Below are 57671 nucleotides of genomic sequence, written 5' to 3'. Positions count from 1 at the left end.
ACTTTTGGCCCTATTCCATTGAACCCGGTGTCATATTTTGTGACGAATCCGTAAGGATCTAATGTATCTTGTTGGGATGTCTGTCCGTAAGCTAAAAAAACTGTTGATATAATAGTAAAAAGCACTGTCGTGAAAAATCTCATTATGATGTAAGCTAAATATCAAATGTAGCAAAAGTAGTCAACTTTCAAGCCAAATGATTTTATGTAACTTTGGGAAGTATTTCTTAATATAGTATAATGGCGACACGTATTCCTTTAGCAGAAAGATTAAGACCACGGAGCATTAGTGATTATGTTGGTCAACGTCATTTATTAGGCGAAGACGCAGTATTGTATAATGCCATATCTCGCAAAAATGTGCCTTCCATGATTTTGTGGGGGCCTCCGGGGGTGGGTAAAACCAGTCTTGCTTTTTTAATAGCCAAAGAATTGGATCGGCCATTTTTTAGTCTTAGTGCAATAAAATCAGGAGTAAAAGAAGTTAGAGAAGTAATTGATAAGGCTGAACAATTACAGAATTTTAATCAGGAACAGCCCATATTATTTATCGACGAAATACATCGTTTTTCCAAAAGTCAACAAGATTCATTGCTTGGAGCTGTAGAGCGAGGCTTGGTTACATTGATCGGGGCAACTACAGAAAATCCTTCTTTTGAAGTTATTTCCGCTCTTTTGAGCCGCTGTCAAGTGTATGTTTTGGAATCTTTGGATAAGGATGATTTAATTGGATTAGTTCATAAGGCTATTAAGGAAGATGAATTTTTGAAAAATGACAAAATCATTCTTAAAGAATATGATGCATTGCTACGAGTATCCGGAGGTGATGCGAGAAGGCTACTTAATGTTTTGGAATTGGTAGTCAATGCTGCGGTTCCTTATAATATACCTATCACCAATGATTTTGTATTGAAACAGGTTCAGCAAAATATGGCTAGGTATGATAAGACGGGAGAACAGCACTATGATATTATATCGGCTTTCATTAAGTCTATACGTGGTTCGGACCCAAACGCTGCTGTATATTGGTTAGCTAGGATGATAGAGGGAGGAGAAGATCCTTCTTTCATCGCGCGAAGACTGTTAATATTAGCTTCGGAAGATATTGGAAACGCGAATCCTAATGCCTTGCTTTTAGCAAATAACTGTTTTCAAGCGGTCAATGTAATCGGATGGCCAGAGTCAAGAATTATTCTTTCTCAAACTGTAACGTATTTGGCTTCATCAGCCAAAAGCAATGCTTCTTATGAAGCTATTAATAAAGCACAAGCTCTAGTAAGACAAACAGGAGATCTTTCTGTACCTCTGCATTTACGCAATGCACCTACAAAATTAATGAAAGAGTTGGATTATGGAACGGAGTATAAATATGCACATGCCTATTCAGGCAATTTTATAGAACAAGAATTTATGCCTTCAGCAATAGAAGGGACAACACTCTACAATCCTGGAAAGAACAGCTCGGAAGATAAACTCCGAAGTTCCTTGAAAGAAAAGTGGAAAGGAAAATATGGTTATTAGGTTCGAAAATATAGTTGTATACTTAATAGGAAACAGTTTGTGGTTTTGATTATTACTTTTAATTTTGTTTAATGCATACATTCACATCCATTGATTTTGAGCTTGCGACTTCTGAGTATAACAGTGTATGTGCTGTGGGATTGGTTAGTGTCGAGGATGGAAAGATTGTAAATGAGTTTTATAGCCTTGTTCAGCCTCCGGAAAACAAATATATGTGGCAGACAACTCGTGTGCATGGTATTAAAGCCAAGGATACCGCTAATGCACCTACATTTATTGATATTTTTCCTGAAATTTTGCCTCTAGTGTACGGGCAAAAGATGGTGGCGCACAACGAGGAATTAGATCGTAAAGTGTTAAGACGATGCATGCAACATGCTGGATTGGTGTATGAAGACTTAGGACTTCAGGAAAGGTGGGAATGCACGAGCAAGATATATAAACAATTGGGCTTCGTGAAAACTAAATTAAGTGTAGTCTGCGAAATTATGGGAATACAATTAAATCCCCATGATGCTCTTTCCGACGCGCGAGCTAGTGCTGAATTGTTTTTGTTGAAAGATTCAGCAAAAGATAAATTAATAAAATATCAGTTAGTAAATCAATAATCCTAATAAGTAAAAAATAAATCTAAAATGGAAGAAAAAGAGAATAAACATAGAGATTACAATCCAGGCCCAAGAGTAGGTATCACATTCTCCACATTTGATTTACTTCATGCAGGTCATATCATGATGTTAGCTGAAGCAAAGAGACAATGCGATTATTTAATTTGTGGTCTGCAAATGGATCCTACTTTGGATCGTCCTGAGAAGAATGCGCCTACTCAAACTGTAGTTGAGCGTTATATTCAATTGCGTGGTTGTCAATACGTAGATGAAATTGTGCCTTATTCTACAGAGCAAGATTTGGAAGACATATTGCGTTCTTTCAAATTAGACGTGAGAATTGTCGGTGACGAATATAAAGACAGAGACTTTACTGGTAGAAAATATTGCGAAGAAAAAGGGATAGAGTTGTATTTTAATAGCCGTGATCACCGATTTTCAAGTTCTGGTTTGCGAAAAATAGTCGCACAAAAAGAAAATGAAAAGAACGCAAAAGGATAACCCATAAATGGTTTGATAATTTTTATCAGACCATTTGTTTTTTTAGGATTTTTTTTAATGTTTTTAAAAAATATATGCTTTCTAGTGGTATCTTTGTAAAAAATTACCAAACCATGCCTTTAGAAATAATTATACCTATTATCATTCTCCTGATTCTCGGAGTTTTTTTTTATTATGAATACAAAAAACGTCAAATTTTTAAGGATTATATAAATTTGTCGGTATCATTAGATTTCACTCAGACAGCAGCTATTAAAACAAAAGGCCATTATGGCTTATTGTTGTTTAATATCAAAGAAATTAATAAAGAGTCTCGAGCATTCTATATTGAAAATTTAAAATTAAGCAACTCCAAAGTTCATATAAGAAATTACAATAAGATTTCCACCAAACTTCCTTTGCCCAAAGAAGGGGTAGTTCTTTCAGTAGGAGTAAGAAAATCAAAATCTGTTAGTTCAAGAAGTTTGGGGAAGTGTAACGTGACTATTTCGGGCTTCCTTATGGAAGATCAAAATAAAAAGTCTCCGTTCAAAGCAAAACTTCCTGTGGAAATTATACCTAATAAGTAAGAAAACAGATTTGCTGCTTATCATTCTGTTTGAATAAATATTTAATGTATTTTTGCGATATTGTGGTTTATTATTAATACGAAGATTGATAATAAACCACATTTTACGTTGGGGGGTAAGTCTTCTATAGGAACTCCTAGAACATTTATTCAATATTATGAGGAAAATTGCTGTAATAGGGCAAGGGTATGTTGGTCTTCCATTAGCAATTGCTTTTGCTTATCATTTTAGAGTTGTAGGATTTGATGTCGATACACAGCGTGTTTTGGAGTTGCGCAAAGGTGTGGATAAAACATTAGAAGCAAATCTAGATCAATTACGGGAGGTTCAGGAATTAGCCAAGCAATCAAAAGATCTGGGTTATAGTGTAACCTCTAGTATTAAGGATCTTCATGATGCGAATGTGTATATCGTTACAGTTCCGACTCCGATTGACCAGTTTAATGCTCCCGATCTATCTTATATCTTATCCGCTTCAAAAATTGTTGGTAGCGTACTCAAGTCTCAGGATATGGTTATTTTTGAATCCACAGTTTACCCAGGATGTACAGAAGAAGACTGTGTTCCAATATTAGAAAAGGAATCTGGTTTGGTGTTTAACCGAGACTTTTTTGTAGGTTATTCTCCAGAAAGAATTAATCCTGGGGACAAGGTTAATACCTTAGAAAATATAGTTAAAGTAACCTCAGGCTCCACTCCCGAAATTGCTGAAGAGATAGATAGTCTTTATAAAACAATAATAAAAGCAGGGACTTATAAAGCGGAATCCATAAAGGTTGCAGAAGCGGCAAAAGTTATTGAGAATGCGCAGCGAGATTTAAATATTTCATTTGTCAATGAATTAGCATTGATTTTTGATAGAATGGGAATTGATACGACTCAGGTATTAAATGCTGCAGGAACTAAATATAATTTCATAAAGTACAAACCTGGTTTAGTGGGGGGACATTGTATATCTGTAGATCCTTATTACCTAACACATAAAGCTTCAAAATTAGGCTATGTTCCAGAAGTTATACTTTCGGGTAGACGCGTAAATAACAAGATGGGGGCATTTGTGGCTTCAAAAACAATAAAACTGATGCTTCAAAAAGGTATAAATATTAAAGGAGCAAATATTCTCATACTTGGTTTTACATTTAAAGAGAACTGTCCTGATATAAGAAATACGAGTGTCATTAATATATATAACGAATTGTTGGAATACGAAACCCGTCCCGCTGTATATGATCCATGGGTAGATCCTGTATTAGCTAAAAATAAGTATGGTATTGAATTACAAAATTCAGAAACATTAGAAAAAATGCGATACGATGGCATAATTATAGCTGTAGCACATTCGTGTTTTTTAGAGTTTGACCTCAGCAAAATTAGAGCGAATAAATCTGTAGTATTTGACTGCAAAGCAATATATAATCCGTCCGAAATTGATGCTAGGTTATAGTATAATTTTTTAACTTTAGATTTTGTAATTAACTCTAGAAATGAGTTAAAAAGGTATATTAGAAATAAACAAATATCATATAATGAGTATAATTCATGTTTTATTAACAGGTGGTGTGGGTAGTAGATTATGGCCTTTGTCGAGAAAACAATCACCAAAGCAGTACTTAGATTTATTTGATGGAAAATCATTATTCGAAATGACTGTTCAGAGAAATCAATGCGTTGCGGATAAGGTTGTAATTGTTGGAAATAGGGATAATACGCATTTAAGCCACAAAGCTATGGTAAATTGTGGCTTACCGTATAAGAATATTGTAGAGGCAACGCCTAGAAATACAGCTGCTGCAATTGCGTTTGCGGCATTAGCAGTCGAACCTAAAGATATTCTAATTGTCACACCTTCGGATCACATGATCTCTGGTAGCGAAGCATATGCAGAGGCTATTCAAAAAGGTGTGGAGAAAGCTAAAGAAGGGTATATTGTGACATTCGGTATAAAACCAACACGACCTGAAACAGGATATGGGTATATCGAATATGAAGATGATTTAGTAAAATCCTTTAGAGAAAAGCCAAATTTGGATACGGCAGAAGATTTTCTAGAAAGAGGTAATTTTTTGTGGAATTCCGGTATGTTTTGTTTTCAAGCTTCTGTTTTTCTAGATGAGTTAAAGCAGTATGAGCCTAAAGTTTATGAGAAAGCAAAGAAAGCGTGGGAAATTTCTAAAGGAGGAATATTAGATGAAGAATTGTCTTTGGAAATACCTTCTATATCTGTCGATTACGCGGTAATGGAAAGATCCAAACGTATCCGAGTTGTTCCAACCTCTTTTGAATGGTCTGATTTAGGCTCCTTCGAAGCATTATATGATTATTTGGTTGAGAATGGTTATCCTAAAGATGACAATGGAAATATTGTTATTGGTACGGAAACTTTCACAGGATTTGTAGGATTAAAAAACACTATATTTATATACACGAAAGATGCTTTTTTGATTGTTCAAAAAGAGAAATCGCAGGACGTAAAGAAGATTTACAATATGCTGGATAAACTACAGTCCAAACTCCTTGACTAACGTTTATTACAATTATGAATAAAAATGCTAAAATATATATAGCGGGTCACAGAGGAATGGTGGGATCTGCAATATGGCGTCAACTTGAAGCAGAAGGATATAATAATTTAATAGGTCGAAGCAGTAAAGAGCTTGATTTGAGAAATCAACAGGCTGTGGAAGATTTTTTTCACGAGGTTAAGCCTGCTGTAGTGATCGATGCGGCTGCACGTGTAGGGGGGATTTTAGCTAATAATAATTATCCCTATCAGTTTTTAATGGAAAACCTTCAGATCCAAAACAACCTTATACAGTCTTCGCTGGATGTAAAAGTAGATAAGTTTATTTTTTTAGGCTCATCTTGTATCTATCCTAAGCTTGCGCCCCAACCTTTAAAAGAGGAGTATCTGTTAACAGGGAGTCTTGAGCCAACTAATGATGCCTACGCTCTTGCCAAAATTGCAGGTGTTAAAGCCTGTGAGGCTATACGTAAACAGTTTGGAAAAGATTATGTAAGCTTAATGCCTACCAATCTGTACGGAACTCATGATAATTTTGACTTAAAAACTTCGCATGTTCTTCCTGCAATGATTCGAAAATTTCACGACGCTAAGCTTGATAATCATAGCTCGGTGACACTTTGGGGTTCAGGGACACCTTTACGTGAATTCTTATTTGTAGATGATATGGCTTCATCTGTTATTTTTGCTTTAGAGAATATTCTACCAGAATATTTATATAATGTCGGTACAGGTAAAGATTTATCGATAAAGGATTTAGCTTTGGCCATTCAAAAAATTGTTGGTCATAAGGGGGAGATAATCTGGGATTCTAGTAAGCCTGATGGTACACCACGTAAGCTAATGGATATTTCGAAAATGCATGCTTTAGGATGGAAGCATCAGGTAGAATTGGAAGAAGGAATTTCTCGTACTTATGGCTGGTTTTTAGCAAATCATGACAACTTCAAAGAAGTAAAAATCTAATAACAATGAAAACAGCACTAATAACAGGGGTTACGGGGCAAGATGGATCATATTTAGCCGAATTACTGTTAGAAAAAGGATATATGGTTCATGGAGTTAAGAGAAGAGCCTCTTCTTTTAATACACAGCGCATCGACCATTTATATGTAGATCAGCACGAGAAAAATGTTAATTTCAAATTGCATTATGGGGATTTAACAGATTCTACCAATATTATTCGAATCATACAGGAAGTTCAGCCTGATGAAATTTACAATTTAGGGGCGATGTCTCATGTGAAGGTATCATTTGATTCCCCTGAATATGTAGGTAATGTAGATGGCTTAGGAACATTACGCATTTTAGAAGCTGTTAGGATTCTTGGTTTAGAAAAGAAAACCAAAATATATCAAGCTTCTACTTCTGAACTCTATGGAGGCATGCCTGAGAATAAAAATGAAAGGGGGTTTTATGATGAAAACTCTCCTTTTTATCCGCGTTCGCCATATGGAGTAGCTAAAATATATGGTTTTTGGATCACTAAGAATTACCGTGAGGCTTACGGTATGTTTGCTTGTAATGGTATTCTTTTTAATCATGAATCTCCTCGCCGTGGTGAGACATTCGTAACACGCAAAATTACCATGGCCACCGCTGCTATTGCTTTAGGAAAGCAGGATTGTTTATATCTAGGCAATTTGAATGCTTTGAGAGATTGGGGGCATGCAAAAGATTATGTAGAAGCTATGTGGCGTATTTTGCAACAAGACTCTCCGGAAGATTATGTTATAGCTACTGGAATCACAACATCTGTTCGAGATTTTGTAAGATATGCCTTTGAAGAGATAGGGGTAGAATTGTCTTTTGAAGGAGAGCAAGAAAACGAAATCGCGAAAGTGGTAAAATGCAATAATCCATTATACCAGTTAGAAATTGGATCAACTGTAGTTCGCGTAGATCCAAGATATTATAGACCTACAGAAGTAGATTTGTTAATCGGGGATCCTACTAAATCGAAAACTAAATTAGGTTGGGAACCTCAATATGATTTAGAGGCTCTTGTAAAAGAAATGGTTGCCTCTGATATTAACTTGATGAGATCTTCTTATAATGCTAATTGGGAAAATAATGCTAAAGAAAAGAATGAAAAATAGAACAATACTAATTACAGGAGGAGCAGGTTTTATAGGTTCTCATGTAGTGCGTGAATTTGTAAATAAATATCCCGAATACCAAATCATAAATTTGGATGCATTGACGTATGCTGGAAATTTAGAGAATTTGAAAGATATTGAGAATAGAGAAAATTATACTTTCATTAAAGCAGATATAACCGATGCTGCTCATATCTTAGAAATCTTTAAGCAATACCAGCCAGACGGTGTCATTCACTTAGCTGCTGAGTCTCACGTAGACAGATCCATTACGAATCCAACAGCATTTGTGATGACAAATGTTATTGGTACAGTAAACTTGTTGAATGCTGCAAAAGAAATTTGGAAGGATAATTTTGAAGGAAAAAGATTCCACCACGTATCAACTGATGAAGTTTATGGTACGTTAGGGGAAACTCGATTATTTACAGAGGAGACTGCATATGATCCCCATTCTCCTTATTCTGCATCTAAGGCTTCTTCTGACCACTTTGTAAGAGCTTATCATGATACATATGGTCTGCCAGTTGTCATTACAAATTGTTCTAACAATTATGGTCCAAATCATTTTCCTGAGAAATTAATCCCATTGTGTATTCATAATATTTTGAATAACAAACCTCTTCCTATATACGGAGATGGTAAGTTTACAAGAGATTGGTTATTCGTTATTGATCACGCTAAAGCTATTGACTTAGTTTTTCACAATGGAAAAAATGGGGATAGCTATAATGTCGGTGGTTTCAATGAATGGCAAAATATTGATTTAGTAAAAGAATTGTGTAAACAAGTCGATGAGAAGCTTGGAAGACCTGAAGGAACAGCTGCGCAATTAATCTCTTTTGTAAAAGATAGACCAGGACATGATTTACGGTATGCGATTGATGCTACTAAGATAAATAAAGAATTAGGCTACAAGCCTTCAGTTACATTCGAAGAAGGTTTATCTAAAACAATTGATTGGTTTTTAGCTAATCAAGAGTGGTTGGATAGTGTCACCTCCGGCGATTATCAGAAATATTACGAAACACAATATAGCAAATAGTAGAATTAAGATTCTACTCTAAATGTCGAATGAAAGCGATAGAGACTAAATTAAAAGGCTGCTTTATTTTAGAGCCTACAATATTCGAAGATAGTAGAGGTTATTTTTTTGAAGCATTCAGCAAAGCTAAGTTTGAAGATTTAACTAAGGCTAATTCCAATTTTGTTCAAGATAATCAATCTAAATCGAGTTATGGAGTTGTCCGTGGTTTGCATCAACAGATAGGAGAATTTGCGCAAGCAAAATTGGTTCGTGTGTTGGAAGGTAAAGTATTGGACGTGGCTGTGGATGTTCGACAAGATTCACCAACATACGGAGAACACGTTGCGGTAGAATTATCAGCTGAGAATAATAGGCAATTATATATTCCAAGAGGATTTTTACATGGATTTGCCGTTCTTTCAGATACTGCAACCTTTTTTTATAAATGTGATAATGTATATAATAAATCTTCAGAAGATGGAGTACATCCATTGGATAAAACATTAGCTATTAATTGGCAAATTCCTTTTGATAAGATTATTTTATCTGATAAGGATAAAGACGCAAGAGCATTTATATAATCAGCATTCATGAAGAAAATACTTATAACAGGTGCTGCGGGGCAGTTAGGTTCTGAATTGCGAGATTTATATAAAGAAAGAACCGATGTAACTACCTTTTTTTTGGATAGAGAGCAATTAGCATTAGACGATACAGCATCTATTAAAGAAGGACTAAAAGAATATAATCCAGATTTTATTATCCATGGAGCAGGTTATACGGCTGTAGATAGAGCTGAATCTGAAATAGAATTAGCGGATAAAGTGAACCATTTGGCTTCAGGAGAAATTGCGAAATATTGTGCAGCATATGGAGCCAAACTTATAGCTATTTCTACTGACTATGTGTTTGATGGGAATTCATCATCTCCTTTAAAAGAAGATGCGGAAGTCAATCCTATCAATATATATGGAGAGACGAAATTAAAAGGAGAGCAGGCAATTCTGAGATATTGTCCAGAATCCATCATCATTCGTACTGCTTGGGTTTATTCTACCTACGGTAATAATTTTGTTAAGACCATGTTGCGTCTTATGAACGAAAGAAATGAAATTTCGGTGATAAATGATCAAATTGGTTCACCAACATATGCACGAGATTTAGCACAAACAATTGTAGGAATAATAGACAGTGGTTCTTGGAATTCTGGTATTTATCATTATAGCAATGAAGGAGAAATTTCATGGTATGATTTTGCAGTAGCTATAAAAGAAATTAAGAATTTAGAGTGCACTATTCATGCAATTCCGACTACAGCTTATCCAACACCTGCTAAGCGACCTAAATTTTCTCTTTTGAATAAATCAAAAATAAAAGATACTTACGCTATCACAGTACCTTATTGGAGAGATAGTTTGGTAGAAATGTTAAATAAGATCTCACTATAAAAAATCTATAGATGAAAGGAATTATTCTTGCCGGAGGTTCCGGTACTCGTTTGCATCCTTTGACGCTAGCTGTGTCAAAACAATTAATGCCTGTGTATGACAAGCCGATGATTTACTATCCTTTGTCTACATTGATGTTGGCCGGAATTAATGAGATATTAATTATTTCTACTCCGCAAGATTTACCAAATTTTCAGAAATTATTAGGTGACGGTTCCCAAATTGGCTGCAAGTTTTATTACAAAGAGCAGCCTTCGCCTGATGGTTTAGCTCAAGCTTTTATTCTAGGTGAAGAATTTATAGGTGATGATAAGGTTGCTTTAATATTAGGTGACAATATATTCTACGGTTCAGGAATGTCCAAATTGTTACAATCCTGTGCAGACTCAGAGGGAGGTGTGGTATTCGCCTATCAGGTTAATGATCCCGAACGATATGGGGTTGTGGAGTTTGATGAAAATAATATGGTTGTTTCCATCGAGGAAAAGCCTAAGCAACCAAAATCAAAATATGCTGTACCAGGTTTGTATTTCTACGATAATGATATTGTTGATATTGCGAAGAATATTCAACCATCACCTCGTGGAGAATTGGAAATCACCGATGTAAATAAGGAATATCTAAAACGCGGAAAACTAAAAGTTGGTGTTTTTGATCGTGGAACTGCCTGGTTGGATACAGGAACGATTCAATCTTTAATGCAAGCAGGGCAATTTGTGCAGGTGATTGAAGAGCGAACAGGCATGAAAATAGGTGCAATAGAAGAAGTTGCCTATAGAATGGGGTATATTGATCGATATCAATTGGTGAAATTGGCAGAGCCTTTACGAAAAAGTGGGTATGGAGAATATTTAATTAAAATTTCTTAAAGAAATCCTTAATTATAAGTATAATACTTAATAAATATGGAAGTAGATTAAAAACTATAAAAAAAAGATGTAATTTTGAAGCGCTTTAAAAACTAACACGAATAATAAAATTTAAACCACAGCGGTAAATAAACATATGAAAATAACAATAGTTGGTACAGGATACGTAGGCTTATCAAATGCAATATTATTGGCACAACACAATGAAGTCGTTGCTTTAGATATTGTTCCGGAAAAAGTTCAAATGTTAAACAACAAGAAATCTCCAATTGAAGACAAAGAGATTACTGATTATTTGCAAACTAAGACGTTGAATTTTAAAGCTACATTAGACAAAGATGAAGCCTATAAAAATTCGTCTTATGTCATTGTTGCTACTCCCACTGACTATGATCCAAAAACTAACTATTTCAATACGAAAAGTGTAGAATCCGTAGTGTCAGAAGTAAAAGAATATAATCCTGAAGCTATTGTTGTAATTAAGTCAACTGTACCTGTAGGCTTCGTAGATGGACTAAAAAAATCATTACAATTTGATAATATTATTTTCTCTCCAGAATTCTTAAGAGAGGGTAAAGCTCTATATGATAATCTTTATCCTTCACGTATTATTATAGGAGAACAAAGTGAACGTGCTACTGTTTTTGCAGAATTATTAAAACAAGGCGCTATTAAAAAAGATATTCCAACGCTTTATACAAATGCAACCGAAGCTGAAGCAATTAAATTGTTTTCAAATACTTATTTAGCAATGCGTGTTGCCTATTTTAATGAATTGGATAGTTATGCACAAATTTTCAATTTAGATAGTAAACAAATTATTGAAGGTGTGGGCTTGGATCCGCGGATTGGCTCACATTATAATAATCCATCATTTGGATATGGCGGTTATTGTTTGCCAAAGGATACTAAACAGTTGTTAGCGAACTATGATGCTGTTCCAAATAATTTGATTAAAGCAATTGTAGATGCGAATAGAACACGTAAAGATTTTATTGCTGATTCTATTCTTGCTAAAAACCCTACGAAAGTTGGTATATATCGTCTCATTATGAAGTCAGGTTCTGATAACTTCAGAGCGTCTGCCATTCAAGGTATAATGAAACGAATCAAAGCTAAAGGTGTGGAAGTAGTCGTTTACGAACCTGTATTAAAAGAAGAAACTTTCTTTGGTTCAATAGTAAGTCACGATTTAGAAGCTTTTAAGCAAGAATGTGATGTAATCGTATCGAATAGAAATGCACCTGAGCTAGCAGACGTGCAAGATAAAGTATATACAAGAGATTTATTCGGTAACGATTAAAAAAAGAGATCTATTAAAATTATTTATATATAATAAAAAATGAATGTCTCTAAAAGTTAAGGCAGTATCAGGTTTATTTTGGACTATTTTTCAACAATTTGGTTACCAAGGCATCAATTTTCTTGTGCAATTGTTTTTAGCAAGAATATTGATGCCAGAGGCTTTTGGGGTAATTGCCTTACTTCAAATATTTATATCTATTGCAAATAACCTTATCGATTCAGGAATGACTTCTTCCCTAATTAGGAACAAAGATATTTCGGAGGTTGACTATTCGACTGTTTTTTTTCTCAATATTACAGTTAGTTTTGTTTTATATATTATTGCCTTTATTAGTGCCCCTTATATTTCAGCTTTTTATGCAATGCCAATATTGGATAGTGTTATAAAAGTTTATTGTATAAGCTTTGTGATAAATGCTTTTTCTATTATCCAAATTACTAAGCTTACTAAGGAGATGAAATTCAGGACTCAAGTATTGGTTCAAATTCCTTCATTGATAATTTCAGGAGTAGTAAGTATTTATTTAGCAAAGACTGGATGGGGGGTTTGGAGTATAGTAATATATAATTTATTACAAAATATTTTATTATCTATTCAATATTGGGTAAGATCTAAGTGGATACCGAAATTTTTATTTAATAAAGAAAGGTTAAAATATCATTTCAACTTTGGGTATAAGTTAACTATTGCATCTCTTTTAAACTCTATTTATGATAATATTTATGGAGTAATAATCGGGAAAACATTTTCTCCTCAGGTTTTAGGATATTATAACCGCGCAGAGCTTTTTCAACTTTTTCCTAGTAAGAATTTATCTACAGCATTAGAAAAAGTCACATATCCTATGTTTTCTCAAATTCAAGATGATAATGTTAGATTAAAAAGATATTACCGACAAATTTTTAATCTAGTTGTTTTCTTTTTAACACCTACAATGATTTTATTTTCAGTTTTAGCTACACCTCTATTTACATTGTTGCTCACGGATAAATGGCTCCCAATGGTGCCATTCTTTCAAATTATGACTGTTGTGGGGGTATTACATCCTTTTCAAAGATATAATTTAAATATTTTAAGAGTAAAGGGTAGATCAGATTTGGTGTTAAAACTGAATATTATTAAAAAAATTATTTTAACAGTTTTAATTATTGTTTCAGTTCAATATGGAATATATGGAATACTTATCTCCCAATGTCTATTTTCTATTATTTCTGTAGGTCTAAATTCTATGTATTCCTCACGAATGATTAACTACTCGTTAAAAGAACAAATTTTAGATATAATAGGAATTTATTTGCTGTCCATAGGTGTGGGATTTCTTGTCTATGTATTAGATAATAATGCGTTTATATCACTAAATAATTTTAGCCGTGTATTATTGGGTTTGTTTATTGGGTATATAATGTATTTTCTCATGGCTTTTTTATTAAAATTTGAGGTAGTAGCTATAATTAGAAAGTTTATTAAAGAAAGAAAATTTAAAAATGAATAATAAAAAACAAACACCTATAGTAAGTTTACATGGAGCTAGTAGAAATCATAATTACGGTGATGTGTTGCTAATGGCAATATACAAAAACTGGATTGAGGAAATAGGAGGAGAAGTGGTGCTTGATATGGCTAATGATTACTATGGTCGTTATTTAAATGTACAATCTCATTTACCAATTAGTAAAGCTGTAAATAAAGCCAATTTTATAGTTTATGGTGGTGGGGGATATTTTGGGGAACCAAGAAATCCTTCATTAAGATGGAGAGTAAAATTTGTTTTGCATCATATGATGCCGGGGATATTATCTCGTTTAAAAGGTAAGCCTTATGGTTTTTTTGGAATAGGTTTTGGGCCTTTAGATAATTTATTCATTCGAAAAATAGGAATGTTTGTGATTAATGGAGCTAGAATTGTTAGTGTACGAGATGAAGAGTCAAAACAATATCTTATTAAATATGGCTATAAGGGAAAAATTCATGTAAATCCTGATTCAGCCTTATCATTAGCAGACATAAATAGTAAATATTATGTTTCAAAGCAAATAAATAAAGCCCAAAAAAGAGTCGTGTTTCATATCCCTCTTGATCCTGGAAAGGATTTTGAAATGATAAGGCCCGCGCTTGTTGATTTCTTAACTAGAATAAAACAAATACAGGGAAATTTTGATTTTCATTTTTTAGTAGATCATGGGTTGGGTAAACATTGTTACCAATACCTTTTCTTTGATCAGTTAAGAAAGGATTTAGATGTTAATTGGTCTATTAAGGAATATATATCACCTGAAGATACATTACAGTTTTTATCTACTTGTGATAGTGTAATTACTACTAAACTACACGTTGCCATAACTTCATACGCATTGGGGGTACGACCTATTGGTATTTCAAAACATCCAAAAACCCAAAGATTTTTCAAGCAAATAGGTTTGTCGAATTTGCAATTCGATTTATATGATTTATTGGATTCTAAAAAGTCATTAGAATTACAGAGTATTATAGAAAGAACTGATAAGATTAGTATTAATAGTTTATTAATAGAAAATGCTCTTAATAACAAGAAACTTTTAAAAGAATTATTACAGTCTTAATATGCGAATTTTAAAGATATTAAATAGTAATGACGATGGAGGTGTTTTTACTTGTGAAGTCCAATTTATTAAAGAATTTGTTAAGAAGGGAGTTATAGTCGATGCGATTATATTAGATAAAGGCCCAAGATTAGAAATTTATAAATCGTTAGTTCAAAATGTTTATGAAATTGACAACTTAAATGTTAGTTTTAGTGGTAGCCCATGGACTATTATTAAAAATATTTTTAAAGCATTTGTTTATGGCAAAAATAACAAAAAACGTCTTGCCTCCACTCTAATTCGTAATAATTACACAGCTCTTATTTATAGAAGAGCAAATTTGCTATTCTTGTCGGGTTTTCTAGGATTATTCTTGAAAACAAATGTTTATTGGCATATGCCAAATATTGTTAGCAATAAATTCTCCTATCTGTTTTATAATTTTATTTTCAGGATTTTGAATATAAAACCAGTAGCAAATAGCTTATATACACAGAAGTCTATTGGATATATTAGTAAACATGTAATTTATCCTGGTTTTAATAAGGATCGCATTATACCCAAAGAAATAACGCGTAACATAAAGCAGGAATTAGGAATTTCTGAAAATACAGTAATTTACGGAATTCTTGCAAGGATAACGCATGATAAAGCACAAGACATTGTTGTTAAAGCATTTTTAGAATCAGATTTATTAAATGAAGATGTGTGCTTATTAATCGCTGGAGGAAAAGATAGTGAAGAATTTGAAAACAAAGTAAAGGAGGCAGCGGGAATTTATTTAAATAATCGTATTTTTCTATTAGGTGCGATTTCAGATGTTTCATGTTTTTATTCATCTGTTGATATTATTGTCAACGGTAGAAGGAATGCTGAACCATTTGGAATAAGTATAGCAGAGGCTTTAGGTGCTGGAAAACCTGTTATTGCGTATCATTTAGGAGGACCTTCTGAGATGATATTCGATAATCTGAATGGATGGTTAGTTAAAACTCCTGATACCAATGGATATCTAGAGGCCTTTAATCGTAGTTTTCGGATGAAAAATGAATGGAAAAACATTAAGGAAAACAATATATCTAAATCCATTCAATTTTCCGTTGAAACTAACTGTAAAAAATTTCTGTCTATACTAAATAAAGAATATAATTATAAAAGTTAAATTTGAATTAATACAACAAAGTATTAGAATTTAATATGTTAATGATAATAAATTATTAATTAATATTAATCTGGGTTCTCTGCTTAGGGAGTTATGTAAATGGACAAGTATTTAGTAAGAATAATATCTTTTTTTATTTATATAGGATTCTATATAGGTATAGTTTTAATGTTATCTTTAAAACTAGAGGATCTTACTCGATTTTATTCTATTCCTTTTAGAATTATAATTACTTTATGTATAATTTTATATTTAGTAGTTTACAGAAACAAAATAAAAGAATCTCAAAATTTTGACTTTTCTATTTTTCTTTATTTTTTTTGGTTTATATACTTTATAAAGATTTACCTCGATTTGCTCGGTAATGTAGTTTATGAAAGTAAAGATAGTTTTGACTTCGGTCTTTATACCATTATTTATTGTATTTTTCCTTATATATTTTTTAAAAGGATAGATTTTCAAAAGTATGGCAACGAAATAATTAATGCATTTATTTTAGCAGGTTTTATATTAGGAATCACATCTATATATTTATATAGTGATTTGATATTTTCAGGAAATATAGGAAGATTAACAGAAGCAAAGTACCAAGGATATGAAGCCAAAACTATTAACCCTTTAATACTTGCATATACTTCTACATTAACAATAGGTTTAGTTCTTTATAAATTATCAAGTACATCCAAAGGTTATAATTTTCCTACAAAATTGTATTACATTGCTATTCTACTGATTTCTTTTATTCTTACTTTAATAGGTTCTTCTCGAGGGGCATTTTTGGCATTAATAATAACACTTATAATTTTATTAGTGAATGGAAATAGGACTTTCAGAATCAAATTTATACAAATCATTTTATTTTCTACTCCACTTTTTATTTGGTTGTTTTTTAAGGTTGGTTCTGGAATATTTGATAGATTAGAAAACCTTAATAATATATCAAACGATAATTCGGCTAGTACTCGTTTGACTCTATGGGACAATTCATTAAATGAATTTATGGATTCACCTTTATTAGGTGGAAGACTTGAAATAGGGGGAATTTATCCTCATAATATTTTTATTGAGATTATGATGGCCACTGGACTGATTGGTTTTTTGTCATTTTTAATATTTTTAATATATATATTTTCGAAGTCTTTTGCTCTATTAAGATATGATAATAAATATACATGGGTTATTATATTTTTTGTACAATCTTTAATCCACTATAATTTTACAGAGTCTATATATTTAAGTAATGCCCTATTCATATCAATGGGGATAATTGCCGGTATAAAAATAAAAGGAGAATGAAAAATATTTTTTTGTCTATTTTAATGGTTTTGATTTATTTTATTGGTTTTGGTCAAACTAATAGAGTTATTTATATTAACAAAGAAAAGCCTAAAGTATCAAATAGCCGTTATGTATTTAAATCTATAGCCATTATATATGGTGGAACTATTGATCCAAATAATGATGGTACGGTAAATTATTTAAATATTGAGAAGTTTATAGTTTCAAAATTTCCAAATAAAAATGATGTGGGGATTTTCTGCATTGATTTGGAGAATCAACTCTATAAGGATTTAAGGGACAGAGCTATAAATTCAAAACGTTTTATTAACGCTGAAAATCATTTCTTGAATATTTTGAAATTGTGTAAAAAATTAAGACCGAATGTAAAAATTGGATTTTATGGTATTCCCTTTAAAACTCTATCAAGGTATAATATCGATCAATCAAGAATTGACAAAATTATTAAAATAAGTGATGTTATATTTCCTTCGTTGTATTTAAATTTTTCTAATAGCGAAAACAAAGGTTTAGATAAAAATTATAGCCATATAGATATTAATTTAAGAGAGACGTTAAAATTAGCCGTAAAGTATAACAAATTAGTGATACCTTTTACGTGGTACATGGTTCACCCTTATAATAAAAGTTGGGGAACTCAGATTTTGGATAAAATAAGTTATGTTAATTATATAGAAAGAATATTCACATTTTCTTTTGAGGGAAGAAGTATTAATGGCATTGTGTACTGGGATCCTATGACTAAAAATTATGAAAAATATAAAAAGAAGGACCACAATAATAAATTCCGAAATTATAGTCAAGATGACATATTCCATTATTATTATAACAGATAATTTTATTATTTAAAAGTGAGATTACTTCATATTTGCAATGATTTTGCATACTCAAAGGTTCATACAAATTTATATAAGTCGTTAGATGATAGGGGGTGTATTCAATTTGTTTTTCATCCTTTGAGAAATCAAAATCATGTTGGTAAAAATGTATTTAAATATAAACAACCAGAGTCTTCTATTTTTTATTCAAATAAACTAAATAAACTTCATTTAATAATATTTGAATATAAAATTCAGTTTCTTTATAAACAGCTATTAGAAGTTATTATCGGAAAAAATATAGATTTCTCATTGGCTACTACTTTATTTAGCGATGGTTTTCTAGCGTATAAATTATTTAATGAATTTAACATACCTTACACAGTATCTATAAGGTCAACTGATGTAGATGTTTTTTTTAAGTATAGACCGGATCTATTACCACTTGCTTTAAATATTATAAAACACGCAAAACATGTGTTTTATATTTCGCACGCAATTAAAAGGAAGGTGGTTAATAATTTTTATTTGAAATCAAGACTTCCTATCGATTTGGACCATAGATCGACAATTTTAAATAATGGGATAGATGAATATTGGATAGATAATCAACAAAATGTAGATAAATCTCATTGTTTTGATTTTGTATATGTAGGTTCATTCGAAAAACGTAAAAATGTACAAAAATTAATATCCGCTTTAGAAATAATTCGAGAGAAGCATCCTAAAATAAGCTTAAAGATTATTGGGGGATATAAAGATATAAATGGGAAAATATCTGCTTTAGTGAAGTCTAAACCATGGATTAGTTTTTTAGGTGAAGTTCAAGATAAGAAGGAAATTGTTAGGTTCTTTAGAGATTCAAGTTTTTTTGTTATGCCCTCTTATAGGGAAACTTTTGGATTAGTTTATATAGAAGCATTAAGTCAAGGTTTACCTTTGTTATATTCCCAAAATGAAGGAGTTGATGGAGTATTTCAAGAAAAAATAGGAGAAGCTATTGATCCTCATGATTTATCAAGTATAGTTGGAGGTTTAAAAAGTCTAATTACTAATTATAAGCTTTATAAAAAAGAAATCAATAAAATTGATTTTGAAAAGTTTCGATGGTCAAATATTTCAAAGTTTTATATCAATATCTTAAATAGTTAGTCTAAATGCAGATTTTAATTTTTTATCAATATTTTGGAACTCCAAAAGGTAAATGGAGCACTAGGATGTATGAATTAACAAAAAGATGGGTGGATAAAGGCCATAAGGTTACAGTTGTAACTTCCCCATATGAAAAATCAGATATAAGAGCTTCAAAATTCATAGAGAGACAAAATGTTGAGGGCATTGATTTAGTGGTTATAAATTCTGCTGACTCTAATAGAGATAATGTTTTAAAACGAGCTTTTAAAGCCCTCATTTTTTCTTTTATGTCTTGTTATTTTGCACTTACTTTAAAGTGTGATGTTGTATTAGCCAGTTCTGGGCCTATCACGGTAGGATTACCTGCGCTTTTGACTAAATGGTTTAGAAAAAAGGCTATGATTTTTGAGGTTCGTGATTTATGGCCAGACGGTGCAATTGAATTAGGCAAGCTTAATAATTCTTTGGTTCAAAAGATAGCTGTGTGGTTTGAAAAATTATGTTATAGAAATTCTTCTTTAGTTATTCCTTGCAGTAGAGGGATGGAGCAAGGTGTGCTAAAAAAATGCCCCAATACGAATACTTTAGTTATAACTAATGCATCAGATGTAGAATTGTTCTCGAATATATCAGAAGATGATAAGAAGATTCCTGAAAAATATGCTGGAAAGAAGCTGTTTTTGTATGCTGGATCCTTGGGTTTAATGGACGAAGTAGAACAAGTAATTGAGGGAATGAGACTCATAACAGATCCAAATATTTTGTGGCTAGTCATTGGAGAAGGTGCAGAAAGAAAGCATTTGGAAAATTTAGTGCGAAATTATAACCTTACGAATGTTGAATTTTTAGGTATTATGCCAAAAACTGAGGTAATTAAATGGTTCTCTAGAGTGGAAGCAAGTTTTGTGACATTTAAGGATTTACCAGTACTTCATACCAGCTCACCCAATAAAATGTTTGATTCATTTGCGGCTGGTGTTCCAATTATTCAATCTACGAAAGGGTGGATTAAAGAATTAGTCTCTTCTACTAATTGTGGTATTAATGTAGAACCTTATGAACCTCAACAGTTTTCAGAAGCTATATTGAAAATTGCTTACGACAGAAGTTATAGGGATGAATTGGCAGTAAATGCAAAGTTATTAGCTTTAAAAAATTTTAATAGAGATGTTTTGGCAATAGCTTATTTAAATAAGTTGCTTGAAATTGATAATAATCAAAAAAAATAACATATTAAAATGTCAAATATGAAGTTCAGATACGATATTGGAGCTCTAAGAGCTTTTGCAGTATTAGTCGTTGTTTTATTTCATTACGGAGTATCAGGTTTTGAAGGAGGATATGCTGGTGTAGATATATTTTTTGTTATAAGTGGTTATTTAATGACCAAAATTATCCTAACATCTTTTGCAAAAGATAATTTTACATTAAAATCATTTTATAAAAGACGTTTTGATAGAATTGTTCCTGCTCTTATTATTTTAATTCTATTAATTGTTTTTTATTGCATGTTTTTATATCTTCCAAAAGATTATGAACAAGTAAATAAAAATGGAATTTGGTCAAGTTTATTTTTATCAAATTTTTATTATGCACTTAACTCAAGTTATTTTCATCCCTCAGCACAATCTAACGTATTTCTTCATACCTGGTCACTATCAGTAGAATGGCAGTTTTATATGCTTTATCCATTACTTCTATTGCCATTAAAAAAAGCATATTTGAATAACAAAAATAAGTTCAACATAATTTTTCTCTCCATTCTATTTTCCTCATTTATATTAATGTTATACTTTAATTATCTAATGCCTGATAAATATTCCAAATATGTTTTTTATGGTACTCCGTTTAGAGCTTGGGAAATGTTTTTAGGAGGCATTGGATTTCTATATGAGAAAAATGTAAAAGAGAGTATAAGCAAAAAATATCGTGAAATAATATGTGTTGTTTTATTTATTTTATTATTTTCTTGTATTTATTTTCTATCCGAGGGTTTATTATGGCCTTCTATTTATACGGTTTTTCCCGCTCTTATTACACTAGGAATAATTTTATTAAATGTTAATAGCAAATTGTTGGAGTTTAAAATAGTTCAGTTTTTTGGAAAGATATCCTATTCACTTTATTTATGGCATTGGCCATTAATTGTTATATATGGTTATAGAGGAGAGTATACATTAAATGGTGTGTTTTGTCTTTTTCTATTTGCTATTTTAATATCGTGTGTTTCGTACTATTATGTTGAAAATAAAGCATACGAAATTGGTACTAGAAAGATTTTTTTCATTAGCGTTTGTTCTATTTCAATAATGTTAATTCTTTTGTATTTTAACCCATTGGAGAAAAAATATTCTAAGGAAATTATAAATTTGACGGAATTTAGAGATAATTATGACCGTGATTCTCAATTTAATATTAAATGTCATTCCGATAATTTAGAAACTTTAAAAAAGAATGGTTGCCTTATTATTAATAACAGAAAGAAGAATATTCTTTTAACTGGAGACAGTCATGCCGCTCAATATTATCTCTCCTTATCACAATTAATTGATACATCACAGTATAATATAGTTCAAATTACAACTTCGGGAGCACTTCCTTTATTAAATACAAAAGGAGCAAAAGGTCCTAAGTCGGTTATGAACTTTGTATTAATGGATTATTTACCTAATAATCTTGAGAAGTTTGATTTAGTATTAATTTCAGCTCATTGGTACAACTATAAGCTAAGGGGTTATAGTCAAAAGGAATTTGTTGCTGAATTCAAAAATTTAGATAAATATATGGAGGGTTTAAATAGTAAATATTTAATACTTGGTCAAAGTGTATTTTACAGAATTCCTTATCCTACTTCGGTAGCATTAAATTATTATTACAAAGAAAATGTTAATTATATTAATACGGATGGAGAGAAATTAAATAATATTTTAAAATCCTCTGTGAATAATTATTTTGATCTTTATCCAATGTATTTTCCAGAATTGCAAATTACTGAAAGCCCTTATTTTTTTGATAATGATCATTTTACCTTAAGAGCTACAGATGTGGTTGTGCCTATAATTCTTAAAGATATATCTAAAAGATTTAATTTAAATTTAACTCGTAGAAATTGAGATAATGAAAATTTTAATTTTAGGTAGTTCAGGATTTATTGGTAAAAGTTTAATTAAAGATTTACCTGATTCTATAGGTGTTTCCTTACGTAGTAATAATTGGAATGAAAGGTTTAAATGTGCTGATGTAATAATTAATCTAGTAGGAAAAGCTCATGATCATAAAGGAATGGCAACTCAAGAAGATTATTATTATGCTAATGTAGCTTTATTAAAGAATATTTTTGAGGAATATATAAAATCGAAAGCTTCTCTTTTTATACATATAAGCTCTTTAGCAGCAGTTGAAGAATATGAGTCCATTCATCCCTTAGATGAAAATGCTATATGCTATCCTATATCTTTATATGGAATATCTAAAAGAGTCGCTGAAGAGTGGCTTTTAAATCAAGCATTGCCTGAAGGGAAGAAATTAATTATAGTTCGACCTCCAATGGTTCATGGACCTGGTGATAAGGGCAATTTGGGGTTATTATACAGTTTAATTTCGAAGGGTATTCCTTATCCTCTGGCTTCGTTTACTAATAGTAGGTCCTTTATATCGATTGGAAATTTTAACTTTTTCATTAAGCAAATAATTGAAAAAAAGGAAATGTTGCTTTCTGGTATTTATCATGTAGCTGATGATGAGTCAATTTCTACTAATGACATTATTACTGTTATTAAAACTGTTACGGAAAAAAAGGTTCCTAATGTATCTTTACCAAAATTTCTTATAAATGGATTAGCTAAAATGGGTGATTTTCTTCCAATTCCTTTAAATACAAAGAGACTAAAGAAAATGACATCCAGTTTATTAGTCTCAAATAAAAAAATAAAAAATGCATTAGGAATTCAAAAATTGCCTTTTACAGCCAAAGAAGGCCTAGAAATAACTATTAAATCATTTAATCAAACCAAGTAATCAGTTCCTCAATGATATATTGCATAATATTTATTATATTATTTTTACTTGAATTAGCATACTTCAAAGTTGCAGATCGCTATAATATTATTGACAAGCCAAATGAGCGATCATCACATACGCAAATCACCTTACGAGGGGGAGGTATTATTTTCTATATCGCAGCAATGATATATTTTATTTATTCAGGCTGTCAATATCCATGGTTTTTTCTTGGATTGACCTTAATGACTGTTGTGTCGTTTGCTGATGATGTTCTGACTTTGTCTAATAGGGTAAGACTATTTGTCCATTTTATATCAGTTTTATTAATGGCCTATGAATTGCAAATATTTACCTTTCCATGGTACTATTTAATTATAGCATTTATTATTATTGTTGGAGTTATTAACGCGTACAATTTCATGGATGGAATTAATGGTATAACTGCTTGTTATAGTTTAGCTGTAGGTTCATTGCTATTGATAGAAAACTATAAACTAAATTTTATTCATCAAGACTTATTAATTTTTTCCATTTTAGGAATATTGGTTTTTGCTTTTTTTAATTTTCGTACAAAAGCTAAATGTTTTGCTGGTGATGTGGGATCCGTTGCAATTGCTTTTATAATTCTTTTTGCTTTAGGAAAATTGATTTTGCAAACAGGTAACTTCCTCTATATATTATTTTTAGTCGTTTATGGCATAGATTCTATTTGGACTATTGTAAGAAGACTGTATCTAAAAGAGAATATATTTGAAGCGCACCGCTCGCATTTATATCAATATCTGGGAAATGAGGCTGGAAAAAATAAGTTGGTGGTTTCATTTATGTATGGTTTGGTACAATTTGTGATAGGATTGGCTGTTTTATTTATCACTGATGATCTTTTTAAGTATCAGGTTATTTTTGCAATAACTCTTTTGTTAGTATCAAGCGGTATATATCTAATTTATAAAACATATATAATCAGAAAATATGTCAAGTAAAAAAGAAATAACACCTTACGATATAATAAAGGGAGGGTCGGCAACAGATCATAGAGGGCAAATTCGTTTTGTTAACGATTTTGATATGAGTAATGTTAAACGTTTTTATATTATTAAAAACGCACATACTGAACTTGTACGTGGATGGCGAGCACATCGTATTGAACAAAGATGGTTTTATGTATTGAAAGGAAGTTTTGAATTAAATATAATCAAAATAGACAATTGGGAAAGCCCAAGAAGAGATATACCCATAGAAAGAATAATTATAAAATCAGATAAATTGGAAGTTATTCACCTTCCTCAAGGATATGCAACTGCTTTTAAAGCATTGGTGCCAAAATCAGAATTATTGGTGTTTGCTGATTATGATGTACAACATGCTAAAGAGGATGATTATACTTGGCCAATTGATTATTTTGTTAATTATTTTACAGACAATAATTAGAACTCAATTAGTGTATTATGATAATTAATCGTTTGAAAATATCTATTTTTGTTAATACACAGTTTAACATTGATTATGAATAAAAAAATCCTATATTTTGTACTATTAATTAGTATCGTGATTTCGTCATGTGCGTCGCGAAAAGATTTGATTTATTTTCAACCCGCAGATAGTATCGCTTTGATAACTAATTATGAAAATAATGCCCCAAAACTTCAGCCAGGGGACATTTTAGCTATTTCAGTAACCGCTGATGATATTCGAGCTACACAACCTTTTAATCCGATATCTTCTTATGCAGGAAATACGGGAACATTACAATCAGCGAATCCATTTATCCCTACCTATGCTATTGATAATAATGGTTATATAGATTTTCCAAAATTGGGAAAAGTCAAGCTAGCTGGTCGTACTCGAACAGAAGCTATAGATTATTTACGTAATGAAGTAAGTAAATTTATTGTAAGTCCTGGAATAAGTATGGAAGTTCGTAATTTTAGAATTACGGTTTTAGGGGAGGTAAAGAGCCCCGGTACATATTCAATTAGTAATGATAGAATTACGATATTAGAAGCCTTAGGGCTTGCGGGAGATTTAACAATTAATGGCGTAAGAAAAAATGTTCTCGTTATTAGAGAACAAAATGGATTAAAGTCTGAATATAGAGTCGATTTAACTTCTCGTGATGCTTTAAATTCTCCAGTTTATTATTTAGCCCAAAATGATGTGGTATATGTTGAACCGAATGGTGCGAGAGTTCAGTCATCAAAGTATACCCAAAATACAGGTGTATTTGTCTCTGTTGCCAGTTTATTAATAACTATGATTTCAATTTTAACACGATAGATTACCTAAATATATTATATAATGATAGAAGAAAAAGCAAGAGTAGAAGATGAAAGCCAAGATCTAAATTTAAGGCAATTGTTTGAGCAATATGCATTTTTTTGGAGGTGGTTTTTATTATCAATAGTATTTTTTGTATTAGGTGCAATACTTTATTTAAGGTATGCTGAGAAAGTATATAAAGTAGATGCAAAGATCTTGCTTCAAGATGAAAAAAAAGCCTCAGGTGATCTAGCAGGCCTATCAGAACTTGCATCTTTAACAGGGGTTGGAAGCTCTGCTTCATCATTTGTTTTGGATCAGATAGATGTTATTAAATCTCGAAGGATTTTATATAAAGTTGTTGTTTCCAATAAATTAAATATAATCTATAATGCAAAAGGGAATGTAAAAAAATCAGAACTTTTAGAACAGGAGTCGCCTGTTAAATTAGTCCTATTGGATTCAAATAATCCTAACCTAGATTCTATTACATATCAAATAAAAATATCCATAGATAATAATTCTAAAATCACAGTATCGGACGGTATTCAAAATATAGTAGGATACAACTATGGAAAAAAAATTATTACACCTATTGGTGCGATAATGCTTGTGCCAAATAACGGCAAAAAACTAGACCAAAATTTAGTAATCGATGTTATTCCTGCAGCGAAGGTAGTTGATAATTTATTACAAGAAATTCAAGTAATACCAAACAAAGAGAAACAATCTTTTATCATAAATTTCTCATTGAATCACCCGAATCGTAAGAAAGCTGAGTTAATACTAAACTCGTTAGTTTCACAATATGATTTAGATGCTACCGAAGATAAAATTAAGGTGACTCGTGCAACTTCTGATTTTATAAATAATCGGTTAAATTTAATTACAAGAGATTTATCTACTTCGGATTCAAAAGTTGCAGACTATAAAGATCGCAATAATTTGGTTGATATGTCTTCAGAGGTTCGTATGTATATGGAAAATGCTTCTGAAAATGAGCGAAAATTAATTGATTATCAAACTCAATTACGCTTGGCGGATATGATGCGTGAAACAGTCACAGAAGAAGGAGGACTTTTACCTTCTAATATTGGATTAAATGACCCCTCAATAGAAGCGACCGTAAAATCGTACAATGATTTGGTATTAGAACGTGAAGACCTTTTAAAGTCAGCAACTCCAGACAATCCAATTGTCCAAAATTTAAATAAAAATATATCCGATATTAGGTCTAATCTTAATACATCATTACAGAATTATAGAAATGTACTGTCTACAAATGTGAATGTTATTCAAGCCCAAACTAGTAAATATTCGGGAAAATTAGGACAACTGCCTAACCAAGAGCGAGACTATAAAGATATCTCAAGGCAACAACAAATATTTGAATCATTATATTTATTCTTACTTCAGAAGAGAGAGGAAACTGAAATAAAAGCAGCAGCTACGCCTGCTAATTTGAAAATAATTGATCAGGCATATGGATCCAATATTCCTGTAGCTCCCCGAAAATCTTTGATTATGTTAGGGGCATTAATAGTCGGATTTATTATTCCTTTTATTATACTTTATATTAAATTTTTATTGGATAATAAAGTTCAATCTCGTCGAGATGTGGAAGCTGAATTTCCTGCTCCTATTTTGGGAGAGATTCCTTCTTCGGAATACCCTATTATTAAAGAAAATGACCGTTCTTCTTTAGCAGAAGCGATACGTATTCTTCGTACTAATATATCTTTTATGCTTACTAAGAAAAAAGGCGAAAGTTCGGTAATTTATGTTACTTCAACAACATCTGGAGAAGGTAAGTCTTTTATTGCTACTAACTTGGCGAAAATATTAGCTATGTCAGGAAAGAAGGTTTTGTTGTTGGGAGCGGATATTCGTTCACCAAAAGTATTAGATTATTTGGGACTTTCGCATTTGCAACATACTAATATTGGTATCACTCAATATTTAATAAATCCTGATATGCCTATATCTGAGATTATTATTAGAAAACCAGCTCCTTATGATTTTGATATTATATATTCAGGATATATTGCTCCAAATCCAGCTGAGTTATTAATGAATGGTCACTTCGAGGATATTGTTAACTACGGTAGAGAGAATTATGATTTTGTAATTGTTGATACTGCGCCTGTAAGTTTGGTTACAGATACTATATTAATTTCGGAATTTGCGGATTTGACAATATATGTTTGTCGTGCGAATTACTTGGATAAGCGACTATTAAATGTTCCAAAAGAGCTTTATTATCAAAGCAAGTTGCATAATATGGCAGTCGTAATTAATGATGTTGATTTTAAACGAGGTTATGGATACGGATATGGCTATGGCTATGGTTATGGAGAAGGGCATAACAATAAAGGATTTCTTTCTAAAGTCAAGAGTCTTTTAGGATTAAAATAGTTTATGTTTTATATAAATAATAACCTCATTGACACTATCATATAAAGTATGTAAATAAGAAAATGTGGAGTCCATATAAATGTTGATTCCACATTTTCATTTACATAACTTATTATTGTGACGGGCAGAGAATCATTATATAATGTATCCGTCCTATGAACTATTGCAATTCCACTTTGGGATTACCCTATAAATCTTTAAATGAAAATATCTCCTGCGTAATCTGGGTTTATTTTACAGTCTCTCACAAACTGGATAAGTGCATCAAAATTGGCGAAGAACCTTCTTATTTACCGATTCCATTTTTGCTTCAAAATTTATAATCTTTGACCTACTTCTTAAGATCCAAACCTTTTTATTTCAATATTCTTTTTCTTAGCTTTTAAAATAAAAGGTTTTATTTTTAATTTTTCTCCAATTTGTAACTCTACTTCTATAGATTTTTCCTCAGTGAGCACATTTTCAGCAAAGCTATTTTTATCGAGCGAAATTATATATTTGCCACGTGGAACTTGGAGTATGAATTTTCCAGTTTCATCAGTTTCGGCTGTATAAATAACTCCATCGCTCGCTTCGGCTAGAACTCTATATCCACGAAGATTAGTATTAACTGTTAAATCAAAGGCAGGATTATATTCTAAAATAATTTCTCCGTTAAGAGTAGAAACTTGTTGTAATGCTACTTGCACGTTAACTGATTTTGAATCAACATTTACAACTTTTGATTTAGCGCTATAATTGTTGATGGGTGGAGTAAAAATCACGTAATCGCCAAAAGGAATATTTTTATAAACAGCCTGACCTTTATTATTGGTAGAGAAGGAAACAGATCCAAACATTAAATTGTAATTTGATGCTACAGCATCACCCTCATCATATATCCCGTTATAATTGTTATCATAGAAAATAAACATTTTAACATTTCCCTGAGGCTTTTTATTTATGATTTTTCCAGAAGGTAATTGCTGTTTTACAACCATTTGTACGTTATTGTATGTATATGGATTATTACTTAAGCCCTTAGTGTAAGTAAACTGCCCCTGCATGGAGATGCGTGTAGTTTTCTTCAATTGGTAGTCGATGCTACCAACATTTAGTACATTAAAGCCCCAAAGTTTGCTGTATCTACCCGTATTATTTAAATTCCATTTTACCTTATCACCTAAAAATGCTCCGCTAGCTTGCACGCCAAATGAATACTGTGTACTCAGACTAGTATTATAAAGTATACTATTAAATAATTCATATAATTGGAACGTACCTTTTTGAAATCCGACCATAAAACGAATTTGACCGTAACCATAGGTTGCATCCATTCTTAGGGCTGTCTCGCCGGAGCTATTGTTGTCGGTTTGATTAGGGTTGTTAACATTTATATATCCCCCTTCAGCAAGAATATTTATATTATGTTTTCTATTAGCACTGAAGTATTGCCCATTGGTTTGTAATAAATAACTTTTACTACTAAGCTCAAAAGGTATATTAGAGAAACTATAAGATGCATTTTCTGTATTATAGCTGGGTGTTAAGGTAATAAAGGTATTTCCTTTTCGCGTAGAGCCAGAGAACTGTGCCTCAAGACGCTGCTGTCTATTTTTGAAGTTTGTAGAATAGTATGTTAGACTTTTTGGAGAAAAGGCATGAAAGTTATAGCCTACAGCACCTTGCCATCTGCCCAGTGGGTAGCTAACTCGGTGTTGAAGCTGTGTTACGCCTCTTCTATTTCCTGGATAGTAAGGTGTAGAGTAGAAGTAGTCCATCAAAAACCTCATTTTATTCCACTCTTGTGTGGTTTTCCAACCTAGGGCGATAGCATTTTGTTGATACTTCTCATCATTTCGTACTAAATGAAAAGCTGTTCCCGCTCCTACAAAACCTACCATTGAAGATTTTTCTTTCTTTGGACTTATGTCAAAGGAATTAGTCCACAATAAAAATCCTGTAGTATCTATGGTATTTCTATTAAAAATTACTTGACCATCATAGAATTTTCTGTCCTTTTTTAATTCTCCTAAGCGTAACCTAGCAAAAGCTGTAAGGGGAATACCTGATCCTGGTTGGTAAGAACTTAATAGTTCGTTGCTATTGTCACTTACCCCGAAGTCTACGGCAGTGCCCTTCGCAGTATCTAAAAAAGCATATTTCATACCGCGTCCGTAGAAGGTAGACTCTAAGGATTCTTGCAGATTACCTGCAGTTATTTGGTGCCTGTTATGTTCAAGCTCTAAGTAAGTATTGGTGACAAATATGCGATCTAAACCTTGCCAGTTTGCCATATTAATACCGTAGCGAATAGCCCCAGTCTTTGTTTCGTATTCCCCGGTGCTAAACATACTATAGTTTTGTTGCTGATTGAATATGTTTGAAACTCGAAGTTCCAAATTATTGCCTGTTGTTTGCCACAGGTTATTCCGAATCGCATCATTAGCATTAAAATCTCTGCTGGAGCTACGGTTGTAAAAAGCGAGTTGTACGTTCCCAAACGGATCGTCTTGATCGTTAATTCCGGTTACACGAACTAGGTATTGGCTCAGGTTTGTCATGTAGCGCTCCACAATAAAACTGTATACTAGAACAGAATCGGTTCCAGGTAAAAGAAACATAGAGAATTCTTTGAATACAGTCTTTCCATACCTATTTGGGCTAGAGAGTACGATTTTAAAATTTTCCTCTACAGTACCTTCATTTTGAATATTTAGCTTAATGTGCATGCTGTCTCCTTGAAGCCTAAAAGTTTGTAGTGGAGTCTGATCTGTAATTGTAATTTTTCTAAAACTTGGAATTTTAATATCTAGCGCCCTTTGACTTACTAGTTTTCCTTCTTTATCTTTTAGAAGTATATTGATCTTAGTGTCCGATACAAGGCTTAAGTTATTTACCTGTCCACGGAAAGTAAAATAACGTGTAGCTTTTCCTGGGATAGAGGCCTGAATAGTTGCTGCCCCAAGGATTGTAAAACCTTTAGGAAGATCAAATTCAAAGTGACCACTTAAATCAGTCTGATCCAAATTCTCTAAGCTGAATGAAATAGTATTTAGCCCTCTTTCTACTTTAACTGGACTTTCTACATTCCATTTTAATTTCTGCGCCTTAACTGTAAAACAAGTAACAGTAATTTGAAGCGTAATGAGAAATATAATTCTAAGAATATGACTTGGAAGGGTAGGCATTTTACTAGAGTGGCATCAATTGATAAAGTATAGAAACGGAATAGGTACCTATTGTCAGATCCTTTAAAATGTTATTTGGAATATTTACATCATACTTAACACCAGTATGACGCTTTATGTTTTTATCTTTTGAGGTTCCTCTAAGAACAACTTGTTCGCTAGTAGATAAGGTTACTGGAGTTGTTGTTCCTGTACTGTTGGTTTCATTTTGTAAAATAACCTTAATTATACTAAGAGGTAATACGTTTCCAGATGGACTTATCATGTCGCTTTCTAGCGCTTTAACTCGTATCTCATAATCTGTATTCGCGTGTACTGTAAATGCGGATGGAATCTGAACAGACACACCTTGTTTATAGTCGGTAAGGTTCTTAAAGGAGAGGTTTACCTCATCCATTCTTGGATCTACCGCAATGCTAAAATCAGGTTCTACATCTACCAAATGTCCGTCTGTTAGTTTTGGAGGCATTTGTAGAGAATGATTTACTACTTGCGTTCCGATAATTCTATTTTGATTATCGTATAAAGTATATAAGAGCTGAAACCGGTAGGTCACATGCGTGTAAGGATCTGGGCTTAAGTAATCTTCCAGATATCGACCTTGAGCGATGGTCATCTGGCTATAGAGTTGATAGAGCGCTGATGTTCTATTATTTGTATTTATTGGAGTTCGGGATCTATTTATAAGAAATATTTCACCAGAGCTTGGTAAAACTAATGGCTCCAAGGTTGATCCGATGCTTTGTAAGCGCATAAAAGGATCGTTATTATCGCCAGTCCATTTTAAATTAATTTTTTCTGCTGGGAAATCTTTTCCAATTCGATTTGTTCCGCTTTCTAATTTTATAGAATTTAACAGTCGCACCGATAAGGACCATTCACTTTGTGAATATTGTGGAGTACTTAAACTGAACTGAACAGTAGTAAATCGTTCGGGAGATTGGTAACCCAAATAAGAACTTAAAAAAATGTAATTATTTGACCAAACAGAATATTGCATCTGCGCGTTTGAAACAGGCAAATGCGCAAAAAAAACATATAAGAAAATTAAATATTTTAGTGCAAAGTTATTCATGATTAAACGCTATTTCTCCAATTTTGATATCGGGCTGATCGCCATACATAAGCATTACTGTAGCTACATAACGCCCCTTAGCTAAATCATTGGGAATAAGGCTGTAAAATTTACGTTTATCAGCAGGAAGCGCATAAAAACTCACATCATTAGTTTTTGTAAGTTTACCAGTTTCTTGATTCAAATATTCAATACGAATATTTCCTTCTGTCCAAGTGTTGCTATTAACTAAATACTCTAGCTCCAGAAATGCATCTGTACTGTCTTTTTTATGATAAACTAAATTGTTGATTTCTACGTCTTGTTTAGCCGTTTGAGACTGTCTATGGTAAATTTTAATTCCTGAGCGTACAGCTAATCGGATATTTGCACCTTCTTGCTGTGCGTTAGCACGTGGATTCATCTGTGTTACAAATAACATTGTGGTATGTACTGATTGAGAATTTGCGCTTAGCGTATCTGGTACTTTAATGTTTAATTGTAGTTGTTTACTCTCTCCTGGCGCTAAAGCAAAAAATGGCTCTGAGATAGTTAACCAATCTGAGCAGCTGTTTGCAAGGGTGCCTGCTGGAAAAAGCTGATTGTCACCTGTTGGTGAATAGGACCAATCTTCATAAGATACGGCAAGTTCTAAGCTATAGTCCTTACTTGGATTTGTAACATCTACTAATTGAACCATGCTCGCCCCCGGCCCACCAATAAAATAAACGCGAGGAGGACCAACGGTAAGTCCTGTTTGCGCGCTTAAAGTACTAAATGCAGATAATATTATTAAGATAATAAGCCCAATTTTTTTCATATAGATACGTGATTAAAGATAAAACCCGAAAGTAGATGTGTGGTATAAAGTCGAAACTTTTGGCTCTAAGGAGGATGGTATTAAATAATATACAAGTGGTTTTTTTAAAACCACTTGTATAAAAATATATTTTAGTTAGGCACTACTTCGTAAGTAACGTCAACTGTGTAAGCAATTGCTTGTCTTCCTACATTATTAAAATATTGTTTCAATTTTGAATCAGAAATTGGTCTACCGAAGTATTTAACATCTAACTCTTGGTCTAATACTGAGGATTGACCGCTAGATACAGCGCTTAAGTTCCACTCTGGACCATTTACATCAACAGTTCTTCCTGAGGTAACGCCAGCTAAATTTTTACCAACTTCAATTTCAAGAATCTCGTTTGCTGGAATTGTTTCTACACCTGCAGAGCTAGTACGTGTTAAATTGATATTTGATAAGTTCGCCTTAACCTTAAAACCAGTACCAACAGAAGTTACCTTCAATTGATTGTTAATTAAAGCAGAAACACCATTACGGTAGTTTTCCGCGTTAGCATAGGTAAGTGTTACAACATCATCGTAACCATTTCCACCATTTAGAGCTCCAGATCCAATTTCAATAGATTGGAAACTGTTTAAATTAACATTTACTTTAACCTTTACAGGATTAGGGGTCTGCGCATTTGAGACTGTTGAAGCTCCTAAAAGAACGAATGCAGACAAAATTAACTTTTTCATTTTTTGAGTTATTTTTTAGTTTGTTGTTGAAATTTAATTAGTTGTTTAAAAATCTATGCAAAGATAGATGGTTGAGTAAGCTAAGTAGGTATTAAAAACTGCTATAAACCTTTAATTTTTTGCAATATTTTACTTTTGTAGCGTTTCAGCTACAAAATGTAGCTACTCACTTTCCTTGTTGTAGATGAGTGGATTACAATGGTAAAATTTCGTATAAAACATCTACAGTATATGACAATGATTTATTGCCAACATTATTAAAATACGTTTGTAGTTTATTTTGTGGAATAGGCTTACCAAAATATTTAACATCTAACTGCTCATCTAAAACCGATGCACTTCCTGTGTTGCTAGCTGATAAATCTGTAAATTCTACGCCAGATAGAGTAACGATTTTTCCTGATGTTGCGCCTGCTAAGTTCTTACCAACTTGAATTTCTAAAATTTCATTTGCTTGAATGTTTTGCGCTCCTTCTGCGCTAGTACGGTTTAATACTGCTTGAGAAAGTTTAGCTTTAACTTTATATCCCGAACCAATGGAGGAAACCTTCAACTGGTTGGGAACATTTTTAGATATACCGTTACGGTAATCATTCGCATCAGCGTAAGTTAAATTTACAATATCGCCATACTCCCCAGATGGTGTTGCTCCCGATCCGATTTCAATACTTTGAAAAGAATTTAAATTTACGTTCACTTTCACTTTTACTGGAGCTGGTGATGAATTTTGCGCATTAGCACTGAAGGTAACTCCTAGTAATACTGCTGCTGATAAGATTAGATTTTTCATGATATTTATATGATTCTCTTTTTTTTTCTATAGGGATAGTCTATATAATTTTTCCTCGACTATAAGGCTTTCCTATTAGTTGTTGTGCAAATTTACAGCGAGATTTTATTTTCCACCTATTAAAAACTTCAAAATAGTATGAAAATGTACTATTTTGTAGAGACCAAGCTACAAGTATATTTAATTTATACTAAATGAAAATTTTACGTCCCAAAGTCATGCGTTTTTTAGACCTTGTATGACTACAATTATATCCCTTTACAGCTACCTCAAGGTGGATATTGTAGTTCGAATTGATCTAATTTGTAGCTGAGTTATGGATTAAATGAAAGAGTATTTATTGCTCAAATGGTGTTCAGTATAATTTACATTGAGCTACATACTGTTCCCAAGTGTTCGAGGATATTTAGCACTTTGGGGTTTAATTATTTTTTTGTTTGATCTCTTTAAGATAAGAGATAGTTTGGGACTAGTATTCGCAAAAGACATGGTCTTTGGAGCCAAAAAATCATGCAAACAAAAATTCCTGCTTTACAAAGGAAATTTCTTTATAAAGCAGGAATTCTTACTTAGTTTTTTACTTAGTCTCTATACTATAAAGTACATCATTATAAAATACGATTGTTTTATTTCTTTCTGCAAAACGAATAATGTTTTCGCCTTTTGGGCCTTTATACTGTATGTTGTATACCGCAGAAGTTGTGGGAACACTGCTTGATATAATTTTTCTACCTTCAGTCGTTAGTATACTGGTAGAAAATTCTACGTCACTGTTTTGCGTTGTTGAAACAGGGCTTACTTGAATATCAGGCATAGATACTCTATCTTCATCTTCACTACCAAGTTTAACAAACTCATTGTTGGCTAGCTTAACCTTTACCTCATACGGTGTGGTGCTAAATACAGATAGATGCGCATTTTTTGTTACCTCTACCCCTGTACGATAATCGTCCAAGGTATTGTAGTTTAAATTTACTACCTGTTGATCAGGGTTAATTGTTAAATTCTGCACGTGATTCAACACGATGTTGATTCTAACTGAAGGTTGTGCAAGAAGGTTGTTTATTCCTAGAATAATAATACCCAATAAAAGTATAAGCCCGCGCATATCATAGTTATGTAATGTTATTGTAATATAGGAAATTTATGTATTACATAACATATTGTGAAAGCTTAAAAAAAATGATTAAAGTCATTTCGTTAGGAAATAACCTGATATTCAAGGGTTTAAAATTTTAAAATATTTTTTTTCTAATTTAATTTACGCGTTTTAATCATTTATGGGTAAGTCTAAATTTTCTTTACGCGCAGGCGAGCAGACGATTTCACTCGTCAATTGTAAGTGGATCTTTTAGGGATATATTCGATTAAAGCCTTCGTTATTTGCTGTTTTTGCTCCACTTCTACACGAAAGGCTTGGAATAATAGCATAGTCTGAGTGGATTCCCCTACAAAGCGCGCTCATGCTTCTGGCCGAATTGCATACGATTGAGAATTACGCTCTAAGTGCTCAGGAAGTAACACCCGTTTGGGTTTTTTTGGTGAATTCTGGGATTTCTCCTGTAGTTTTTTAATTGCTTCTTGCAGCTCTTCTCCAACCTGTTCTATCAGCGGAGCAGGAGCATTCAGGCTAAACATATCTAACTGGCCCGATAGGGCTAACTTAACCAGTTTATCCGAACGAATATCAAAGATCTGACGACGAAGATTATCTAAATCAGCGAGCAGTAATGCGCGCGCTCCTGCTCCAAGCTAATCTTCTGCTTGTTCAGGGTTGTGTATTCCTTGTTCAGGGTTGCGTTTTCCCTACTCAGTGTCGCATTCTCTTGGTTCAACATCGACTTATCCAAAGCATGTAGCTTTTCCAATGCAGCCTTTTCACGTAGGCTAGCCTCATAGAGCGCTTAATAGTCGATGTTTTCCACAGCACAAAAATAAACTTTACGCTATTATAAACCATATTTTCGCCTGCTTATGTCCAAACCATTTACACTTAAAAGTGTGGAAAACACACGAAAAAACTGCTAATTAACAACAGGTATACGCTAGTAGCGTTAGCGCAAAATCAACCTTGGCTCGTGATAGAAAAGCGCTTGTGACGAGGAACACTTTCCAATTGAATGCCCTGCAAGATTAGCTGCAGAGATGCGCTACTGATTCGAAAGTCCCCACGGCCAGTAGCGGTAGGAACTTCAAAAGTACCACGCTCTAGCCGTTTGTGATAAAGAGAAAAACCATCACCTTCAAAGTGAAGAAGCTTTACTTGGCTACGTAATCGGTTAAAAAATATATAACTCGCTCGGTTAAGTGGGTCTTGCGAGAGTTCCTTGCGCACTAAACCGCTTAAGGAATCCATCCCGCAATGAAAGTTCGTGTCTCCACTATAAAGAAAATACCGAAAACCCGAGGAAAGCGATAACATTATAACAACGATTTTAGGACCCAAGCATCTACCGATTGAAAAAACGGATACAATGGCCATCTTTATGCTCAATTTCTACGATAGGGTTAATACTGTTACTTGCGGTAACAACCAGAGGAACAAAACCAGAATTCACGCTATTGGCATGGGAATCCATTTGCCGGAACTTCTTAATCCAATAATGGAATTGACCTACGCGTAGATTATTTTCCAAACAGTACGAACGCTGACTAAGACCACTGCGTTGCCAGCAAACATAATGATTGTGCATTTCGCTCGAAAGATTACTTATTACCATAATTATAAATTTAATAAGGCAAAGCTAGAAAGTTAACCTATTCAAACATACAGGGGGATAACCAGATGCTTACTCATGTACTAAAATTAAATATGATAATTTTCTTCAGAAAGAGGGGGGGCATAGACCTAAAAATTAAGTAGCTATTTGTTATTATAAGTTACTTAACAAACTTGAAAATTAACTATACAAGTATATCGACGAATGTTTTATTTAATTTTAAATCAACCCGCTGAGTTTAATCTAGTATATTATTTTTCCAGCAGCAATTTCGATTAATATTTCAAAAATTATGTAATTTTTATACACTATCTTAGAGTAAGCAATAAAGACTTGGGGAAGGACTTGTGCTTTGCTTACTTTGTTAAATAATGGAGATCTTTAAAGTTCATTGCTAATTTGATGGTGAATCATATTACCAATGAATTCCGTAATTCAGTAGGGGTCAATCCCGTTTTTTTGTGGAAAAGTGAGCTGAAATTATTTTCATCATTAAAGCCTAGTTCCCATGCAATTTCCTTTATACTGGAATCGGTGTAAAACAGCTTTTGTTTAGCCTTTTTAATAAGCCCATCAGTAATAACCTCTTTTGGGGTTTTTGACAAACTTTTCTTTGTAATTGCAGCTAATCGTCTTGGGGATATACTAAGCGTTTCAGCATAAAACGATACATTCTTTTGTTGTTGCACGTGCTCATTTATAAGCTCTTGAAATTTCCACAGTAATTTCCTTTCATGGCTATTTATTGCCGTAGGAGTTATTTGATTTTTTGATAATTCCAAAAATATATAGATAAATGTTTGCGTAAGCATTAGATGAATCAAATCCTTAACCATAGGGTTTGGAATTTTATCTTTCGCTTGTGTTAATTCTCCTACCATAAATTGAGAAAAATCTATATAATCCTTGGGTATAACAATTTTTACATAGCCCTCCGAGGGATAACCCATTGTTAGAACTTGCTTAATCAAACTACTGTCCTTTTCCGATATGCAATAAAATAGATCGCTGAAGAAAACATATTGGAATGAAAAATTTTCTTTTATTTTAATTTGTGTTAATGATGTATAAAAAAGAACTGAATAAGGGTCTAAATCTACATTTCTATTGTTAATTATTACATTGTTCCTAGTTTCCTGGGTAATGATTAAATTATAATATGATTGCGTAAGATTATACGTAGGGTTCTTTTTTAAGTTTTCAGCGCTAATGTGCTCAATGCCAAATTCCATATTTGCTTATAATTTACTTGTTTTTGTAGTATAAATATTTGTGTTTTGGTTCCCGCTTTTTTTATTTATCTTAAAAAATTTAATGTCAGGTATACATATTTTGATATTATATTTATTGGTCACTTAACCAATTGGTTGTTAATTATTTTCAGATTTATTCTATTAATTTGCAGTTATCAATATACATAAATAAATGTTTATAAAAAGTCAGAAGCATCGTAAATAAGAAAAAAAATGGCGGAGGTTTAATATAGCAGTGATTGCTATATTTAATTCGCGAAAATAATACTAACGCCATAGTAAATATAAACGTGTTTTCTCAGATTTTAGGTCTAGTAGACCGTGACATTTTTAATAAAATTAGTTCAGAAATACCAATGCGACAAGCATCATAAAGGAGTCAACAGTTGGACAGACTTTGTTAGTATGCTTTTCTGCCATCATTCATCTGCGGATTCCGTTCGTGATATTTCTAATGGTCTGTGTAGTAGTACAGGTAACATGAGCCACATTGGTATCTCTAGGCCATCCAACAAGTCCAATTTATCCTGCTGGCAAAGAAATAGAGATACAGTACATTCAACCAGGCAGGCTGATGCAAAACGGTTACATTGAACGTATCAACCGCACGTTTCGGGAAAGTATCCTTGATGCCTACCTCTTTACACAGCAAGTACAGATACTTGCAGAAGAATGGATTAAGGATTACAACTACAGAAGAACACATGAGTCATTGGGAGGAAAGATACAAATGGAATACGATACCCTGCCGGCGGCATGTTATTAATAGGTCAACTTAAAAAAGATTGACCTATTGATAGCAACTATTTTTAAATTTGAAAACTCGCCTGGATGCCAGTCCGAAAATAGGGGGGTACATCCCATTTAGTTGATATTTTTTTCAAGGGTGTAATCTAGGATTTTATAGACATCTTGCCGGTTGATTGGCTTAATGATATAGCCATCAAGAAATTCGTAATCATATATTTTATTCGTATCTAGTGATATGGAAGATGAACTAATAATATATATAGTTGATTTGTAGATGAAATCAAATTGATTGACAGCCAAATTTTCAACCAATTCCCAACCATTCATTATCGGCATATTTATATCTAATAGTAGCAAATCGGGAAACAATGTTGGCCGACCTTTAATAGAATTGAAATGTTCCCACGCCTCAAGCCCATTTTCAAAGGTTTCGATTTCAATAGTACATGAAGGATATGATTTAATAAAATTTGAATATAAAAACCGATGTAGAATGTTATCCTCAACAAGTGTTACTCGAATTGATTTCATGATAAATACAATTTTTTATTTGAGTTACTCGGAAAATGCTAAATTCTAACTCTAATAGAATTAAACGCGCATGATATACAATTCTATAGCAGAAAAGGCTAATACTTAATGATTTAATTTGCTCTCATAATTTAGATTCCATACGCTCTAATCGAGGGGATTTCCTTATCCTAAATATACAAAAAATAATTTCAAACATTTTTCATTATATGGAATATTTTTTTTCTTAAAATACTGTTTGCTATACAATATATTCAATTTTAAAACCTTTTAGCTACGTTTTGAGTTCTGTTGATTATGACTCATCTCCAGCTGCTTGAGTGTGTCAAATGGTAAGCTTTACGGTTTTTTTCCTCATTTCGAACACTTCAGAACCGCTACAATTTACCCAGATTAAAAAATTAATTCGCTAATATACACTATGACTTTTTAATAATTAGGGTATGCTATTTTCTACATCCCCTGGAGCTATCATGTAAATGGGAAGCAGTTTATTTATTTACTGATTCATTTATAATCTGCCAAAATATTATTTGTCCCGGGGTAAAAGTTAACATAAGGATAATCATAAAAATGACGCAAACAATATTAAGTTTTATATCTTTGATTTGAAATTAGTAGAACTAACTGGATATCAAGTTTAATTATGCATTCTCTGTCAAAGGATATAATTCATGCTGTAAAGCAGGGAGATAGAAAAGCTTTTGAGATTTTTTACAACACCTATTCTTCATTTGTTTATCAGGTGGCCTATAAAATTTTAAGAGATCCTTATCTTGCAGAAGAAGTCGTGCAGGAAACCTTTGTCAACTTATGGGTAAACAAAGAGTATATTGACCAGAGTAAAGAAATCACCTCATTTATTTTTGTTATCGCTAAACGAATTTGCTTAAATAATCTACGAAAACTCAAGTATGCAAATACCTATTTAACACAGGTGTCTGTTCAACATATAAATGATGTACAGGAGAAAATTGAATATTCAGAATTTGAAAAATCAATGATTTCAAAAGTAGCATTATTGCCAAAGCAGCAAAGGATAGCATTTGAATTAAGTAGATTTGAAGGTTTTACACACCAGCAAATAGCAGATAAAATGGGTGTTTCTCCCCATACTGTTAAAAACCATATAGCGCAAGCATTAGCCTATTTGAGGAAATCCTTCAGGACCACTAAATATGAAATCCCCCTTTTAATTATTTTTTTTCTTTTCAACTAGTACTATACCCTTAGTTATGTGTACTGTATAAAAAGACGGTACATTGGACGAGCAAAGACTTAAAATATTATATAAGAAACATTGTAATAACGCATTAACGGCGGAAGAATTTGAGGAATTTCATAAGGCTCTAGAAGATATTGATGCCCAGTTACTTCTTAGTCTCTATGCCGATAGTGGTCAGGACAATGCAGCTGACTCTTTTGCTAAAGAAGATGTCTTTAATCGTATTTCAAGCAAAATAGATGATATAGAAAAGCAGAAAGTATTTTCTATTCAAAAGTCCAATAAGGTGTTGTATTATAAAGTTGCAGCTGCTGTGGCTGTGCTCTTTATTTTCTCTTATTTCATTCTGAATCATATAGCTCATGATTCCGGTATAGAAACCAATAAGTCTGCTCTTGAAAGCTTATCCAAGGATAATACTAAAGCCCTAGCTAGTAACAGTAGTAATATTCAATTTGCTGACGGGAGAACTTTAGACCTAGATTTTTTGCCTGATGATAGTATTTCCCATAGAGGTTTATCTATTGTTCGTGTTGCAGAAAACGAGCTGACTATACATAATGAAGCAGGCTCGGCAGACTTCGATTTGAATAGCTTTCATATGTTTGCCGCCAAAAAAGGATCTACACTAAAGTTGACCCTGCCTGATAAATCCACCGTGCATCTTAACTCGGGATCTAGTATAAATATTTCTTCCAGTTATGGTATTAAGGATCGGAATGTATTGCTCAAAGGAGAGGGATTCTTTCAGGTAGCGCATAACAAAAATACCCCCTTTATTGTCCAGGTGAAAGATGCACAAATCAATGTCTTAGGAACAGTATTCAATTTATCTGCATATGATCAAGATAAGGAAGTTCAGGCAACATTAATAAGTGGATCCATTGCGGTAAATACAAGCATTGATCAAACCGTTATTAAGCCAGGCCAAAAGGCAACAGTAGGTGCTCGGTCTGCAATCCGGGTCGATAGTAATGTTGATCTAAATCAGATACTAGCATGGCGTGAGGGCGTATTTAGGTTTCATGATCAGTCGATTGAATCCATCTTGAATGAACTCTCCAAGTGGTATTATATAGAAGATGTCCAAGTGGCAACTAACCTTAAAGATAAATTCACAGGAAGCATAAAAAGAACAAAGCAACTTAAAGATGTTTTAACAGCAATACAGGAGGTCTCTGATTTGCATTTTGAATTACAAGAGGGGAGGGTGAAGGTGATGAAGTAGAGATAGATTACCTAAAATTTTTTAAAGGGCAGTACTGCAATACTACCCCTTAAGAATATAATACTTGGCCAATAAAATTGTGTGTAACTTATAAAACCAAATATAACCAAATGTATAAAAATATTAGTTCAATTGTGCGGACCCACCCACAATTGTTTAAATGTGTACTTATGATGAAATTCATTTCATTTTTCGTATTCGGATTATTTATACAAACTCAAGCTAATGTGTTTGCGCAAAAAATAAATATTTCGGTATCAAAAGCAGAACTCTCAGATGTACTTAATATAGTTCAAAAACAAACGGATTTGGACTTTCTATTTAATAGCTCTGAGGTAAAAAATGTCGGAAAAATTGATCTGCATATGAAAAATGCTGATCTACAAGCCGTATTGGACCATTGTTTAAGCCCACGTGGTCTTGTATATAGTGTTCAAAATAAGACCGTGCTGATAAGAAAAGCACCGGAGATCACGGCGAACTCTTCTATAAATCAAGGGCAACAAATGTTGCTTCAAGGAAAAGTTGTGGGCGATGATGGCAGTCCATTGGTAGGAGCTTCTGTAAGAATTGTAAACAGTAATGCCGCAACAGCGACAGCAGAAGATGGATCTTTCTCCCTTAAAGTAATTCAAAGAGAAGGTCAGGTGATAATCACTGCCATGGGATACGAAGATAAAACTATTGCTTATCTCGCTGGCCAGCCTGTAAATGTAATGCTAAATGCTAAGTCAAGTGATCTACAGGAAGTGGTAATCGTTGGATATGGTGTCCAAAAGAAGGCTAACTTGACGGGTGCTGTTTCACAAGTCAATGCCTCAGACATAGCACTTAGACCTGATGCTAATATAGCAACGGCTCTGCAAGGGTTAATGCCAGGACTAAATATTCAGATTAATAATGGAGACCCATCGGAAACGCCAGATATTAATGTACGTGGATTTAACTCCATTAATGGTGGAGGTCCACTTGTATTAATTGACGGAATTGAAGGTAATATAACACGTGTTAATCCAAATGATATAGAGTCGGTGACCGTATTAAAAGATGCCGCTTCAGCAGCGATATATGGAGCGCGTGGAGCTTTCGGGGTAATACTTATTACAACAAAAACCGGAAAGTCAGGTGTAACATCCATTAACTATTCTAATAATTTTGCTTGGACATCTCCAGCTGCAAGGACTGATTTTATTACCGATCCGTATGTGTACGCAAAAACTGTAGATGCAGCCCTTTATGGATATAATGGTAGTAGCTATAGTCAGTATAATGCTATGGACTGGGAAACAATTAGAATGGTTGCTGATGGACAAATTTCACCATTTCATGAATTGCAAGCTGATGGAACAAATAAATTCTTCTATAAGACCAATTGGTGGGATGAATTATTTCGTAAGAACCAATTGTCAAATTTCCACAATGTCTCGGTATCAGGGGGATCGGAGAAATTAACTGCTTATTTCTCAGGAAGGGTTTATGACAGACAAAGTATTAATAATATTAATAAAGATGCAGGCATAGAACGTCAGAACTTTAAATCGAATATTGTATTCCGTCCTAACGACTGGCTAGAATTGTCTGCCAACACGCAGTTCATAAACGAGCGTGATAAAGATTATGGTGGTTTTTCAAACGGATTCGGCGGTTTATGGAGTACAACGACTTGGTACAATTTAATGGCCTTCTACCCCGTGAGTGTTGATGGCATTCCTGCAGATATTGGTACTGGTACGGGTGGACAAGGTGGTAATGCAGGATTATTTGCTGGGAACTCTTGGCGTGTATTTACTACAGAAGAATTTACCAATACTTTTCGTGCAGTAGCTAAGCCTGTTAAAGGATTAGTGTTAAATTTTGATTATAGTAATCGTATTGATAATACAGGCAGAACACTACGCTTAAACCCATTTGAATATTTAAAAGGTAACAAATTAAACTATACCGTAGAGGGGCTTAACCGATTAACAGAGTATCGCTGGAAAGATAAATATAATGCATTAAATGCTTTTGCTACCTATAACCTAAAATTAGATTCAAAACATAATTTTAAATTGCTGGCAGGTTTTAACCAAGAACAATTTAACAGAGATCGCGTAGAGGTAACTGCCGATGATTTGTTGTTAGAAGATCTCTCCAATCTTGCTTTAGCTACTACCATGAATAATATTTCGGGCTCGGCAATGGATTGGGCTGTGAGAGGATTTTTTGGGCGCTTCAATTATGATTATGATAATAAGTATCTCCTTGAAATGAATGGACGCTATGACGGTTCTTCACGTTTTCCTCAAGATAGCCGTTGGGGATTCTTCCCCTCCGTATCGCTAGGTTGGCAAATGGATAGGGAGAATTTTTGGCAAAACCTAAGGCCTTATGTTTCCTCGTTTAAACTTAGAACATCATATGGTAAATTGGGTAACCAAACTGTAGATGTAAATACGTTCAAAGAGCTGATGAACGTAACGCGATCTAATAATTGGTTAAATCAAGGAAACCCATTAACAATAGCACAGATGCCTGGACCACTGCCTAGTGTAGTGACCTGGGAAACCACTAGAAGCTTGAATTTTGGAGCTGATATTGGTTTGCTAAATAATAAGTTATTCTTGAATTTGGATGTATACCGTAAGAATGTAGAGGGGATGTATCTTCCTGGAGAGCCATTGCCTGCAGTATTTGGTGCTAGTGAGCCTAAGGAGAATTACGCAGGTCTGCGCAATGAAGGCTATGAGCTGAATATTTCCTACCAGAATAGTTTTGATGTGCTAAGCTCCCCATTGAAATTCCGCGTATCGGCAAATGTTTCCAATTTCAAAGGTATCATCACTAAATACAATAACCCTAACGGATTGTTAAGTTCTTACTATGAAGGCCAGAGACTAGGTGAAATTTGGGGCTATCGTGTGGCTGGACAATTCCAGTCTGATGAAGAAGCGGCAGCATATCAAAGTACATTTACTAACCCAGCCACTTCACTGGCTCGAGTATATGGTGACATTTTTAACGTAGTGCAAAATAGTGAATGGAATTACCTGCGTGGTGGGGATGTAAAATATTTAGATTTAAATGGTGATGGAAAAATTGATAATGGCGAGAATACGCTAGATAATCATGGAGACTTAGAGCGCATTGGTAACGCTACACCAAGGTTTCCATTTGGACTTAATTTAAGTGCAAGCTGGAAAAATTTAGACTTCTCTGTGGCCTTATCAGGAGTTGCTAGACAAGATTGGTACCCTACTGGTGAGCTGTACTGGGGAACTTATCAAAGACCTTACTTATCCTTCTTGAGGAAAGATTTGGTGGATAATGCTTGGACTCCTGATAATAAAACAAATACCTATCCGCAGATATATAGAGGATATTCTTCACTGCAAAGTAATAGATCTTTGTATCAAATCAATGATTACTACCTAACTAATGTGGGTTTTATTCGCGCTAAAAATCTTACTGTAGGTTATTCTTTGCCACAAGAAATGACACGCAAGGTCAAAATAGAAAAGCTAAGGCTATTTTTTAGTGGGGAAAATATTTTCACATGGACTTTTGGAGGATTAACCAAATATATTGATCCTGAACAAGCAGGCTCTGCTATTAACCTATCTTCACCAGCTACGGCAGATGATAGAGGAGATCAGCGTGTTTATCCTATGGGTAAGACTTATTCTTTTGGTTTAATATTGGATTTATAAAACAGGTGTAAAATGAAGATTTCGATTCTATATATAAACATAATTATTCTAGTAGTATTGTCGTTTTTGAGTTCTTGTGACGATGATTTTTTAGATAGATCCTCTAAAGATAAAGTGGAGGCACCTTTTTTCTTTAATACGGCTAAGGATCTTGAAGTTGCATCAAATGCATTATATGCAATATTGCCAGACTTTAGCATTTATACAGAGGATGCTGGTTCAGATAACTTGGTGCCACTAAATCCCAGTACAAAAATTCGTGGTAGCAGGATAGTTCCTGTGGGTAGCGGATCTGGGGGCTGGGCATGGGGTAACTTAAGGATGATTAATTATTTTTTAAGTAATTACCACAAAGCCGATGACCAAGCCGCAAAAGCAAAATTTAGTGGTATAGCGCGCTTTTTTAGGGCCTACTTTTACTATGATAAAGTGAAAACTTTTGGAGATGTTCCCTGGTATAGTACTGTTCTGGACGCTAAGGATCCAGCCCTTTATAAAGGTCGTGATTCTCGCATATTAGTAATGGATTCGGTGATGGCAGATCTGGATTATGCAATTGAAAATATTCCGGCTGAGAAACAAGTAAACTTAGTGACTCGCTACACAGCAATGTTATTGAAGGCACGAATTGCATTATTTGAGGGAACCTATAGAAAGTATCACGGCATAGCTGGATATCAAGAGTATCTAACTTTAGCCCAGCAGGCAGCACAACAATTAATAAATTCTGGTGCCTATACCCTGTTTACTGAAGGAGGAAGTGAGGCTGCATACCGAAATCTTTTTGGAAGAAACAGTCAAAATGATATAGAAACTATTTTGGCCATTGATTATGAAACAGGAAAGCGCGTACATTCATTGGGAAGTTCTTTTACTTCCGCTACCCAAGGCTCATACGGTATAACTAAAGACTTTGTAAATAGTTTCTTAATGAGTGATGGATCGCGTTTTACCGATAGGCCAGGATATCAAACCTATAGCTTCTTTCAAGAGATGCAAAATAGAGATCCACGGTTAACGCAGATTACCGCAGGTCCTGATTTTAAGGTAACAGGAAAAACTACAAGAGAACCCGTGAATTTATCTATCACAACAACTGGATATAGACTGATAAAAGCTCTTCCGGATAATTCACAGTGGGCAACTTCTGGATCTTTCTTTGACATTATATTATTTAGATACGCAGAGGCCTTATTGGTTTACGCAGAAGCAAAAGCCGAATTGGGCACCATTACTCAAGCTGACCTCGATTTATCAATCAATAAATTAAGAGCACGCGCAGGGATGCCGAATTTGAGTTTAGTAAATGCCAACGCAAATCCTGATCCCTATTTGGAAAATATGTACACAAATGTTGATCAGGGTCCCAATAAAGGAGTGATTTTGGAAATTCGTCGTGAACGCCGCGCTGAGCTATTCAATGAAGGATTTCGTTGGGATGATTTGATGCGCTGGAAAGCAGGCAAAAAGATTGAACAGCCGATGGTGGGTATTTATTTCTCAGGTGTTGGAAGTCATGATTTTAACGGAGACGGTAATGCTGATGTATTCTTACATACGGGATCTACAGCAGGTGCGCCTTCTTCTGTAACTTCTTTAGTAAACATTTTACAACGAACATTACGAAATCCACTCACTGGAGCGCAAAATGCAAATTCGGGAAATATCGATCCATTCCCAACTGGAGGGAAATTTGATGAAGAAAAAGACTATTTAGCACCAATACCTTCTGAGGATTTATTACTTAATAAGAATTTAGTGCAAAATCCAAATTGGTAATATGAGAACGTTCAAGCTTTTTCTAGTTTTTATTACATTATTTACGATGTCTTTATCACTGCTTTTTGCAGAGGTAAGACCCTCCTCAATGCCAATTGGATATTCCGTAAATATACAGGCAATTACCAAAGAGAAAATGCTTTATGCTAAGTCTTTAGGAATCCGTTACATTGAACTATCTAATATAGGATCTTTACTTAACAAGGACCTAAGTTTAAAGTATGATCAAGATTATTGGAAAGTAAAAATAGACAGTTTAAAAACGATACTAGATGCTACAGGTGTCAAAGTATGGTCTATTCATATGCCTTTCTCACAAAAGATTGATTTATCGCAAATAACAGAATCTCAGAGAACCGCAGTGGTACAGACACATATTGAGTTAATTAAGGTGCTCTCTGCTTTGAAGCCCCAAATTATTCTTTTTCATCCTTCGTATTATTTAGGAAACAATGAACGAGAATTAAGGATCTCACAGTTGGTGAAATCGGTAATTGAATTGAACACAGAAACCCGCCGTCATAATATGCAAATGGTGGTTGAAAACATGCTAGGTCCGCAGCTGACAGTAGGTGAAAGAGAAAGACCCTTAATGCGCACTATTGCTGAGTGTGAAACCGTGTTTTCTCTTTTTCCTGATGATGTAGGACTTGCCGTAGATATGTGCCATATTATGAACTCCGAATTATTAATTGAAAGATTTGGATCCCGTGTCAAGACTTTACATGTGTCCGACGGAGATGGACTTTCCGAGGCCCATTATCTTCCATGTAATAAATTAGGTAAAAATAATTGGAACCTAATATTTGCCGCACTAGAGAAGATTAATTATACAGGTGTATTTATGTATGAATGTAAATATACTGACGAAAAGGAACTTAAAGATTGTTATGATTTTTTAGAAGCTGATTATAACAATTATAAACTTAACAACAAACGTATTGAATTATGAAGAATATTAATTGTTTAATCTTAATAATTGCCTTTGTTTCACTCTTCATAGCTTGTAAAAAAGAAAATAATACTTTTGAAAGCAAGCTTATGATAGGAAATGCCTATTTGGAGGTAAGTAATAAATCACAACGTTACACTTTTGATGTCCTATCAAATCAAAATATTGAGGTTAGTACTGAGGCCTCGTGGATTACGCTGGATAGTGCTAATTTTGAAAAAGGAAAAAATAAAGTTGGATTTACAACCCTGGCTAATGAGGATGATGAGCGCTCGGGAATAATACTGGTGAAAATGGGTGCTGAAAATGAGCGTGAGGTATTAGTTGTTCAGGAAACCGGGAAAGCTCCCGTATTTTATGTAAAGCCTGATGGAACTGGTGATGGTAAATCTTGGGCTAATGCAACAGATTTGAATACAGCTTTGGAAAAATCTACCACTAATAGTATCATCTATTTATCAGAGGGTATATATAAACCAAGTAAGACAATTAGAAATGGTGATGCAACAAACCAAGCGGATAATACATTCGAAATTGCTAAAAATTTAACCCTAATCGGTGGCTTTGAAGCTAATGCTACTTCTGCCTCTAAATCGAATCCTAGTATTTATAAAACAATTCTTGATGGACAGCTCTCAGCTTCTGTTAATTGTTATCATACGGTAACCATTACAGCAGCATTTGATGCCGAGTCAAAAGTTTCTATTAGCGGAATTATTATAAAAGGGGGGAATGCGACCAATAGAGGAAGTAACGTAACAATAGCTGATGTACGATATAATCGCGGCTGGGGTGGCGGAATGCTAATTGCAAACGCCAAAGTTGAATTAAATGATGTAGAAGTTGTTGATAATAAAACATCAAACTCAGGAGGAACTGTAGGTTATGGAGCTGGAATTTATGCGTTTAATAATGCGGATATTACATTTAGAAATGTAAAAATTAACGATAATAAAGGCGGAAATAATGGTGGAGGGATGTGGTTAGCTGATGGTAATTTAACCGCTTATAACTCACAGTTTAACAATAACTCCGCATCAGGCACGGCAGCAGGACTTCATGGATACCCTAACGCCACTATTACATTATATAACTGTGAAATAAAGAACAATTCTAATACATCATATGGTGCAGGTTTGTATGTTCGTGAGAATTCTAAGGCTTATGTCATCAATTCTATTATTTCGGGAAATAAGTCAACATCTGCCAATGGTGGAGGCGGAGTAATGCTATACGGTGGCACTACAGTTTATTTAATTAGTTCAACTATAGTGAATAATACATCCACAGGACCTGGAGGGGGAGTTTATAGACGTAATCTGGTGAATAATTTAGAAATTTACAATTCTCTGGTAGCCGGTAATATACAAGCCTCTACGTCTAAAGATGTAGATAATTTTGTTGAGGCAACAGCTACTAATCCAACTATTAGAAATTCTGTTATTATGACTTCTGTTTATTCCGACCAAGGTACTATAGAGGCTGGATCTTCTTTTGTTCCTAGTGCTATGCTCAATAGTGATTTTATGCCTATAGGACAAAACAATCCAGCATTAGTTAAGGGGGTAGATAAAGAAGGGTTATCTGCTTACGCTAGTACGTTCAATCCAATATTTTCTGATCATATTACTAAAGATATGTTTGGTGCTGAAAGACAATTAAAGATAATGGGATATAAAGTTAAGTAAGGATGAACAAGCTATTATTTATCTTTCTTTTAATATTGTTTTCTCTGCATGTAAGTATGGCTTCCAGCCCTAAGACTATAATGTTAGTTCTAGGTTCGGACAATCCAGAAATTCTGGCTACTCGAATACAAATAGCTAATCGATTGTATAAAGTGCAAAATATAGATAAAATAATTGTCTCTGGTGGTTGTGGTGCGCATAAGTCTTCGATCTGTGAGGCTAGTGTTATGTACAATGGATTAGTTCAATTAGGCATTGAGCCCTCAAAGATATATAAAGAGGAAAATGCAAAAACAACTGTTCAGAATTATGTGTTTAGTCGTGTGCTGAAGGATGAATATGGATCGAACATTATTCAAAAAGGCGATACCGTATTCGTAGTTTCAAATCACTGGCATGCCGTATCTGTTGCTGCACGCTTGAGAAAACATGATGCAGTACATGCGAAGTTTTTTATTGAAGGAGACCTAAGCCCTAAAGAAAATGATAAACTTGATTATGTGTCTATCTTCAATGGAGAAATAGATAATGAAAAATTTATTAGAAATGCCCTCTGGTTGACACCTCAAGTATCATGGGAAAATAATGATAATACCTACTATCTCATGGATTCTACTATCTATGAGGTGAATGGTGGAAACCTCATCAATATTATTCAACGAAACCATGTCTTTAATGACCCTAAAATTTCCGATCAAACTGGTACTTGGTCTTTCATTGATAATGGCAATACATGGTTTATAAAAACTTCAAATAAGATTTATGTTGTTAACAAAAGGAATATGAAAGTTAAAGAGATACTTTCATGGGATAATTTTATAGATAATGTTCCTAATGACTGGAGAATTAATGGTTTTAATGCTGGGATAATATTAAATGATAAGTTAGTGCTTTTTTCAAACAATGCTGTTTTAATCGCTGAGAAAAGAAATAATAAATTCGTGTTTAAAAGGCAAGCAGAGGCCAAGCAGCTCATACCAAATTGGCCATTTTCTTGGGGAAAATCTAATGTCGCAGGTGTTAATTATCAGAATAATAGTCAGGAAATAAATCTTTATAGAAACAGAGAGTATTTAAAACTTGATAAGCAGTTGAATATCATTCAAGAACCATTGAAATTAAATGTTAAATGGGTTAACAACCCCTAATTATTTACTATGAAAAACAGAATTTTATATAGTATTCTATTTTTATTCCTTTTTGTAAATTGTTCTAAAAAAGAGGAAGGAACACAACTCCCATACGATTACACTAACGTCGAGAAATTAGACGTTAAAGCAATCTTAGCCAGCACCAAGTGGGACGTAAAAACCGTAGCCGAGGGTATAGAGTGGAAAAGTTTTCATTTTAATAATTTGTTCGAAACAAAACAGTTTGTTACTATTTTAGAAATAGACTTATCAAAAGGTGCAAAAATAGAATTACCATTTGTCTCTTCAGGTTTTCTGAAGACAAGTGAAGCGGCAAATCAGCATAATGCATTAGTTGCGTTTAATGGGAGCTATTTTAATACTACATCGGGCGGCTCAACAGTATTCTTAAAAAGTGATGGCAAAGTTATCAAAGAAACAAATAGTGGCTTTAACAGCTACAGAGAAAATGGTGCTTTAATATTAAATACCTCTGGATCACCAAGCATAGTGATGAAGCCCTCAGCAGGATGGTCATCAATCACTGAGCCTACAGCGCTGGCAGGAGGTCCACTTTTAATATTTGGCGGTAAAGAATTAACTCAATTAGAAGTAGACTTTAATACCGCTAGACATCCTAGAACCGCCGTGGGACTTACATCCAATAATAAATTATTAGTCGTCGTCGTTGATGGACGCGCTTCTTCATCAAGAGGCATGTCTATTGCAGAGCTTTCAAGCTTCATGTCCGCATTAGATTGTGTTTCAGCGCTTAATTATGACGGAGGTGGATCATCTACAGCTTGGGTTAAAAATTATGGTGTTGTAAATCACCCATCTGATAATGGTAAGTTCGATAATGAAGGTGAACGCGGAGTAGCTACAGTATTCGTTATTAAGAAATAATTATTTTTTATAAAACGGAGCGTAAAACCCACAGGCTAAAGACCTGTGGGTTTTACGCTCCGTTTTATAAAAGAACATGAATGGTCAGGTGGATTGACGAAGACGGTACTGATAAACCTCTTCTAAAAAACATGATGCTCAATATGCCGGCACACAGTATCCATTTACGAGTAGACTTAGATTCTCCCACATAGAGAAATGGCAAAGGGCACTTTATGTTCAGCATTTTTGTGCCGATAATATCATCGCATTATGTTATGAACACGCCATCTGTTGCTTTTCTATTCCCCCGATAAACTTATATATGGGAATCTGTTTTTCCTGTATCTGTAGGCGCATTTCAGAAGGATTATGGAAAGTTGTATGTTGTCGGGATTGGGTGGAATACTAATGGTTATCTCTCAAAAGAATGCTTATGTCTTTTTTCCAAAAAATTTCTTTAAACATTCAGTTTGAATGGCAAGAAAAATAATTATTTCTTGCTGCTTAAACTGAATTCACGCTAATGTTGATAAAAGAATTTACTGATTTTAATTAAGGATAATGTTTTATCAAATATTCGTCATAATTATATTTTGCAAAATTAAATTGTGTACAATACAATATTAATGTTCTACTTTTGTTGTATAATAGTTTGGCATGAAAGAAATATTGAAATTATCTAATCAGCTTTGTTTTCCAATTTATTCTCTTTCAAAGGAAATAAGTAATGCTTATAGACCTTTATTAGAAAGTCTTGATGTTACCTATCCCCAGTATTTAGTTTTACTAGTGCTATGGGAGTACAAGAAGTTAAATGTTCGCGAAATAGGAGAGCTATTGCATTTAGATAGTGGGACCTTAACACCTTTACTTAAAAGATTAGAAGCAAAATCTTTGGTTAATCGTAATCGCAGCACTATTGATGAACGTATTGTAGAAATATCATTAACCCATAAGGGAGCATCATTAGAAGAAAGTGCGGAATGTATACCAAAGCAATTAAAAGAAAAATCATCGCTTACCGATCAGGAACAAATTCAATTAACACATATTATAAATAAAATTTTAAATACCATAAAAACATGAAAGCATTATACACTACACAGGCTGTTGCTACCGGAGGTAGAAATGGTAAAGTAAGTACAGAAAATGGGGTTTTAAATATTGAAGTAAGGATGCCCAAAGCATTGGGAGGAGCAAATGATGATTATCTGAATCCTGAAATGTTATTTGCAGCAGGATATTCTGCATGTTTTGACAGTGCTCTTAATCTTATTATCAGTAAAGCTAAAATCAAAACAGGTGTTACTAGTGTTACAGCTAAAGTGTCTATTGGACAAAATGGTGCAGGTGGTTTTGCTTTAGCTGCAGAACTGCATGCTAATATCCCTGGAGTAAGCCTTGATGTGGCCAAAGATTTAATTGAAAAGGCACATGAGGTATGCCCATATTCAAATGCCACTCGTGGTAATATGGATGTAATATTAGCAGTTTCAAATAACGATTAAGTATGGCTTTAATACAAGATTTACAATGGCGTCATGCCGTAAAAGCATATGATTCTTCAAAGAAAGTAAACGAAGAGGATATCAATAAAATAGTAGAGGCAGCGCGTTTAGCACCTACATCTTCAGGCTTACAGCCCTTTCATGTTTTGGTGATTAAAAACCAAGAAATTAAAGAAAGGTTAACTGCTGGGGCATTGAATCCAGATTGCATGCGTGACTGTTCACATGTGTTAATCTTTGCGGCCTGGGATCGTTACACAGCAGAGCGCATTGATGAAGTCTACGATTGGACAACTCATGAGCGAGGGTTACCTCAAGGCCGTTTTAGTTCTTATACTGATAAGCTCAAAGAAATGTATTTGAACCAGACAGCAGAAGAAAATCATGCTCACATCGCTAGACAGACATATATTGCACTAGGTTTAGCACTAGCGCAAGCTGCAGAGTTAAAAATTGATTCTACACCCGTAGAAGGTTTTGATAATTTGCTTGTTGATAAAGAATTAGAATTGGATAGCCTAGGATTAAAAAGTGTTTCCTTGATGTATGTCGGATATGCTAATAAAGAGAATGATTGGTTAGCATCTATGAAGAAGGTACGCAAACCGTGGGATAAATTTTCTATAAGGTATTATTAATATTAAAGTATGGCTGTTTATTTTGTATTCTTGTTTACAAAATAAATACTTGATAACTTGTGGGTTGAATATTCAACCCACAAATGATTTTAATAGATTAATTTGGGGTTTAAATCCTGCAACTTTTGAAATAACTATCAATTATAGTTTATACGCTAAGCAGAAAAGAAAAAACCATAATTCAATTTTTAAAGAATATATAGCTAACTGTACCCTTTACAATAAGCAATGTAGTCTAATCATTATAAACATTAAACTCAAGAAAGATGGCTTCACTAAAACAAAAAATAGTACGGTTTTTTTATCCTCTAATCCGAAAAATAGGTAAGGTGGGTAAAAATGGAATTGTTCTATCTAATTTAAACCATGCTGCTCCCAAAGAGCCATTTCCCATAGAATCTCTGGTGCTAAATAATGGAAAACACTTAACGTCATCTTTGGTTGCTGGGAAGAAAATAATGATTGTTAATACAGCCTCAGATTGTGGGTATACAGGGCAGTATGAAGAATTGCAGGCTTTATATGAGCAACACAATAAAAAACTTATGATAATCGCTGTTCCCTCAAATGATTTCGGCCAGCAAGAAAAAGGTAGTAATGAGCAGATAAGTCAGTTCTGCCAAGTAAATTATGGAGTTTCATTTCCTTTAACCTCAAAAAGTGTTGTAATTAAGAATGAAAACCAGCATCCTATTTTCAAATGGCTAAGTAATGCCCAAGTAAATGGTTGGAATGACCATGCTCCAGATTGGAACTTCAGCAAATACCTGATCAATGAACACGGGGTTTTAACGAATTATTTTGGACCCTCTATTTCTCCTGTTGATAAGTTGATTATTAATGCAATAGATCAGTGAAATATAAGTTGTAAAGATAGCAATGTTATAATAACATAATTAAGTTCACTCTTGGATGAAGCAGATGCTAATAATAAGAAGCGCACATTAAAAAATATGCTTTAATAAATCATCCTTCTGACAACGGGTAAGTTGGATAATGAGAGTGAACTAGGAGTAGCTACATTATTTGTAAGGTAAATTTAATTTTTGAAAACAGGATTATTATCTGCTCTAACTTCTCAAGCAATATCAAAAGAAAGCTATTAATTATCTAGTTTTTAATGTCGTTGAACATATAATAAAAAAAATATATGTTAACTTACATGATAATAATCGGAAATAAACCGATTAAAATGAAGTTATTTCACAAACATTTTATGTTAAAATACATGCGTTAAATCGGTATTTTTCCGATTTTTGTAAAACAATTTAACAATTATGGACTTTAGATATTTAGCCAAACAGTTCAATAATGCACCGTTCACCAGACAGGTCATGCTGGATATGCTTAAAGATTACAAAAGACCAAATGATAAAATTAGTGAACTTATTAAAAATGGAGACCTCATACTCTTAAAAAGAGGACTATATATTCCTGGCAGAAATACAGATTTAATAGCGCCAGAACCCTTTTTAATAGCAAATTATTTGTGGGGTCCGAGCTATGTGTCACTTGAGACTGCTCTTTCCTACTGGGGGTTTATTCCTGAGCGGGTCTTTGAAATAAGTTCCGTTACGATGAAGCTCTCAAAAAAAATAAAAACGCCTGTTGGGAGGTTTACATATCGGTTTATGCCTTTACCGTATTACAGCTTTGGAATAAAAAGCGTAGAACTCATATCGGGACAAGTTGCCCTTATAGCTTCACCTGAAAAAGCATTATTTGATAAAATAATCAGCAAAGCAGGACTTAATTTACGAAGCATATCCCAAACATATGATTTTTTGATTGAAGACTTACGAATAGATGCTGAAAGGCTACAAAAACTCAATATTAAGGAATTAAGTTCATGGATTCCTGATGCGCCAAAAAACGAAAGTTTAAGAACACTCATTAAAACCCTTAAAAAATTATGATTAAAGAATGGATATCGGAATATGAACCTAAAAACACAGAAGAAGTACTTTCAGCTTTAAGGGAAATCATGCAAGAAGTGGCACTAGCCGGTCTCTCGAGAACAAATTTTTCACTAAATGGAACCTGTATACGATCTGCTTTGCTTCCGGAATAGCTTTGGCGATGGCCCTGGCATTAGCTGGGGCTCGATCCCGAGTTACATATTCTATTTCTTTATGATGGGATAGCGGTAATAAGCCGTTTTATTTTATTTCCAATTCATTTTGTGATGAATTGAAAGCATCAAATGATTTGTTCCGGAGTTTGCACCCACATGCTGTCGCATAAAGCCTAACTGAAGGCCTAAATTCTTTTCCAATTTGTAACCCAATCCAGCATATGCACGATTTCTATCAAATGCCTTTATTGATTCGTTATTCGAAATATTTAAGAAAACCTCATCATATACAGCCAAATAAACTCCATTCTTATCAAACTGCTTCGCATTTAAAGGAATATCTGCAAACAAACAATATCTAATACGACCTCTGAAATCTTGGTTTTCAATGAATCGTTCTTCTAGTCTAACCCGGTGCCTTAATTTGAAACTTAAAACCCCGTGTGAAAATATACCTTCTTGGTAAATGCGATGTTCGGAAAATGGATTATTTGGAGTGCCCTCAAGTTCTGTATGGATATAACCATAACCTAATGTTGCTTGAAAATTAGGTTTGAATCGATATTGACCCCCTGCTCGAAATAAGGTTTGATTATGGTCTCCAATAATTTTATAATCGCGAAGCTGCAATTCATGGTGTATACTAAATTTTGACTCTTTGATTTGCGTATTTCCGAAATACATGAGCCAACCGTTTAATGATTGCGCTTGCGTAGAAATACAAATAGTTAAAGTAATTAATAGGATTAGTGCTCTCATACTTCCAAAATAAGACCTATAGAGTTCACATTATGTGTATTAGCTGTAACAATTTTGTGTGAACTACCCATTTGCTAAAGACAAATGGGCTTCGGGCTTCACAGACTTGTGCTTTGTTGCCAAAGTCTTATTTGAGTCTCCGCCCGTGTAATCGCCAGTTCCTGACGATATTATTTTTAATCCTT

The 57671-nt window shown here is 33.5% G+C and carries 55 protein-coding genes (1 of these 55 running past the window's edge); 41 read left to right on the top strand and 14 right to left on the bottom strand.

The window, feature by feature from the left end; all coding sequences use genetic code 11:
* On the bottom strand, nt 1-143 hold the 5' end (the start) of the coding sequence (locus H8B04_RS09390) for a tetratricopeptide repeat protein (RefSeq protein ID WP_190302190.1). It extends 970 nt beyond the left edge of the window; the window shows 143 of its 1113 coding nt (coding positions 1-143); it begins with the start codon at nt 141-143; its stop codon lies beyond the left edge, outside the window.
* A gap of 96 nt (nt 144-239) precedes the next feature.
* Here H8B04_RS09390 and H8B04_RS09385 point away from each other — a divergent pair, with 96 nt between their 5' ends.
* The 26 genes from H8B04_RS09385 to H8B04_RS09260 all read left to right on the top strand — a co-directional run bounded on the left by H8B04_RS09385 (nt 240) and on the right by H8B04_RS09260 (nt 28118).
* On the top strand, nt 240-1520 hold the full coding sequence (locus H8B04_RS09385; RefSeq protein WP_190302189.1) for a replication-associated recombination protein A: 1281 nt from the start codon (nt 240-242) through the stop codon (nt 1518-1520).
* A gap of 71 nt (nt 1521-1591) precedes the next feature.
* Nucleotides 1592-2128, top strand: coding sequence for a 3'-5' exonuclease (locus tag H8B04_RS09380; protein ID WP_190302188.1), 537 nt, complete (start codon nt 1592-1594; stop codon nt 2126-2128).
* 27 nt (nt 2129-2155) lie between these two features.
* A complete protein-coding gene (locus tag H8B04_RS09375; protein ID WP_190302187.1) occupies nt 2156-2629 on the top strand; it encodes an adenylyltransferase/cytidyltransferase family protein in 474 nt (157 codons plus the stop codon).
* Between the two features lie 113 nt (nt 2630-2742).
* Entirely contained in the window at nt 2743-3198 is a 456-nt protein-coding gene (locus tag H8B04_RS09370; protein ID WP_190302186.1) for a hypothetical protein, read from the top strand.
* Nucleotides 3199-3355: 157 nt separating this feature from the next.
* On the top strand, nt 3356-4642 hold the full coding sequence (locus H8B04_RS09365) for a nucleotide sugar dehydrogenase (RefSeq protein WP_190302185.1): 1287 nt from the start codon (nt 3356-3358) through the stop codon (nt 4640-4642).
* Between the two features lie 82 nt (nt 4643-4724).
* Nucleotides 4725-5720 (top strand): mannose-1-phosphate guanylyltransferase, encoded by a 996-nt coding sequence (locus H8B04_RS09360; protein ID WP_190302184.1) that lies wholly within the window; start codon nt 4725-4727, stop codon nt 5718-5720.
* A gap of 14 nt (nt 5721-5734) precedes the next feature.
* On the top strand, nt 5735-6685 hold the full coding sequence (locus tag H8B04_RS09355; RefSeq protein WP_190302183.1) for a GDP-L-fucose synthase family protein: 951 nt from the start codon (nt 5735-5737) through the stop codon (nt 6683-6685).
* A gap of 5 nt (nt 6686-6690) precedes the next feature.
* A complete protein-coding gene (gmd, locus tag H8B04_RS09350) occupies nt 6691-7818 on the top strand; it encodes a GDP-mannose 4,6-dehydratase (protein ID WP_190302182.1) in 1128 nt (375 codons plus the stop codon).
* Entirely contained in the window at nt 7808-8863 is a 1056-nt protein-coding gene (gene rfbB / locus H8B04_RS09345; RefSeq protein ID WP_190302181.1) for a dTDP-glucose 4,6-dehydratase, read from the top strand. The genes gmd and rfbB overlap by 11 nt, the downstream gene beginning before the upstream one ends.
* A 29-nt stretch (nt 8864-8892) precedes the next feature.
* The gene (gene rfbC, locus H8B04_RS09340; RefSeq protein WP_190302180.1) at nt 8893-9426 is read left to right on the top strand and encodes a dTDP-4-dehydrorhamnose 3,5-epimerase; all 534 of its coding nucleotides are present in this window, start codon (nt 8893-8895) and stop codon (nt 9424-9426) included.
* A 9-nt stretch (nt 9427-9435) separates the two neighbouring features.
* Entirely contained in the window at nt 9436-10293 is an 858-nt protein-coding gene (gene rfbD / locus H8B04_RS09335; RefSeq protein ID WP_190302179.1) for a dTDP-4-dehydrorhamnose reductase, read from the top strand.
* Nucleotides 10294-10304: 11 nt separating this feature from the next.
* The gene (gene rfbA / locus H8B04_RS09330) at nt 10305-11162 is read left to right on the top strand and encodes a glucose-1-phosphate thymidylyltransferase RfbA (RefSeq protein WP_190302178.1); all 858 of its coding nucleotides are present in this window, start codon (nt 10305-10307) and stop codon (nt 11160-11162) included.
* 136 nt (nt 11163-11298) lie between these two features.
* Nucleotides 11299-12465 carry a nucleotide sugar dehydrogenase gene (locus H8B04_RS09325; protein WP_190302177.1) on the top strand — a complete coding sequence of 389 codons (1167 nt, stop codon included), beginning with the start codon at nt 11299-11301 and terminating at the stop codon, nt 12463-12465.
* A gap of 43 nt (nt 12466-12508) precedes the next feature.
* A complete protein-coding gene (locus tag H8B04_RS09320; RefSeq protein WP_190302176.1) occupies nt 12509-13960 on the top strand; it encodes a lipopolysaccharide biosynthesis protein in 1452 nt (483 codons plus the stop codon).
* Nucleotides 13953-15047, top strand: coding sequence for a polysaccharide pyruvyl transferase family protein (locus tag H8B04_RS09315; protein ID WP_190302175.1), 1095 nt, complete (start codon nt 13953-13955; stop codon nt 15045-15047). The genes H8B04_RS09320 and H8B04_RS09315 overlap by 8 nt, the downstream gene beginning before the upstream one ends.
* A gap of 1 nt (nt 15048) precedes the next feature.
* Entirely contained in the window at nt 15049-16191 is a 1143-nt protein-coding gene (locus H8B04_RS09310) for a glycosyltransferase family 4 protein (RefSeq protein WP_190302174.1), read from the top strand.
* Between the two features lie 99 nt (nt 16192-16290).
* Nucleotides 16291-17487: an O-antigen ligase family protein gene (locus H8B04_RS09305; RefSeq protein WP_190302173.1), complete on the top strand. Its 1197-nt coding sequence runs from the start codon at nt 16291-16293 to the stop codon at nt 17485-17487.
* Nucleotides 17484-18326 (top strand): hypothetical protein, encoded by an 843-nt coding sequence (locus H8B04_RS09300; RefSeq protein ID WP_190302172.1) that lies wholly within the window; start codon nt 17484-17486, stop codon nt 18324-18326. The genes H8B04_RS09305 and H8B04_RS09300 overlap by 4 nt, the downstream gene beginning before the upstream one ends.
* Nucleotides 18327-18341: 15 nt before the next feature.
* Complete coding sequence (locus H8B04_RS17330) at nt 18342-19460, top strand: glycosyltransferase family 4 protein (RefSeq protein ID WP_190302171.1); 1119 nt, start codon at nt 18342-18344, stop codon at nt 19458-19460.
* A 5-nt stretch (nt 19461-19465) separates the two neighbouring features.
* On the top strand, nt 19466-20671 hold the full coding sequence (locus H8B04_RS09290) for a glycosyltransferase family 4 protein (RefSeq protein WP_190302170.1): 1206 nt from the start codon (nt 19466-19468) through the stop codon (nt 20669-20671).
* Nucleotides 20672-20689: 18 nt separating this feature from the next.
* Nucleotides 20690-22555: an acyltransferase family protein gene (locus H8B04_RS09285; RefSeq protein WP_190302169.1), complete on the top strand. Its 1866-nt coding sequence runs from the start codon at nt 20690-20692 to the stop codon at nt 22553-22555.
* Between the two features lie 4 nt (nt 22556-22559).
* Nucleotides 22560-23459, top strand: coding sequence for an NAD-dependent epimerase/dehydratase family protein (locus H8B04_RS09280; protein ID WP_190302168.1), 900 nt, complete (start codon nt 22560-22562; stop codon nt 23457-23459).
* A gap of 11 nt (nt 23460-23470) precedes the next feature.
* A complete protein-coding gene (locus H8B04_RS09275) occupies nt 23471-24427 on the top strand; it encodes an MraY family glycosyltransferase (RefSeq protein ID WP_190302167.1) in 957 nt (318 codons plus the stop codon).
* A complete protein-coding gene (locus tag H8B04_RS09270) occupies nt 24417-24875 on the top strand; it encodes a WxcM-like domain-containing protein (RefSeq protein WP_190302166.1) in 459 nt (152 codons plus the stop codon). Before H8B04_RS09275 ends, H8B04_RS09270 begins: the two co-directional genes overlap by 11 nt.
* A gap of 75 nt (nt 24876-24950) precedes the next feature.
* A complete protein-coding gene (locus H8B04_RS09265) occupies nt 24951-25721 on the top strand; it encodes a polysaccharide biosynthesis/export family protein (protein WP_190302165.1) in 771 nt (256 codons plus the stop codon).
* Nucleotides 25722-25742: 21 nt separating this feature from the next.
* Nucleotides 25743-28118, top strand: a complete 2376-nt coding sequence (locus H8B04_RS09260; RefSeq protein ID WP_190302164.1) for a GumC family protein — start codon at nt 25743-25745, stop codon at nt 28116-28118.
* 338 nt (nt 28119-28456) lie between these two features.
* Here the strand turns inward: H8B04_RS09260 and H8B04_RS09255 are convergent, their stop codons facing one another.
* From H8B04_RS09255 to H8B04_RS09210, 10 genes are all read right to left on the bottom strand, one after another.
* The gene (locus H8B04_RS09255; protein WP_190302163.1) at nt 28457-31288 is read right to left on the bottom strand and encodes a COG1470 family protein; all 2832 of its coding nucleotides are present in this window, start codon (nt 31286-31288) and stop codon (nt 28457-28459) included.
* Nucleotides 31289-31292: 4 nt separating this feature from the next.
* Complete coding sequence (locus tag H8B04_RS09250) at nt 31293-32363, bottom strand: hypothetical protein (RefSeq protein ID WP_190302162.1); 1071 nt, start codon at nt 32361-32363, stop codon at nt 31293-31295.
* Nucleotides 32356-33042, bottom strand: coding sequence for a fimbrial biogenesis chaperone (locus H8B04_RS09245; RefSeq protein ID WP_190302161.1), 687 nt, complete (start codon nt 33040-33042; stop codon nt 32356-32358). The genes H8B04_RS09250 and H8B04_RS09245 overlap by 8 nt, the downstream gene beginning before the upstream one ends.
* A 251-nt stretch (nt 33043-33293) precedes the next feature.
* Entirely contained in the window at nt 33294-33884 is a 591-nt protein-coding gene (locus H8B04_RS09240) for a hypothetical protein (RefSeq protein ID WP_190302160.1), read from the bottom strand.
* 193 nt (nt 33885-34077) lie between these two features.
* A complete protein-coding gene (locus H8B04_RS09235; protein WP_190302159.1) occupies nt 34078-34674 on the bottom strand; it encodes a hypothetical protein in 597 nt (198 codons plus the stop codon).
* Nucleotides 34675-35251: 577 nt separating this feature from the next.
* On the bottom strand, nt 35252-35782 hold the full coding sequence (locus H8B04_RS09230) for a hypothetical protein (RefSeq protein WP_190302158.1): 531 nt from the start codon (nt 35780-35782) through the stop codon (nt 35252-35254).
* A 353-nt stretch (nt 35783-36135) separates the two neighbouring features.
* Nucleotides 36136-36402: an IS66 family transposase gene (locus H8B04_RS17480; RefSeq protein ID WP_190302208.1), complete on the bottom strand. Its 267-nt coding sequence runs from the start codon at nt 36400-36402 to the stop codon at nt 36136-36138.
* 337 nt (nt 36403-36739) lie between these two features.
* Nucleotides 36740-37096, bottom strand: coding sequence for an IS66 family insertion sequence element accessory protein TnpB (gene tnpB / locus H8B04_RS17475; RefSeq protein ID WP_223815349.1), 357 nt, complete (start codon nt 37094-37096; stop codon nt 36740-36742).
* 28 nt (nt 37097-37124) lie between these two features.
* Nucleotides 37125-37394 carry an IS66 family insertion sequence element accessory protein TnpA gene (gene tnpA / locus H8B04_RS09215; RefSeq protein WP_190302156.1) on the bottom strand — a complete coding sequence of 90 codons (270 nt, stop codon included), beginning with the start codon at nt 37392-37394 and terminating at the stop codon, nt 37125-37127.
* A 410-nt stretch (nt 37395-37804) separates the two neighbouring features.
* Nucleotides 37805-38626: a helix-turn-helix domain-containing protein gene (locus H8B04_RS09210; protein ID WP_190302155.1), complete on the bottom strand. Its 822-nt coding sequence runs from the start codon at nt 38624-38626 to the stop codon at nt 37805-37807.
* A gap of 342 nt (nt 38627-38968) precedes the next feature.
* Here H8B04_RS09210 and H8B04_RS17470 point away from each other — a divergent pair, with 342 nt between their 5' ends.
* Nucleotides 38969-39241, top strand: a complete 273-nt coding sequence (locus tag H8B04_RS17470; RefSeq protein WP_190302154.1) for a DUF4372 domain-containing protein — start codon at nt 38969-38971, stop codon at nt 39239-39241.
* Nucleotides 39138-39413 carry an integrase core domain-containing protein gene (locus tag H8B04_RS09200; RefSeq protein ID WP_223815346.1) on the top strand — a complete coding sequence of 92 codons (276 nt, stop codon included), beginning with the start codon at nt 39138-39140 and terminating at the stop codon, nt 39411-39413. Before H8B04_RS17470 ends, H8B04_RS09200 begins: the two co-directional genes overlap by 104 nt.
* A 98-nt stretch (nt 39414-39511) precedes the next feature.
* On the opposite strand, the gene H8B04_RS09195 is transcribed toward H8B04_RS09200, so the two are convergent.
* Entirely contained in the window at nt 39512-39928 is a 417-nt protein-coding gene (locus tag H8B04_RS09195; protein ID WP_190302152.1) for a response regulator, read from the bottom strand.
* Nucleotides 39929-40574: 646 nt separating this feature from the next.
* Here H8B04_RS09195 and H8B04_RS09190 point away from each other — a divergent pair.
* The 13 genes from H8B04_RS09190 (at nt 40575) to H8B04_RS09130 (ending at nt 56569) form a co-directional block, all read left to right on the top strand.
* Entirely contained in the window at nt 40575-41147 is a 573-nt protein-coding gene (locus H8B04_RS09190) for an RNA polymerase sigma factor (RefSeq protein WP_190302151.1), read from the top strand.
* A 43-nt stretch (nt 41148-41190) separates the two neighbouring features.
* Entirely contained in the window at nt 41191-42381 is a 1191-nt protein-coding gene (locus H8B04_RS09185; RefSeq protein WP_190302150.1) for a FecR family protein, read from the top strand.
* 170 nt (nt 42382-42551) lie between these two features.
* Entirely contained in the window at nt 42552-46070 is a 3519-nt protein-coding gene (locus tag H8B04_RS09180) for a TonB-dependent receptor (RefSeq protein WP_223815345.1), read from the top strand.
* A 12-nt stretch (nt 46071-46082) separates the two neighbouring features.
* Nucleotides 46083-47849, top strand: coding sequence for a RagB/SusD family nutrient uptake outer membrane protein (locus tag H8B04_RS09175; RefSeq protein WP_190302149.1), 1767 nt, complete (start codon nt 46083-46085; stop codon nt 47847-47849).
* Between the two features lies 1 nt (nt 47850).
* Nucleotides 47851-48801, top strand: a complete 951-nt coding sequence (locus H8B04_RS09170) for a sugar phosphate isomerase/epimerase family protein (RefSeq protein ID WP_165292016.1) — start codon at nt 47851-47853, stop codon at nt 48799-48801.
* An 89-nt stretch (nt 48802-48890) separates the two neighbouring features.
* Complete coding sequence (locus H8B04_RS09165; protein WP_190302148.1) at nt 48891-50489, top strand: BACON domain-containing protein; 1599 nt, start codon at nt 48891-48893, stop codon at nt 50487-50489.
* Nucleotides 50490-50545: 56 nt separating this feature from the next.
* Complete coding sequence (locus H8B04_RS09160; RefSeq protein ID WP_165292014.1) at nt 50546-51637, top strand: YdcF family protein; 1092 nt, start codon at nt 50546-50548, stop codon at nt 51635-51637.
* A gap of 9 nt (nt 51638-51646) precedes the next feature.
* Nucleotides 51647-52525 (top strand): phosphodiester glycosidase family protein, encoded by an 879-nt coding sequence (locus H8B04_RS09155; RefSeq protein WP_165292013.1) that lies wholly within the window; start codon nt 51647-51649, stop codon nt 52523-52525.
* A 639-nt stretch (nt 52526-53164) separates the two neighbouring features.
* A complete protein-coding gene (locus tag H8B04_RS09150) occupies nt 53165-53593 on the top strand; it encodes a MarR family winged helix-turn-helix transcriptional regulator (protein ID WP_160070374.1) in 429 nt (142 codons plus the stop codon).
* The gene (locus tag H8B04_RS09145; RefSeq protein WP_165292012.1) at nt 53590-54015 is read left to right on the top strand and encodes an organic hydroperoxide resistance protein; all 426 of its coding nucleotides are present in this window, start codon (nt 53590-53592) and stop codon (nt 54013-54015) included. The genes H8B04_RS09150 and H8B04_RS09145 overlap by 4 nt, the downstream gene beginning before the upstream one ends.
* Before the next feature lie 2 nt (nt 54016-54017).
* Nucleotides 54018-54653: a nitroreductase family protein gene (locus H8B04_RS09140; RefSeq protein ID WP_149914155.1), complete on the top strand. Its 636-nt coding sequence runs from the start codon at nt 54018-54020 to the stop codon at nt 54651-54653.
* 266 nt (nt 54654-54919) lie between these two features.
* Complete coding sequence (locus H8B04_RS09135; RefSeq protein ID WP_190302147.1) at nt 54920-55510, top strand: glutathione peroxidase; 591 nt, start codon at nt 54920-54922, stop codon at nt 55508-55510.
* Nucleotides 55511-55930: 420 nt separating this feature from the next.
* On the top strand, nt 55931-56569 hold the full coding sequence (locus H8B04_RS09130; protein ID WP_149914153.1) for a type IV toxin-antitoxin system AbiEi family antitoxin domain-containing protein: 639 nt from the start codon (nt 55931-55933) through the stop codon (nt 56567-56569).
* A gap of 66 nt (nt 56570-56635) precedes the next feature.
* Here H8B04_RS09130 and H8B04_RS17465 read toward each other — a convergent pair whose 3' ends face one another.
* Both H8B04_RS17465 and H8B04_RS09120 read right to left on the bottom strand, forming a co-directional pair.
* Nucleotides 56636-56779 carry a hypothetical protein gene (locus H8B04_RS17465; protein WP_190302206.1) on the bottom strand — a complete coding sequence of 48 codons (144 nt, stop codon included), beginning with the start codon at nt 56777-56779 and terminating at the stop codon, nt 56636-56638.
* A gap of 38 nt (nt 56780-56817) precedes the next feature.
* Nucleotides 56818-57486: a DUF2490 domain-containing protein gene (locus H8B04_RS09120; RefSeq protein ID WP_190302146.1), complete on the bottom strand. Its 669-nt coding sequence runs from the start codon at nt 57484-57486 to the stop codon at nt 56818-56820.
* Nucleotides 57487-57671: the final 185 nt, after the last annotated feature.

The organism is Sphingobacterium litopenaei, from assembly GCF_014692495.1.
In the GTDB taxonomy this organism is placed as follows: Bacteria; Bacteroidota; Bacteroidia; order Sphingobacteriales; family Sphingobacteriaceae; genus Sphingobacterium; species Sphingobacterium litopenaei.
This window is presented reverse-complemented; position numbering and strand designations above follow the sequence as displayed.

What these genes read in the sequence shown, in the direction of transcription:
- H8B04_RS09140 (WP_149914155.1), top strand. Translation starts at nt 54,018, where the DNA reads ATGGCTTTAATACAAGATTTACAATGGCGTCATGCCGTAAAAGCATAT.
- H8B04_RS09250 (WP_190302162.1), bottom strand. Translation starts at nt 32,363, where the DNA reads ATGAATAACTTTGCACTAAAATATTTAATTTTCTTATATGTTTTTTTT.
- H8B04_RS09300 (WP_190302172.1), top strand. Translation starts at nt 17,484, where the DNA reads ATGAAAAATATTTTTTTGTCTATTTTAATGGTTTTGATTTATTTTATT.
- H8B04_RS09365 (WP_190302185.1), top strand. Translation starts at nt 3,356, where the DNA reads ATGAGGAAAATTGCTGTAATAGGGCAAGGGTATGTTGGTCTTCCATTA.
- H8B04_RS09165 (WP_190302148.1), top strand. Translation starts at nt 48,891, where the DNA reads ATGATAGGAAATGCCTATTTGGAGGTAAGTAATAAATCACAACGTTAC.
- H8B04_RS09265 (WP_190302165.1), top strand. Translation starts at nt 24,951, where the DNA reads ATGAATAAAAAAATCCTATATTTTGTACTATTAATTAGTATCGTGATT.
- H8B04_RS09240 (WP_190302160.1), bottom strand. Translation starts at nt 33,884, where the DNA reads ATGAAAAAGTTAATTTTGTCTGCATTCGTTCTTTTAGGAGCTTCAACA.
- H8B04_RS09180 (WP_223815345.1), top strand. Translation starts at nt 42,552, where the DNA reads ATGATGAAATTCATTTCATTTTTCGTATTCGGATTATTTATACAAACT.
- H8B04_RS09380 (WP_190302188.1), top strand. Translation starts at nt 1,592, where the DNA reads ATGCATACATTCACATCCATTGATTTTGAGCTTGCGACTTCTGAGTAT.
- H8B04_RS09135 (WP_190302147.1), top strand. Translation starts at nt 54,920, where the DNA reads ATGGCTTCACTAAAACAAAAAATAGTACGGTTTTTTTATCCTCTAATC.
- rfbC (WP_190302180.1), top strand. Translation starts at nt 8,893, where the DNA reads ATGAAAGCGATAGAGACTAAATTAAAAGGCTGCTTTATTTTAGAGCCT.
- H8B04_RS09235 (WP_190302159.1), bottom strand. Translation starts at nt 34,674, where the DNA reads ATGAAAAATCTAATCTTATCAGCAGCAGTATTACTAGGAGTTACCTTC.
- H8B04_RS09255 (WP_190302163.1), bottom strand. Translation starts at nt 31,288, where the DNA reads ATGCCTACCCTTCCAAGTCATATTCTTAGAATTATATTTCTCATTACG.
- rfbB (WP_190302181.1), top strand. Translation starts at nt 7,808, where the DNA reads ATGAAAAATAGAACAATACTAATTACAGGAGGAGCAGGTTTTATAGGT.
- H8B04_RS09360 (WP_190302184.1), top strand. Translation starts at nt 4,725, where the DNA reads ATGAGTATAATTCATGTTTTATTAACAGGTGGTGTGGGTAGTAGATTA.
- H8B04_RS09320 (WP_190302176.1), top strand. Translation starts at nt 12,509, where the DNA reads ATGTCTCTAAAAGTTAAGGCAGTATCAGGTTTATTTTGGACTATTTTT.
- H8B04_RS09375 (WP_190302187.1), top strand. Translation starts at nt 2,156, where the DNA reads ATGGAAGAAAAAGAGAATAAACATAGAGATTACAATCCAGGCCCAAGA.
- H8B04_RS09270 (WP_190302166.1), top strand. Translation starts at nt 24,417, where the DNA reads ATGTCAAGTAAAAAAGAAATAACACCTTACGATATAATAAAGGGAGGG.
- rfbA (WP_190302178.1), top strand. Translation starts at nt 10,305, where the DNA reads ATGAAAGGAATTATTCTTGCCGGAGGTTCCGGTACTCGTTTGCATCCT.
- H8B04_RS09195 (WP_190302152.1), bottom strand. Translation starts at nt 39,928, where the DNA reads ATGAAATCAATTCGAGTAACACTTGTTGAGGATAACATTCTACATCGG.
- H8B04_RS09290 (WP_190302170.1), top strand. Translation starts at nt 19,466, where the DNA reads ATGCAGATTTTAATTTTTTATCAATATTTTGGAACTCCAAAAGGTAAA.
- H8B04_RS09310 (WP_190302174.1), top strand. Translation starts at nt 15,049, where the DNA reads ATGCGAATTTTAAAGATATTAAATAGTAATGACGATGGAGGTGTTTTT.
- H8B04_RS09275 (WP_190302167.1), top strand. Translation starts at nt 23,471, where the DNA reads ATGATATATTGCATAATATTTATTATATTATTTTTACTTGAATTAGCA.
- H8B04_RS09210 (WP_190302155.1), bottom strand. Translation starts at nt 38,626, where the DNA reads ATGGAATTTGGCATTGAGCACATTAGCGCTGAAAACTTAAAAAAGAAC.
- H8B04_RS09145 (WP_165292012.1), top strand. Translation starts at nt 53,590, where the DNA reads ATGAAAGCATTATACACTACACAGGCTGTTGCTACCGGAGGTAGAAAT.
- gmd (WP_190302182.1), top strand. Translation starts at nt 6,691, where the DNA reads ATGAAAACAGCACTAATAACAGGGGTTACGGGGCAAGATGGATCATAT.
- H8B04_RS09130 (WP_149914153.1), top strand. Translation starts at nt 55,931, where the DNA reads ATGGACTTTAGATATTTAGCCAAACAGTTCAATAATGCACCGTTCACC.
- H8B04_RS09245 (WP_190302161.1), bottom strand. Translation starts at nt 33,042, where the DNA reads ATGGTTCAATTAGTAGATGTTACAAATCCAAGTAAGGACTATAGCTTA.
- H8B04_RS09120 (WP_190302146.1), bottom strand. Translation starts at nt 57,486, where the DNA reads ATGAGAGCACTAATCCTATTAATTACTTTAACTATTTGTATTTCTACG.
- H8B04_RS09355 (WP_190302183.1), top strand. Translation starts at nt 5,735, where the DNA reads ATGAATAAAAATGCTAAAATATATATAGCGGGTCACAGAGGAATGGTG.
- tnpB (WP_223815349.1), bottom strand. Translation starts at nt 37,096, where the DNA reads ATGTTATCGCTTTCCTCGGGTTTTCGGTATTTTCTTTATAGTGGAGAC.
- H8B04_RS09190 (WP_190302151.1), top strand. Translation starts at nt 40,575, where the DNA reads ATGCATTCTCTGTCAAAGGATATAATTCATGCTGTAAAGCAGGGAGAT.
- H8B04_RS09155 (WP_165292013.1), top strand. Translation starts at nt 51,647, where the DNA reads ATGAAAAACAGAATTTTATATAGTATTCTATTTTTATTCCTTTTTGTA.
- H8B04_RS09230 (WP_190302158.1), bottom strand. Translation starts at nt 35,782, where the DNA reads ATGCGCGGGCTTATACTTTTATTGGGTATTATTATTCTAGGAATAAAC.
- H8B04_RS09260 (WP_190302164.1), top strand. Translation starts at nt 25,743, where the DNA reads ATGATAGAAGAAAAAGCAAGAGTAGAAGATGAAAGCCAAGATCTAAAT.
- H8B04_RS09280 (WP_190302168.1), top strand. Translation starts at nt 22,560, where the DNA reads ATGAAAATTTTAATTTTAGGTAGTTCAGGATTTATTGGTAAAAGTTTA.
- H8B04_RS09160 (WP_165292014.1), top strand. Translation starts at nt 50,546, where the DNA reads ATGGCTTCCAGCCCTAAGACTATAATGTTAGTTCTAGGTTCGGACAAT.
- H8B04_RS09150 (WP_160070374.1), top strand. Translation starts at nt 53,165, where the DNA reads ATGAAAGAAATATTGAAATTATCTAATCAGCTTTGTTTTCCAATTTAT.
- tnpA (WP_190302156.1), bottom strand. Translation starts at nt 37,394, where the DNA reads ATGGTAATAAGTAATCTTTCGAGCGAAATGCACAATCATTATGTTTGC.
- H8B04_RS09370 (WP_190302186.1), top strand. Translation starts at nt 2,743, where the DNA reads ATGCCTTTAGAAATAATTATACCTATTATCATTCTCCTGATTCTCGGA.
- H8B04_RS09305 (WP_190302173.1), top strand. Translation starts at nt 16,291, where the DNA reads ATGGACAAGTATTTAGTAAGAATAATATCTTTTTTTATTTATATAGGA.
- H8B04_RS09315 (WP_190302175.1), top strand. Translation starts at nt 13,953, where the DNA reads ATGAATAATAAAAAACAAACACCTATAGTAAGTTTACATGGAGCTAGT.
- H8B04_RS09285 (WP_190302169.1), top strand. Translation starts at nt 20,690, where the DNA reads ATGAAGTTCAGATACGATATTGGAGCTCTAAGAGCTTTTGCAGTATTA.
- rfbD (WP_190302179.1), top strand. Translation starts at nt 9,436, where the DNA reads ATGAAGAAAATACTTATAACAGGTGCTGCGGGGCAGTTAGGTTCTGAA.
- H8B04_RS09325 (WP_190302177.1), top strand. Translation starts at nt 11,299, where the DNA reads ATGAAAATAACAATAGTTGGTACAGGATACGTAGGCTTATCAAATGCA.
- H8B04_RS09175 (WP_190302149.1), top strand. Translation starts at nt 46,083, where the DNA reads ATGAAGATTTCGATTCTATATATAAACATAATTATTCTAGTAGTATTG.
- H8B04_RS09385 (WP_190302189.1), top strand. Translation starts at nt 240, where the DNA reads ATGGCGACACGTATTCCTTTAGCAGAAAGATTAAGACCACGGAGCATT.
- H8B04_RS09170 (WP_165292016.1), top strand. Translation starts at nt 47,851, where the DNA reads ATGAGAACGTTCAAGCTTTTTCTAGTTTTTATTACATTATTTACGATG.